We start from the raw sequence: 56,487 nt of genomic DNA on the forward strand, positions 1-56,487 counted from the left end.
GGCAACCTGCTGTGGATCTCGCTCGCTCTGCCCGGCCGCACCCACGACCTGACCGCGGCCCGCACCCACCGCATCATCCGGATCTGCGAACGCCAACGAAGCGTCGCGAGGCTGAAGTCCTGGCGCATCTTGCGCAGAGCCCGTTGCAGCCCCAACCGCCTGTCGTCAATCACCGCCGCCATCCTCACCCTGGAGCGGCAGCGCTGAAAACGCTCACTGGATGCCGCGTTCGCTCCTGACCGCATTCGGTCAGCGGCGATCTTCCCCCACGGCTATATGTCACAGCCTTGCAACTACCACTGACACCACTTGAGATTCACTGAAGCGAATAGCTAGTTTACTTCTGCACATCAAGAATCTTGCTTCATACCGCTTACCAGGCAGGGGAGTTAGGAACAGCAGATGCCGCAAGCCATCGATGCTCTTCGCATTCATGAAACGATTCCTGATCACAGATGGCCAGACCGGACGCAGGTCGTCTCGTACATCGGGGACGCCTGCGTGGTCCAAGGAAGCAGTGACTTCGGTGTAGGCGACCTGAGCAGGGTGCGCGGCCTCTTCCCGGGGCGGTACGTCACCCTCGACGGCGATGTGATCACGGTGTGGCCGTCGCCTCGGCAGGAGGAGTAGCCGCACTCCGCCTCCCCCCAGCTCTCCGTAAACGATCACCGAGAGGAAACAGCTCCATGACTGGTCGGCGCACCACAACGTTCAGCGCGCACCTCAGCGGGCTGGCGATCGCCTTAGGCCTGGCTCTGGGCATCACCGCCTGCTCGGCTGGCGGCCCGGAGCAGAACCATGCGTTGCCGGCCGCGCCGGGATCAGGCAGCGGTTCCGCATCGCGTGAGCAGCTGCAGACGGGGACACCCCTGGCGGAACTTCAGGGTCCAAACGGGCTGACCCTCACCATCACCTCCGCCGAGCGGGACCCGGCCGGCCACCTCACCATCCGCGGTGACCTGACCAACGGCCGAGCCGAAGCAGCCGTCGTGCCGGCAGCGCTGCGGGGCAACGAACTCCAGGTCCTGCGGACCGGCCCCTCGCTGGCCGGGGCAACCGTCGTGGACTTCGTACGAGACAAGCGCTATTACGTGCTGCGCGACACGGACGGACACCCCCTCACCACGACCGGCCTCTCCACGCTCAAGGCCAGGGAAAGAGCGCGCGTCTTCATGCAGTTTCCAGCGCCTCCTGCGGGCACGACCACGGTCGGCCTCCAGCTGCCGCTGTTCGACACCGCCACCATCAAGATCTCCGGATGAGGTGAGTACCATGCGCTCGTCCCGATCCCGCTTCACAGTCCAGCTCCCCGTCCTCACCGCCTTAACGCTGACGTTGTGCACGGGTACCGGCGTGCAGAACGCGGCCGCCAGCCCGTACGGGGACGGCTCCGGCCTCGCGCTGCGCAGCGGCGCGACTCTCGCTCCTCCGAAAATCCTGGACCTTGGATCGGATCCCGTTGGCATCAGCCGGGTGGTCGGGAACCGTGAGGGCGCCGAGCGCCGCACGGACACGAACACGGAGGTGACCTACGGGTTGCAGGCCGAGGTGCTGTTCGCCAAGGACAGCGGGCGGCTGAGCGATTCGGCAAGGTCCCGCATCGCCGCGATCGCCCGGGAAATCGAGCGGCGGGCGGCAACCCGAGTCCGCGTCGCCGGCTTCACGGACAACCTCGGCTCTTCCGCGCACGGCGACATCCTGTCGACTCAGCGGGCCGGCGCCGTGCGGGATGTCCTGGCCAACGATCTCCGTTCCGAAGCGGTCACCTTCGAGGCACATGGCTTCGGGGAACGGCGTCCGGTCGCGTCCAACGCCACGGAGGCCGGACGCAGGGAGAACCGGCGCGTGGAGATCTCCTTCGCGTGACCGGGCGCCATCTCCGGGCGCGTGAGGACTGCGGCCCAGCTCGTGCACGGCCGCAAACCACCGAGTGCACACAACTACAAATCGACATCCGGTTCCGAATGTGACCGCATCCGTCCCGAGATGCACGAGTGAACTCACATACCGTGTTGGGAAGTTGACTGGCATATGCGTAATCTTGCGATCACGCAAACGCATCACCGCAGCTGGATCGAGTCGCGGATCTTGATGGCCGCGCGCTGGCGACCGTTACACCGCGCCATACGGGGAGAGAACGTGACACGCACCCAACCACGCTCGTCGCAGCCCGCCGCCGTTCGCTTGCGGAATTGGGCCGCCGCATCCGTCGCGCTGAGCGCCGTACTCGCCTTGTCCGCGTGCTCGTCTGACAACAACGGTAAGGCGCCAGTTGAGACCTCGTCCGCGCCGACGCCGTCACCGACCGTCTCCGTAGACCCGGCAGAGGCCGCGAAGAAGGAAGCGATCGCCACCTACCAGGGCTACTGGCAGGAGATGGAGAAGCTGTACGCCGACCGGAGCGGTGCTGGTGCGGACCTCAAGAAGTACGCCGCCTTGGCCGCTTTGAAGAACGCTACAGCTGACGCCAAGCGCACCCATGAGCGTGGGCTCATCAACATCGGTGACGTCCGCGTCACCGACCCGGTCGTCACCAAGTACGACGCCAAGGGAAAGATCCCGAACGCCACCGTCTCCAGCTGCCTGGACATCTCCCGGTGGCAGACCGTCGATGCCGACACCGAGAAGCCGGTCACCCTTCCCAGTAACCGGCTGACCAAGTACCTGATCGTCAGCACGCTCGAGAAGTGGCCCGAGGGCTGGCGTGTCATTCGTGATGACCCCCAGGGCAAACCATGCTGACCCGTCGGATTACCACCGTGGCGACGTGCCTTCTCACAGCTTTGTCCATGCCGGCGGTCGCGGTCGCCGATGAAGGACCAAAGGGCAGCGGCAACACCAAATGCGGGATGTACACCTGCCAGGTCGAGGTGAATGTTCCCGGCCAGGCCGGCGGCCAAGGCAGCGGTGGCAGTGGCACCGGAGCGGGCGGTGGCGGCGGGAGCGCAGGAGGCGGGGCAGGCGGTGGCAAGGACACCGACCTGACCAACTGCACCTACAAGCTGGCAGATCCGCAACCGCCTGCCGGCAGTTTGGAATGGAAAGGGCACGAACCCGGCGACGGCGCGGTCTATGAAGAGACCTGCAGATGGAATGACAGCGGCAACACCATCGTCCGCATGGTGTGGCTCGCCGAGCCGCCCGGCGAAGAAGCCGCCGTCGACCCGGCCGTTCTCGCCCAGCAAGCCGTGGACAAGATGACACTGCTCGGCCCCGACATCGCCAGCCCCCGGCCGACAGGCAAATACGTGGTCGGCGTACCGATGTGGCTGTGGGTCAACCAGAGCGCGACGACCTACGGGCCCAACACGGCGTCGGCGTCAGCAGGCGGTGTGACGGTCACGGCCATCGCCAAGGTGTCGAAGATCGACTGGCGGATGGGGGACGGCTCCACGGTGACGTGCACCGGCCCCGGCACGCCCTACAACGGCTCGGCAGGCATGGCGGAGTCGCCGACCTGCGGCCACGTCTACTCCACGACGTCAGCCGGCGCACCGGGCGGGAGGTACGCGGTCACCGCGACCTCGACATGGACGATCGACTGGCAGGGCGGCGGAGCAGCCGGCCAGCTCACAGAGATCCGGCAATCGGATGTGCAGGTGGCCATCGGTGAAGTGCAGGTCGTCAGGTAGTCGCCGAGCCGCTGAAAGGACATGGCGTTGAGCAAGACCAAAGAACGTACTGGCACACCCGCCACGAACGGGGTGTCTGCGCAGCAGCCGATGGCGGGCCCGGTGGCGCCGCCTCGGGTATCCGCCCGTCGGCGCCGGCCCGGCGTGATCGCTCTGTCGCTGGCGTTGATCGCAGCTGGTGGCGCTGGTGTCGCTGTGCTGCTCCTGCAGGTCGGGGACCGCACGCCGGTGGTGACCGTGGTGCGCGACGTCCAGGTCGGTCAGGTCCTCACCGAGCAGGACCTGGGCAAGGCGTCCGTCGCCTTGGACCCGGCGGTCAAGGCCGTACGCGCCGATGACCTGAAGTCGGTCGTGGGCAAGCGGGCCGCAGTGGAGCTGAAGCCGGGCTCGCTGCTGTCACCGTCGCAGGTGACGAAGGACTCGCTGGTGAAGCCGGGTGAGCAGCTGGTGCCGATCGGCCTGAAGCCCGAACAGGTCCCGGCGACTGCTCTAGTGCCGGGGCAGACGGTCCAGCTGGTGCAGGTGCCGGCCCAGGGCGCGGCGGTCACCGATGCAGAGGAGGCAGCCGATGACGGCGCGTCCAAGACCATTGCGGGTCGGGTGGTGAAGGCGTCGAAGGCCGCTCCGGGTACCGGGGTGGTGGTCGTCGACGTGGCCACGTCCGCGAAGGACGGCCCCACCGCGGCGGCGTGGGTGTCGACCGGTGCGGTGCGGCTGGTCCTCGATGCCCCGGAGGGCCGCTGATGGCAGTCATCGCGCTGACCGGGTGCAGCGGTGCGCCCGGTGTGACCACCAGCGCTCTCGCCTTGCTGCTGTCGTGGCCGCTGGAGCCGGGCCGGCGGATGATCCTGGCCGAGTGCGACCCCGACGGGGGCGCGATCCTGCACGGTCTGCTGCAGGGCACACTCGGGGACCGGTACGGGTTGCGGAACCTGTCGGTCGCGGCCCGCAAGGGCGAGTTCGGTGAGGCGTTCTGGCGGCAGTTGATCGACCTGAGCAGCGAGGACGGCAAGGGCGAGTCGCCGCGCGACCGGCTGCTGCTGCCCGGGATTACCGATCCCGCCCAGGCGGCGAGTCTCAGTTCGGTCTGGAAAGGTCTGGCCGTGATGTTCCGCGGCATCGACGCCGACCACGGCCACGACGTCCTGGTTGATCTCGGCCGCCGTGGAGCCGTCGGTCCCTCCGGTGTCCTGGCCGAGCAGGCCGATGCCGTGCTGGTCGTGGTCCGCAACACCTTGCGGTGTCTGCAGGCCGCGCAGAGCCGGGTGGCCGCGCTCGAGGAACGCGTCGGCCATGTCGGCCTGCTCATGATCAATGAAGGGCCCTACCCTGCGGGTGAGGTGCAGCGAGTGCTGCAGGCGCCGGTAGTGGCCACCCTGCCGTACGCGCCGAAGGACGCACGTGTGCTTTCTGACGGGGCCGACCAGCCCCGCCACTTCACCAAATCCGCGCTGATGAGGGCTGCCCGAACGACGAGCACCCTGCTGGTACAGCGGGTGGCCGCGCGTCGTGCCCGTCTTGGTCCGCCCAGCGGGCCGGTGAGGGGTGAGGTGGTGTCCCGTGCGCGGTAGGCCTCTGCACGCCGACCCGACTGTGGTGCCGCCGCCCGGCCGTCCCGAAAGGACTTCACCCCGGCAGGCGGAGGACGCGCCGGCCGGGTCTGCCGCGGGCACCGGGGTGCTCGGCGTGGCGCCTCAGGTGACGGTGGACTACAAGGTCGCCCGGCACATCGCCTCGCAGGTCGCCAAGCAGCGCGAGGAGCTCCTGAAGACGGCCCCCGACATGGACCGGGCCAGCGAGGAGCAGCGCTGCTTGGACTGGATCACTGAGGCTGTCGCGGTGTGGTCGGATGCCGCGGCGATGAGTCCGCAGGAAGACGAGGCGCTGCGTCGTGCCGTCTATGACCTGCTGTACCGGGCGGGGCGGCTGCAGCCGTATCTGGACGATGAGCGGGTTGAGGACATCATCATCCAGGGTCCGCACGAGGTGTGGCTGGACTACGGCGACGGGGAACGCCGCATGGTCGGGCCGGTCGCGGATTCGGAAGAGGAGCTGCTGGAGCTGTTGCGGGAGCTGGCCCGGGGGTCCGGGCACCAGGAGCGGACCATCTCCACCGCGAACCCCACGCTGGCGCTGTCGTTGCAGGACGGGTCCCGGCTGCAGGCCATCACGGGGCTCGGGCCGATGACGTATGCGGTCATCCGCCGGCACCGCGTCTCCCACGCCGACCTGGACGACCTGGTCCGGCTGGGCACGATCGACCCGATCCTGCGTGAGTTCCTCGGCGCGTGTGTGCGCGCGGAGAAGAACATCATGATCGCGGGGAAGCAGAAGGCCGGCAAGACGACGCTGCTGCGGGCGATGCTGCGCGAGTTCGACCCGGAGTGCCGATTCGCCACGATCCAGACCGAGGACGAGCTGTTCTGCCACGCCAACGGCTACCACCGGCAGGTCGTCTCGCTGATCGGGCGGGAGTCCAACGGCGAGAAGGACGCGTCCGGGCGCGGCGCAGGTGAGGTGACGCTGCTGGATCTGATGCATCCGGCGCTGCGGATGTCGCTGGAGCGGATCGTGGTCGGTGAGGTCCGCGGCCCGGAGGTCGTGGCGATGATGCAGGCGCTGACCAACGGGGCCGGCGGCAACCTGTGCACGATCCATGCCCGGCGCCCGGACATCATCTTCGACCGGATCGCGGAGCTGTACGCGCTGGCGCAGGGCAATCTGTCCGAGCAGCTCGCCTACCGGCAGACCGCCAACGGCCTGGACTTCATCGTGTACGTCGACATGACGGACGAGACGCAGATCGGCGGCCGCCGCCACCGCTACGTCTCCCATGTCTTGGAGCTGACCGGGATCGGGGAGTCCGGGCGTCCCGCCACCAACGAGGTGTTTTCGCCCGGCCTCGAGTTCGGTGAGCTGCGGGCGGTGCCGCGGATGGACCCGGGTTGCATCGACGACCTGCGCCGCGTCGGTTTCAACTCCAGTCTGCTGCAGCAGCCCTACGGGGCCTGGCCGGCGCCGCTGCCGCTGAAGGTCGGAGGCGCCCGGTGATCCTGTTGTGGGGGCTGCTCAGCGGCATGGCCGTCGTCGGCGGGCTGATCGGTGTCGTCGCCGGGATCGTGGGGTCGGCGGCGCCGCGCCGGGCCCCCTGGTGGCAGCGGGCGCTGGCCCGGCGCGGTGCGGACCAGGCGGAGGATGTCCGGACGCGTCGGCGGGCCCTGTCCGTCGCCGCGTCCGGCGTGTTCGTTGCCGTGTGGCTGATGTCGGGGAACTTCGTCGCGGGAGTCCTGCTGGGGGCTGCGGTGATCGGTGTGCCGTGGCTGGTCACCCCGGGGCAGATCGCGGCGGAGCGCATCGGCCAGCTGGAAGCGCTCAGTGAGTGGACCGGGCGGCTGGCCGGGTTGCTACGTCTGGGCATGGGCCTGGAACAGGCGATGATCACCAGCCGTCAGAGCGCCCCGGACGAACTCGCCGCCCAGATCGTCAATCTGTCCGACCGGCTGCGGCTGGGCTGGCGCCCCGAGGACGCTCTGCGGGTCTTCGGTGACGAACTCGGCGACGTCACCGGCGACAAGGTGGTGGCCGCGCTGATCCTGTCGGTCAATGACCGCGGGCCGGGCCTGGCTCAGGCGCTGGAGGACCTGGCGGGCACCGTCCGCGACGAAGTCGCCAAGAAGCGCAGCATCGAGGCGGACCGCGCCAAGCCGCGGACCACGGTGCGGTGGATGACCATCATCACCGTGGGCATCGTGGTGGCCGGGTTCTTCGTCCCCTCCTACACCGCCCCGTACTCCACGCTGCTCGGCCAGCTGGTCCTCGCGTTCCTCACGGCCGGGTTCGTGGCCACGTTGGCGCTGATGCGGCAGCTCGGCGTCTTCCGCCGCATTCCGCGGTTCCTCACCTTCGATCCGGCCAGCACGGTGCGGCTGCCCGCTGTGAACACCACCGATCTCGATGCACCGGCTGTAGAGCGCGAGCACGAAGGAGTCGGCCCGTGAATCTTCTGCCTGTCGTGCTGACCGGTGGGACGGTCGGCGCCGGTGTTGCTCTGCTGGTGCGGGAGATGCTGCGGCCGCAGCCTGCTCTGGCCCCGGCTCTGCAGCGCACGGCTCCGGGCAGCGTGCCTGTGTCCGCCGAGCAGGATTTGGACCGGGACGAGGTGTGGGGGCGGTGGCTGCTGGCCCGCCTCGAGCGCTTGCCCGGCGTGCGGGTGCCCGTCAAGAACCTGGCCCTGCTCGGCCAGGGCCCGGGCCAGTTCATGCTGAAGAAGACCGCGCTCGCCGCGCTCGGGCTGCTCTGCCCCGTGCTGGTCACCATCCCGTGGATCGTGGCGGGTGTCTCGCTGCCGTTCTACGTGCCGGCCGTCGTCGGCCTCGCCGTCGCCGGTCTGCTGTTCATCACCCCGGACCTGGCGGTGCGGGACCAGGCCAAGCGGGCGCGGGAGGAGTTCGCGCACGCTCTGGTCGCCTACCTGGACCTGGTCGCGCTCAAGCGGGCCGCGGACGCCGGCCCCACCGAAGCCCTGGAGAAGGCCGCCGCGGTCGGCCGGGGCTGGCCCTTCCTCTACCTGCAGGGGGCGCTCAGGCGGGCCCGGCTGGAGAAGATCCCTCCCTATGAGGCGCTCAGGGATCTTGCAGCCGAGTACGACCTGCCCGCCCTGGACGACGTCGCCGACATCATGCGTGGCTCCGCCACCGACGGTGCCGCCGTCTACAAGGCCCTGCGGGCCCGCACTGCCGCACTGAACGCTGAGCTGCTGGCCGATCAGGCGGCTGAGGCCAACGCCGCCAGCGAGAAGATGACCGCCCCCGGCGCCTTGCTGGCCGTCTTGGTCATGTTGCTGATGGCGTTTCCCGCGGTGATCCGCATGCTCACCGTCTGACCCGACTCGGTACACCCGTCATTCCGTCTGAAGGAGGCATTTCCATGAGGTACACCGCCGTCCGTTCCTACCGTGCCGTGCTCCGGCTGGCCGCACGGCTGGAGGAGGGTCTCGCCGAGCTGCAGCGGCGCCCGGACCGGGGCGACATCAGCATCACCACCGTCATCATCTGGGTTGCCGCCGTCACCGGCGCCCTGGTGATCGCCGGGACGATCGCCGCAGTGATCGCCAGGTACAACGGAAACCTGAGCGGCATCTGATGCGTCGCCACGCTCGCCTTACGGCTTGGTGGCGTGGGCGGAGATGGGCCGATGACCGCGGGGACGCGTCGATCCAGATGGCGATCGTCTACCCGGTTGTGCTGCTCGCTGCGATCGCAGTGATCCAGGCGTCCATGTGGTACTACGCGCGGCAGATCGCCCTGACCGCTGCCCGCGAGGGAGTCACCGCGGCCCGCGCCTACCAGGCCTCCCCCGCCGACGGCGCGGCGCGGGCCCGGGAGGTGCTGGGCCGCACGGCCGGAGACAGCCTGCGGTTTCCCGCCGTCACGGTTGGCAGCACCGGCGAACGCATCCGCATTCAGGTATCCGGAACGGCGCAGTCGATGATCCCCGGCATCCCGGGGCTGACCATCACGCAGTCGGCGTCCGGGCCGGTGGAGCGCTGGACCGTACCGGGAGAGGGGTGAAGACCGTGTCTCGCCTGGCACGGTGGGCCAGAAGGACACGCCGCGATGACGGCAGTGTCGCCATCGAGGCGGCCATCATCATGCCGCCACTGATCATGTTCGTGTGCCTGGCGATCGCCGGCGGCCGCGTCGTCACCTCCGGCGCGAAGATCGACGCTGCCGCGGAGGATGCGGCGCGGGAGGCGTCCATCCACCGCACCGCAGCCTCCGCACAGGCCGCCGCCCAGGCCGCGGCCGCCGAATCTCTGAACGATCAGGGCATCACGTGCGCCTCCAGCAGCGTCAGCATCGATGTCGGTGGACTCAGTGTGCCGGTCGGGCAGGTCGGCACCGTCACGGTGACCATCTCGTGCACGGTCACCCTGGCGGATCTGCTGCTGCCCGGCGCCCCCGGGGCGCGCACCCTGACGTCGACCGCGACCTCGGTCGTGGACCAGTACCGGCAGCGGGGGGTGTGATGAACGTCCAGCACCTCCGCAAGCGCCTGCGCCTGCACCGGGACCGGTACGCCTTCGACGACGACCGTGGCGGTGTCACCGTGTTCGTGGCGGTGTGCGTGGTGGCGCTGATCGGCATCATCGGCGTCGCCGTCGACGGAGGCGGCAAGATGCGTGCCCTGGAGCGGGCCGATCACATCGCCGGGGAGGCGGCCCGGGCCGGCGGGCAGGCCATCGACCCGGCCAAGGCCATCAGCGGCGAGGCCGTCATCGTCGCGCCGCAGGACGCCGTCGCCGCGGCCCAGTCCTACCTGCGGTCCGTCGGCGCCACCGGCACGGTCAGCGTCTCCGGCGACGGCAAGACGCTCACCGTCCACGTCTCCGACAGCTACGACACGAAGTTCTTGCCCGTGGTCGGGATCGGCTCCATGTCGGTGACCGGCCACGGCAAAGCGACGCTGCTGCACGGCGTCACCACCCCCGAAGGACCCTGATGCCCACGCCCACCACCCATGCGTCCCTCTCTGCCGGCCGCACCCTCGGCCGGGTGCTCAAGGCCCTGGGGAGTCTGCTTGTCCTGCTCGGTATGGTCGGCGGGCTTCCGCTCCTGCTGGCCTGGGCTACGCCGGTCGTCTGGGAATCCAGCCGCGACGACCTGGCGCACCTGCTGGATCGTCAGGACACCGGCGCGGCCTTTCTGATGCTGCTCATCGTGATCGGCTGGATCAGCTGGGCACAGTTCGCTTTCTGTGCGGTGCGAGAGGGTGTCGCGCAGCTGCGCGGCCGGACCTGGCACGCACCTCGGGGTCTGGGCGCCTCACAGCGCGCGGCGGCCACTCTGATCGGCGGCATCTTGATCCTGCTGCCCGCGAATTCCGCGTTGGCGTCTCCCGCCCAGGCGGCCGACCCCAGCATGAGTGCGGCCCAAGTGCCTGGTCCCGCCCAGGCGGACCAGTCCGCTGAGCAGGTACAGGAAGCGGCCGACTCTCAGCCGGGCCCGTCACGGACAGTGCGGCCGGGTGAGAGCCTGTGGAGCATCGCCGAACGGGAGCTGGGCGACGGGGAGCGGTGGCGGGAGATCGCCGCGCTGAACGAGGGCCGCACCATGCCGGGCGGGCAGGTTTTCAAGTCCAGCAGCTTTCTGCAGCCCGGCTGGCAGCTGCAGATGCCCGAGACCGCCGCGACGGCCGGCGGGTTTCACGTGCAGCTCGCGGGCCAGGCATCCGCTGCCTCAGATGAGAGCGAGCGTGTCGTCTCGGTGCACGAGGGCGACTACCTGTCGAAGATCGCTCAGGAGGAACTCGGCGACGCCGGCCAGTGGCAGGAGCTGTTCGATGCCAGCAAAGGCAAGCCGCAGCCGGACGGCCTGCCCGCCATCACCGACCCGGACGTGATCTACGCCGGGCAGCAGATCACCGTGCCCAAGGCCCAGACACCGGACGAGGAACGGCACACCCCTCCGGCCGACAGCCGCGACAGCGCCCCGTCCGACGAGGCAGATGGCCGGCCCTCCGCTCCTGCGGACACCCCGGCACCGGAGGACGAGCAGCAGCCCGACGACCGTGCAGAAGGGGAGGTGCAGCCGTCCGCACCGGGCCAGAGCGCGACGCCTGCCCCGGAAGCGTCCGCGGCCGCCCCCAGCCAGCAGCCCAGCCGAGATGCGGGAGCACCGGGGGTGACGCCTGAGCAGGACTCCAGTGCGTCACCTTCCGCCACGCCGTCGGAGTCGGCCGGGTCGTCCGGCTCCGCCGAGTCTTCTCCCGCCCCGGCGGCCTCCGAGTCCCCCGCGCCGGCCCCGGCCGGCAGCTTCCTGAATCTGCGCACGGTTCTGGGTGCCGGTGCGCTCCTGGCCGCCGCCATCACCGGTGCGCTGGCCCTGCGCCGTACGCTGCAGCGCCGCCGCCGCAAGCCCGGGGAGAAGATCGCCATCGCCCCGGAGACGTCGACCGCGGAGGCCAAGCTGGCGGCGGCCGCTGAGCCGGACGGTGCCGCCCGCCTGGACCTGGCGCTGCGGACCCTGGCCCACCAGGTGGCCCGGCGTGAGGACGACGCGACACTGCCTCAGCTGCGCGCCGCACGGATCGGCGCCCGCACCCTGCAGGTGCTGCCCGAGGACCTCATGCAGGACCCGCCCGCGCCCTTCGTGGCGGGCCAGGGTGGCTGGTGGACGCTGCCCGCCGACGCGGACCTGCTCGGCGAGCAGGACGCCCGCGAGGTGCCGGCGCCGTATCCGGCCCTGGTCACCATCGGCAGCACCGAGGGCGGCGACCTTGTGCTGCTCAACCTCGCCCAGCTGCCCGCGCTGCTGCTGGACGGCAACCCGCTCCACCTCACCGAGGTGTGCACCTCGCTGGCGTTGGAGCTCGGCATGAGCCCCTGGGCGGCCGAGGCAGAGGTCGTCGTCATCGGGTTCGGTGAGGACCTGCCGCAGCTGCTGCCCACCACCCGCATCGCCCACATGCGCCAGCCCCAGCACGCTCTGCGGGACCTGAGCGAGCGGCTGCTGGAAGCGCACCAGATGCCCGAGACCCGGCACCAGCCCTATGTGCTGCTGTGCGCGGCGGCGCTGGACGCGGATACGGCCTGGGAGTTCGCCGAGGTCATCGACAAGGCCGGCACGGTGCCGGTCGCCCTGGTCGCCCCGGCGAGCACGGCCGCCGTGCACTTCCCCACGGCCGAGATCCTCAACACGTCGCTCACCCGGCCGCAGCACGTCGACGTCCTCGGTGCCGAGATCACGGTGCAGCGTCTGGAACACGCCGCCTACCAGCAGATCACCACCGCTCTGAAAGTGTCGGGGCAGCCGGCCCACCCGGCCGAAGGGGCCTGGCGGGAGGTTCCGGACGAGCCCGAAGCCCAGCGACCCGAGTCGCCCGCACCGAAGGAGCCGGCGGCCACGGCGGAAGAGCCGGCGGCCATGAGCGAACCCGTACCGGCCGCCTCACCGCAGGAAGCGAAGGTGAGGGAGGAGGTCTTTCCCGCCCTGCTCGCCGCTTCCACCGACCCGGCCGGCTTGCGTCTGCTGCCCACCACCGACAGGCCGTTCCCGGACGAGTCGTCCTCGAACCAGGACGATCATTCCGGGCAGGACCCGGACGCGGCGGCGACCGCGGCAGCAGTAGCCGTGCCGGACGACGAGCACTCCGGCACGGAGAGCAAAGCACCGGACGCCGGCACCAGTGCCGCGCACGACCTGCACGCCCCGGAGATCCAGATCCTGGGACCGGTCGAGGTCACGGGGGTGGACAGCAGCGGCCATGGCCCGAGGATGGCGCAGCTGGCGACATTGCTGTACTTCCGGCCCGGCCGTCACGCGGACGTGCTGTGCGAGGCCATGGACCCCATCAGTCCGTGGTCGACGAGCACCCTCAACGCCCGGCTGCAGGGCCTGCGCCGCTGCCTGGGCAACGACCCCGATGGCCAGCCCTACGTCCCGCGCCGCAGCACCGGCGAGGACCCCTACCGCCTCTCTCCCGGTGTGCGCTGCGACTGGAGCCGTTTTCTCTACCTCGTCGAACGCGCCCTGCCGCTGGGACCCGCGGGACTGCCGGACCTGGAGAAGGCGCTCACGCTGGTGCGCGGCAAGCCGTTCGGGGGCAAGCCCCTGCCGTGGGCCGAGCCCTTCGCCCAGGAGATGACCACCCGGATCATCGACATCGCCCACACCGTGGCCGTCTACCGCACCCCCGCCGGCCCGCACCAGGACCTCAACGCGGCCCGGCAGGCCGTGGCGACCGGGCTGGAGGTGGACGACACAGCAGAGCTGATCTACCGGGACTGGCTGCGGCTCGAGGCCGCTGCCGGAAACCGGTCGGGGCTGCACACGGCGATCTCCCGCATCCAGCAGATCAACCGGGCCCTGGACTGCTCCCCCGAACCAGAAACCGAACAACTCATCAACGACCTGCTCAACAGCCCGAACACGGCGGAGCGCAACGCGCTGTAGGTTCGACGTCTCACGCCGACCGGTGGGGGTCGGGCGTGGGGCAGGCTCCGCGGGCCTGAAGGTCCAGGCTCACGGCGGGACCTGTCCCCCGAAGGGGCCAAAGAGCTAGCATGCGAGGCGCCCTGTCCCCGGCAGCTGCAATGCCGGGGACAGGGCGCCTTTGCGTGGGCGGTTCAGCTGGTGACGCGTTCGATTTCGATGGCGAGGACGCCCAGGGCTTCCTTCTCCGGGCCGTAGATGCGGCGGATGTTCGTCAGCTGCTGCTCGCGCGGGCTGTCGGGGTTGACGTTCTCCGGCCCTTCGGTGTCGAGCATCTCCTCGAAGGAGGAGTAGCGGGCGACGCGGGTGACGCGGACGAGGCATTCGTCCTTGCCGCAGGCGAACTTGATGTGCTGGCCGGCGGTGAGGTTGCGCAGGTTGGCGTACTGGACACGGACCTCGATCTTCTTGCGGCCGGAGGCCACCAGGTCGAAGTAGCGCCGGTAGAGGTTCATGTGCCGGGCGCGGGGCTGGGCGGGGGCTGCGGTGTGGCGGGTCATGAGGCGGTCGATCTCCTGGGTGGTGTAGGAGCGGTAGAAGTGTTTGGGGTCGGCGAGCATGACATCACCGACCAGCCAGACCATGGCGTCGACGTAGTCGTCGATGCTGCCGTCCCAGGCTGTGGCATCGAGCATCCAGGGCCGGGCGCCGGGCGGAGGCGGCACGGTGCCCTCGCGGATCAGCGATTTCGACAGCTTGGCGCCGGTGTCGGTGAGCACCATCGGGGTGAAGATGCGGGGCGGGGCCGGTGGGCCGGGCAGGGCGGCGAAGGCTTCGTCGACGAGCTGGCAGCCGTAGGCCCAGTCGCCGCCCTTGACCATGACGTTGAGGATGCGCGGCGGTGAGGGCAGGCGCTCCTTGACCAGGTTGCGGTAGAGGGTGGCCAGGTCGATGTAGGGGTCGGGCCGGTCGGGGGTGACCAGGACGGTGTAGCGGCCGTGGTCGGTGCAGACGGCGGAGAACTCGGCGCCGCCGGAGCCGTGGATCTCCAGGCGGGTGCGCTCGGCGCGTTTCTCGGCCCAGCCGCAGGTCGGGCAGGGCAGTCGGACGTGGACGATGCCGTGGGAGGGGGCCAGCGCCCAGCGGATCTGTTCCAGGCGTTCCAGGGTGGCCAGGAAGCCGAGCCGGTAGGCGGGGTCGGCCTGCTGGTCGGTGTAGGTGTGTACCTCGTAGTCGATGCCGGTGGCGTCGGCGAGGCTGTCGAAGAAGGCGTGGTAGTACTTGCCGATCATGTCGGCGACGCCGTCCGCGCCCAGGGCGTGGAAGTAGGTGGTCTGGTAGGCGTGGTGGGTTTCGGGGTCCAGGCGGATCTCGTAGGGGGCGTTGTCCAGGGCGCCGAAGCGGACGGTGGCGTCGATGCCGAAGGCCCGCCTGACTGCTTGGGCGAGCAGGAACGCGGCCGTCTGCACGAGGGAGGTTCCCAGGTGCGGGGTGCCGTTGATCTGGGTTCCGACGTTGAAGATCACGTGTTCCGGGCGGGTGGCCTGGATCCGGGGGCGGATCAGGTCGACCGCGCGGGCCATGCAGTTGGCGGTGACGTTGTTGGGTGAGACGAGTAACGCCGTTGTCATCGGTTCTCCCGTGGGTCAGGTGTGTGCGGGGGGTGGTGCGGAGATCTGGGCGAGGATGAAGTCGACGCGCGCCGCGGCGGAGTCGACGGGTACGAAGATCGGCCGGTAGCCGGCGTCGTAGTAGCCCTGGATGATCAGCTGGTGGACGCGGGTGATCTCGCGTTCGCGGGCCCAGACCGTGTCGTCGGCGGTGGTGAAGTCGTCCAGCGGGTCGAGGACGAACACGGTGTCGTAGCGGTAGGTGCGGGCGGCTTCCTCCAGTTCCGGGTAAGGGCTCAGGCCGAAGAAGGCGTCCCAGCCGTAGCCGTCGGGGATACCGCGGTTGTAGAACCGGTCGCCGGCCTTGTGGGCGCAGTACTCGGTGATGAAGCCGGCGAGGACCTCGCGGGAGTACTCGCGGCGGTCGCCGACCTGCAGGTGACGTCCGAGCCGGTCGCGGTGCTTGCGGTAGATCTCACGGGCGATCTCCCCGGTGGATGCGGGCAGGCCGCGCTCGTGCAGCTCGGTGAAGACCGCTTCCTTCCCGGCGGAGGGGCCGCCGGTGATGACGAAGCGGCGGGGCGGTTGCGGATGGCTCACGCGGTTCTCCTTGCGGTGGTGTCGGTCAGCTGCTTGGTGAGGGCCTGGTGCCAGGCGGCGCGGATCTGCGCGCCGCCGCTGCTTTCGTTGAGCTGGGTGGTGAAGGCCTGCGGATCGGCCGTGGGGGGAAGGACGGACAGCAGCACCAGATCGGTCGGGGACAGCTCGGGCAGGGGGCCGGCCAGCTTTTCCAGATCGGCCGGCGTGACCGAAGCGGTGTCCGCGGGCAGCAGCAGAGGCCCATAGGCGGCACGGTAGCGCTGCACGGCCGCCCGCAGCACGGCGTAGCACCACAGCACCTCGTCCGCGACCGCCGACGGCACGGCCGCGTCCATACTGGCCAGGCGCGCCGTCCTCAGCAGCGCGGCGCGCAGCGCGTACAGCCGGGACCACACCTCGCACAGTGCTTCCTCGTGTTCGGCGATCTCCCAGGCGAACACGTCCGGCGGCAGCCGCAGCGATCCGGCTTGCGGCGACAGACGGGGGGCAGCCACATGGGCGGCCGCGAACGCCTGGGCGTCGGCCAGCAGTTGCTCGGCGAGCAGGGTGCAGATGCGGGATTCGATGTGCTTGCGGAAGTGGTGCACCTCGTAGTCAGCCGCCCGGGCGGCCTCCGTCCGGCGGGCCGTCAGCGTCCGGCCCGCCGTGGCGGGAACGGCGCCGAACAGCAACCGGGCGGCCGGCGCGAGAGGAGCGTGAGGAAAGCGAGCCAGTTGTCCGCGCAGTACCCCGTCCAGCGCATGGGCGCGCACGGCCGGGTCGTTGGAACCGTGGGCCCGTGCCACGACGCCGGGCAGGTCCAGCAGCTCGCTGCCGGCGGCGGCGGGGTCGACCGGCAGTCCCCGGCGTAACAGGCGACGTAGCGCGGCCGCCAGAGTCTCGGTATCGGTGGACATGAGACCTCCTCAGGTCTTACCCAGAAAATACCCACCCTGGTGCCCAGAAAATACCCACAATCTGGCCGAGCCTGCTCATCGCTACAAGGAACTACCGCGAGTCGGGCCTGCCTGCGGGAACGACTCCATCCACGGCAAAAGAAGGTGCCGGTCCTGGTTCAGAAGGCCGTCCGCGTGTCTGAAGAGACGACGGAAGCTGTCCGATACCCGACCACCGGCCCGCACGGCTGTGGACGGTTCCGAAACCGCCGCCCGCACCTGGCCATGGCAGAGGGCTCCAGATGCCAGAGATATCGTGGAGGGGCCGGACCCGGCAGGAGATCGGAATGCGGGAGTACGGGGTGCGTGCCACAAGAGAAAAGCGGCACGCTGCATGGACCGAGAGCCTGCGCGACGTGGTGCACGCGCACGAGCGAGCCGCGGCAGCGGCTCTGCTCGATCAGGTGCAGCCGAGGAAGTGCCATGACAATAACGCCATTTCCTCGACCGGACCGCATCGCGGAACGTCCTCGTCGAACGCGCGAACGGATCGCAGGACGTGCGGTCCGTCCCACTCCTCTGCGCCCGCCAGCCATAGGCCGGCCCTCGAGAAAAGGTGGACTGAAGGTTGACCAGAGCCGAGCCAGCAGTAGCGTCAACGCTCAGCACAAGACCGTAGGGGGCGTATGAGCATCAAGCCGATCGAGACTCGCTACAAGGCGCACAGGTTCCGTTCCCGCCTCGAAGCCCGCTGGGCTGTCTTCTTCGACGCTCTCGGCGTCCAATGGGAGTACGAACCGCAGGGATTCGAGCTCACGCCGCTTCCGGCGGAGCGCCTCAAGAAGATGCAGGAAGAGTGGCTTCGGGAACCACAGCCCGAGGACGGGAAACACCTCGGCGTCTACCTTCCGGACTTCTGGCTTCCCGACCAGGCCACGTGGTTCGAGGTCAAGGGCGCTCCGCCGGGCCGGTGGAGATCCGTGCAGGGGCTCTCTGGCCACCCGTCAGGCTCGCCCCGGCCCGTGCCGGAATGGAGTGTGCGGGACAGCCCCCGGTCCCCGTGACGGGACGCAGTACGGCCAGGGCCGCCGTTCCCGGACGCCGGTCGTGCGCCCCTGCGGCTCAGTCCAAGCGGGAGAAGTCGAGATCCACCAGGATCTCCTTCAGGTCCACCTTCTCGTCGCGGCAGAAGCCTCGAAGCTCGTCCCACATTTCGGGGACGCCCTCCAAAGCGCCACCGAGCAGGGACAGCTGTCCGCGGTCCTCGTCGTACTCCTCGGCGTGGAGGTAGACCATCTCCGCCTTCTGGAGTTCGCGTACGACGCTGAGCAGCGTCGTACGGTCCGCCGAGAAGCGCCTCAGCACCAGTTCGAAGTCCGTGGTCTCCTCGTGCACCACGAGGGCGAGCACCTGGCGGGCCATCCGCGTGAGACCGCCGACACGCCCCGCGAAGCGGTTGACCAACTCGAGGACGTCCTGTTCGTCCGACGGGTCCTGGTTGGCGTCCTCCCAGGCGAAGAAGCGGCGCATGGTGGTGGCGGGCCGGACCAGGGAGCCGTTGACCGTGTCGCGGAACTCGGCCTCGATGTCGTCGACCGTGTACCGGTACTTGGCCTCGTGCTTCTGTTTGACTGCCCGCAGGTACTCGACGGTGTAGTCGTCCCGGGTGACGCTACTGTCGACGAGGTCGTGGTGCACCCCGCACAGGAGCATCAGGTTGTCGAAGTCCCGTAGCTGTTCGACGTCTTTGCCGTCCCATGCTTCGTGACGGGCGCTGCCGGGCTCGGCGCCGATGATGTGGGCGATCTTGCCGACCCAGGCGCCTTCCTCCGTGACCAGCCGTGTTGAGCAGTGCGGGTCGCCCCAGGCGCATTCGTTGCCAGAGAACGCCCACAGCTGGCGCGCGACGCCGGACAGCGGCTCCTTGCGGTTCTTCTCAGAGCCGTTCGTCCGCTTGGCCACAGCCCTACCTTCCTTCGCCCTTACGACAGGGCGCAGCGTAGTCCAGCTGGGTGAGGTGCGGCACTCGTGACTGATTGTCGGGCGGCTTCAGCGGCGCCGTGGCCTCGCGCACCGGGTCGACGGAGAGGGTCAGGTCGTCGATGACCGTGGCGGCGGTGGTGTTCTCGGTCGTGCTGGGCTCGTCGCTGCGCGCGAGATCGTGGGCCTGGTGGACGGTGCTGTTCTCTTCGCTGTAGCCGGCGGCGAGGATGCGGCGCTGCGGCTGACCACCGCGGTCGCGCGAGTTGGGGCGTCTCAGGGCACCCGTCGCACCGGTGTTCGAGGTCGGTGGATCGTCCGCTGGTCGGCGACGCGGGCGACGGGCCAGGCGCTGGCCGTCGGCGCAGAGCGGAGCCCGTGTGGGCCCCAAGTGCCTGCAACGGCCCGGCGGGTTCGTGGGCCGCCGGGCCGTGCCGCTGCTGCTGGTGGGTCTGTTGACGCGGGCTGGTTCATCGGCACTGGCTGGCGAGGGTAAGCAGGCACAGCAGTACGGCCAGGAGCGGGCCGGTGCAGGTCACCCACGCTGTCAGTCCGTGCCGCAGCGACTCCCACCTGTTGTCCCCGGCCCGTCGGCTGATCCATCCGACGACGGATCCCATGAACATGCCCGCGAGCAGGATGATCAGGGCCCAGGGCAGAAAGTCCAGCGCGAGGTCAGCAAATCCGGGCCGGGTACACGCGGTGGCGGCTGCGGCGGTGATGGTGTGGAACATGATTCCCCTCCTCGGGTCCTTGCGGTTGACGGCTCCGAGGGTTGCCGGGGTCGGCGCGTTCGGTGTGATTCGGTGCCGGGGTCCGGAAGGAAGCTGCTGGTCAGACGGGGGAGTTTCGGTGTCCGGCCCGATTCGGTGACGGCCGCCACCCACCATGCTGGGGCTTTCGGCGGCGCAGTGAGGCGCATTGTGCGGTACAACTCTCCTGCTGGCGTGGGCTCGTGGGCGGGAAGAGGCAGCGGATGGGGGATACGGGGTTCGGTGGGCTGTTCAAGCGGCTGACGAAGGAGCTGCCCCGCCAGGCGAAGTGCCGTCCGGTGCCTCAGAAGGACATGGCCGCCTTGATCGGCGTCAAGCCGCCGACCATTACGGACTGGTTGAAAGACACCCATATCCCCAAGCCGGACACGGTGCGCGCGTTCGTGGGCAAGTTCAGGGCCTGGGACCGGTTCCGGTGCCCCGGAACAATGTGGCCGGCAGAGCTTCGGGACGAGTTCGACCGGACCGCCCAGGAGCTGTTGAAGGTCAGCGCCGCTTGGCACACAGCTGGGTACAAGGACTTCGAGCGGCTGGAGAAACTGAGCGAGTACGCGTACCAGGACGCCTCGGTGGTCGCCGTCGACGCGTCCCAGGTCGAGGGCCACGTCGCCCTGGAGGACCTGTACGTACGGCGGGCGGTCGAGGGATCTATCCTGAAGCGGGCGCTCGCGGCGCAGGAGGGCAGTGCCCAGCTGGTCGTCGGCGAGCCAGGGTGCGGGAAGACGTCCCTGCTGTGGAGCCTGTTCGGACAACTGTCCGACATGGAGGGCGTGCAGCCGCTGTTCGTACGGGCGAGCTATCTCATCGAGGGGCTCACCGAGGCGCGCAGCGAGACCGGGGTGAGCGTCGGTGATCTGGTCAAGGCGGTCAGCTGCGCGCAGCAGTTGAAGGGCCGACCGGTCGTGCTGGTCGACACCCTGGACCTGCTGGTCGCCCACCCCCGGGGGACCGAGGCGGTGCAGGATCTGCTGAGGGCCATGGACCGGCTGAAGATCGCAGTGATCCTCACCTGCCGTCCCGAGGAGGCCGTCGAGCTGCAGTTCCCGCCCCGCCCCGAGGGGACTGACGACGAGGCCGAGGAGGAAGCGGAGGCGGTGGCGTTCCGCCGTCCGCAGATCACGCTGGGCCTGTATACGGAGGAGGAGTGCCGCGAGGCGGTGCGGCGGCACGCCGACGTGTTCTGCCCCGCCGCCCGATATGGTCCCTCGGCGGCCGGACGGCTGGAGGCGGACATCCTGGACGCGGTCTACCAGGGGCTCCCAGTCCGGGAGGTGTGCGGCAACCCGCTCTATCTCCGTCTGCTGTTCGACCTGTACGCGCCGGATCCGCCGCTGGCCCAAATCGACGCCGCCGGCCTGTTCGAGCAGGTCCGGATCCGGCGGGTGCTGAAGGACTCCCGGGCTGGGGACACGGAGCAGTCGGGGCGGGCGGGCTGGGACCTGTCGGACACCGCACGCGCTCTGGCCCGGTACCTGTTGAGCGCGAACACCATCGAGTACCGGCCCCGGGACGCGGGTGACGCCCTGGAACGGCTTCTTGCCGTGCCACGGGAGCGCATCGACATGGAGCTGGCCGAGCTGCGACGCAGGGGCCTACTGGCGGACGCGCCGGCCGGCGGTCTGCGGTTCTTCCACCAGACCTTCTTCGAGTTCATGGCCGCCGAGTACCTGCGGCACGCCGGCCGCGGCAAGGAACTGGTCGCCCGGATGACCGAGCACCCCACCGACCTGGTCCTGGCGGCGGTCGCCGGGCAGCTCATCCCGCGGGCGGACCCGGGCACCGACAGCGTGCTGCTGCGGCCTCTGCTGGAGCATCCGGATCTGTCCGACCGGGCCCTGGAGTGGTACGCCGACATGCGGAGCCCCGCCGAAGACGACATCGCGGCGGCGCACGCAGCATTGCGCCGGGCTTCCCGTGTGGGGGTGCAGCGGTTCCTGGAACGGCTGCCCGGTCATGTGCATAAGGAGTCCGGGCGGTGGGTCGAGGACCTGACGGTGGTGTGGCCGCTGACGGAGGAGCGTCCGGCGCTGCGCCGGGTGCTGTTCGCGACGGTGGGCCGGCTGGCGAGCCAGCACCCCGAGGACACCGTCAGGTTCTGTGCCGAGCAGCGGCGCCTGGCGTGGTGGGTGGAACGAGGTCCTGCGGAACTGAAAACCCACAAGCTGGAATGGATCGCCCTGTTCGCCGCGTTGTTCCCCCATGCCCCGGAATCAAGCCTGGAATGGGTCACGCAGGTGTGCCGGGTCCTGATCACGGTGGAGTCCTACAAGGTCGTCGCCGACGCCGTCGAGCAGGTCGAGGTGTGTGTGCTCCGCCTGCCTCCAGCCCAGCAGGCAAGTCGGCGCCAGAAGGCCCTACGGGTGTTCGAGACCCTGCTCAACGAACGCCCCGAGAAGACCCGGGGAACGGTCACGGAGTTCGAGCAGGCCGTCGGGATTCTGTGGGAGGGTGTGCAGTCGGCCACGGAAGAGGATGCGGCCGCTCTCCTGGCTGCCGCTCTCGAAGACGGCGACCGGGGTGCGGGCCGGGCGCGGCTGCACGGGGCCGCGCGACTGGCTGCGGTCCTGGGTGAGGAACGGGCCTGTACTGCGGTCGCCGAGCTGGAGTCGGTGCGCTCCCCTCGGGTGCAGACGGCCCTGGTGCTCCACGTTCTCGTCCCGGTCCTGCTCGGCAGGGACACCCCGCTGCGCAGGGCACTGGCTGATGCCTGCCGCACCGCCCTGTCAACACTTCCCGGCCCGAGCAAGGAGCCGGACGGCTCCCGCACTATGGCGTCGCTGATGGCGGAGGCGGTCAGGACGGCTTTGGACAAAGGGCTCCCCCTAGAGCGGCTGTCCGAGCTGCTCCCCGACGACAGCCGGCCCGAGCTCTGGCTTGCCCGCGCCGGTCTGGTCAACCTGGTGGGCCCTGCGTCCGCGGGCGGCCATGCGCCAGCGATGTCCGCCGTGAAGGCCTGGATCCAGGCCACCGAGGCGGCCCGCGACAAGGCCGGCTGGTCACCGGACGTCGCCCGCAAGGTGCTGGCCCACCTCACCGAGGACATCCTTGCTGAGCTGGTGGAGGAAGCGCTCGGGAAGAAGTCGCCCGCCGAGCTGAGCGCCTTGGTCGACGCGGCGGGCGAACGGCACCTCGTACCGTCCCCGCAGGTCGTGGAACCGCTTCGCCGCCACCTGACCCGCCTCGATTCCTCAGAGGAGATCGTCCTGTGGAACGCCTTGATCACCCACTGGTCGTGGGCTCCCCCCACTCCTGACGCCGTCGCCGCCGCGCTCGCCCTCGGTGACCAGACCTACCCGGCCCTACTGCGCCTGGTGAATACTTGCGTCCACCACCCGGACTGGCGCTGGCCGCAGCTGAAGGCCCTGTTGGACCAGTTGACAGGCGACTGCGAGACCCGGCCGCACCGGCAGGCCGGCGCGGTCGCACCGCATGACGCCCTCGCGGCGCTCCTCGCCCACCGTCACCCCCTCACCCCGGCGGACACCCCCACCGTGGTCGACACCGTGCTCGACCTGACCCTCCCGGACACCGGCATGCTCAGTGCCATCGACCGGGCCACGGCCCGGCTCGCAGCGCACCTCCTGGGCCGCCTCGCCACGCCCCACCCGGAAGAGGCCGCCCGCGGGCTCGTCACCGCCGCCCAACGGCTCGGCTCCCGGCCCAACGGCGTGTCCGCCGACTTCGCCCACTTCACCGAGGAAACCGTGGGCCTGACGCTCGCGCATCTGCCCGCCGGGGCGCGCCACGACTTCGTGCTCGACCTCGCCCGGGCCGAGGAGAACCTCGGCAAGCAGGCCGTCACCGCCTTCTCCATGCTCGCGGGCACCACCGCCCAGCCCCCTGACTGGTACCGGCAGCTGAGCAACGACAAAACCCTCCCCGCCACCGTCCGCTCAACTGTCACCTCACACCTGCACCGCTACGCACGGACACGGTGCGGCGGCCCCTGGCCCGCTCTCATGACAGGCCCGGCACTTGGACGATGACCACGCATGCCAGCTGGCCTCAGCAGCTCGCGCGGGTGTCGAGAGCACGGGACAGCGCGAGGACGACTGCCCTATCGCTGGGGCCGAGGGCACGGAGGATCGCGCGAGTTGCGGGTTGAGCTCGACGTTCGGGCACTCGGGCGCGGGGGTGCTGGCGGCGAGGCCAGCCCGTGGGGCCTCTCTTCTCCCTCCCCCGTACGGTCCAGTGGCAGGGACATCGCCACCGCCCCATCGTTGGATGGGGCATGGGAAGAGCTTCACGGGCAAGGGCGGCAGTTCGAGAACAGCGCGCCGCGGCTGGAGGAATGCTGATCCGCGAGCCCCGGCTTGCCGACGAGGCCGCTATGCGAAAGCTCCTGGAGCAGGTGGAGTTCACCAGCCGGGACCACCCAAAGGAGATCGCCCGCCTCGCCGCCAGGAACCACCAGCTCGACCCCGCCTGCGGCATACGCGGCGCCTGGGTGGCCGAGCCCCGGCGAGGCGACGTCCTGGCCGGGGTCGCCGCTGCCCCGCCCCTGGGCTGGGTCGGCTCCATGAAGTACCTGAGCCCCGAACTACGCCGTACGAACGATCAATAGCCTGGGTGTGCCTGGGCCAGAATCGGATCGAGCCCAGGCGCGCCTCCCCTGCAACTACTGGTGCTGGACCCACCACACGATGCCCGCCATGAGTGCGGAGCCCAGTGCCCAGCACGCACCTCGGACCAGACTGAAGAGCGCGGCACGGCCCAGTTTGCGGGTTACGGGCGTAGTCATGGTCATGTGTTCCTCTCCTCGGTGATCGCCGGCTGATGGGGCCGGACAGGAATGACCGTGCCGTGTGTGGGGGGTGGGTGTCCGAAAGGGCGGGCAGGGCGGGCAAAGGGCCTCTACGCTCCTGGTCATCGGCGTGCCCGCTGTGCCACGAGGCGGGCGCGCCGACAGCGGCGGGCACCCGGGGAGGGCGGCGCAGGTGGGGGAATCGTCCAAGGCGCGTGAACTGTACGACGCGTTGCGGGCCTTGGAGGCCAAGGCCAAAGCTGCCTGCCGGAAGGCGGGCAAGCGGTATTCGCGTCGTGCTGTCGCCCGTGCGGTCGGCGGCCGTGATTCGAGGGTGGACCGGCGCCTGGCGGAGTGGCTGCACCGCGACTGGAACAGCGCGAAGACCCCGGGCCCGAGTAGCTGTGAGCAGCTGCTTGCCGTGGTCCAGGTGTGGAGTCAGTGGGCGGATGTGACGTGTGATCCGCGTTGGTGGAGCACCCTGTTGGATGACGCCCAGCCGCTCCGTTCGCCTCTGACGCCAGTAAGGCCGTCACCGCAGAAAGACCGGGGCTACGCCGCATGGATCGAGCAGCACTTCCTGCCGGCGCAGCTGTTGGGCAGGAACAGCGAGCTACGGGAACTGGACGCGTTCTGTACCGGTCCGGATTCCCCTGATGCCTCGGCGTACGGGTGGTGGCAGGCGCCTCCTTGGGCGGGTAAATCGGCCCTTGTCTCCGACTTCGTACTCCGGCACCGGCCGGACGGCGTGGAGATCGTCTCCTGCTTCGTCACCGATCGTCTGGGGCGCAACGACCGGCAGTACTTCCTCGAGACGGTGATGCGGCAACTGGCGGCAATCGCCCAGCGGGACGCTGGAACCGTGGGAACCCATCCTGAGGATTTCCCCGACTTGTACCGGGCTGCCGCGGGGGCATGCCAGGATCAGGGCCGGCGCCTGGTGCTGGTCGTCGACGGCCTCGACGAGGACCAGGGACCCGCAACCGGTAGGCCGAGCATTGCCGCCCTGTTGCCGAAGATTCCGCCGGCCGGCATGCGAGTGCTGGTCACCGGCCGTCCCAACCCACCCGTTCCGGACGACGTTCCAGACGATCACCCCCTCCGCGCCCCCGCCATCATCCGCACGCTTGATCCGTGGTCTCACGCCACGGGTATCAGTGCCTTCGCCCGTCATGAACTGCGCCGACTGCTGGACGACGAGAATGTCGGGGTCCCGCTCCTCGGCCTGATGGTGGCGGCCCGCGGTAGTCTTACGACCGCCGAGCTGGCCCAGCTTGTCGGCGTGCGCCCCTACCGGGTTGCCCAGCTCCTGCGGGGAATCACCGGCCGCAGTTTCATCCCTGGCAGCCACGGCCAGGTCCTCGTGCCTGACCCACCGGCCGCCTCGCACGTCCATGCACTGGGCCACGAGGAGCTGCGTCGGGAAGCCCTGACCGCCCTGGGTGACATCACCGCATTCGAGAACCAGTTGCACGAATGGGCGGACAGCTATCACGCCCGGGAATGGCCTCCCGACACCCCCTCCTACCTGCTCTACGACTACCCACGCATGCTGCACGGCGCCGGCGACATCCAGCGGTTGACCGCCATCGCCCTCGACCCGCATCGACAGCGGGCCCTGCTGGAGCGCGCCTCACTGGATACGGCGTTCTCCCACATCGAGCTGACCGCCCAAGCGGTGCGCCACCAGCATCCGGACGACGTGGTGGAGTTGGCTGCTCTCGCAGCTTCCTCGGCCATGCTGGCCGAGCGGGCCAGGGCCATGCCAGTCGGTGTCCCGATGGCTTTCGCCCGGTTGGGGCACGCCCGGCGCGCCATGGATCTTGCACTCGTGGCGCCCTTTCCGGCGGAGAAGGCCGTCTGTCTGGCGAAGGTGGCCCGTGTGCTGGCCGAGGTCGGTGACCGGCACACCGTTGAGGTCGCATCTGAGGCCGCACGATGGGCTGAGCGGGCCCGGTGGGAGAGAGAGCCGTCGGGCGAGGATGAGCAGGAGGTTGAGGAGGCCATCGGGGAGGCGGCCGTGACGCTGATCGCCGTCGGCGAGCTTCGCCAGGGGTGCGAACTGCTCGGCGCGCTCGGGGCGTCGGCAGCAGCAGGCGATGAGGCCGGGGCGACCGTGGTGGCCCGGGCCGCACTCGCCGCCCGGGCCCACGACCCCGCTTTGGCTCGGCGGTTGCTGAAGCAGGCCGAACGGTATGCCAAGGAGCTGGCCGAGGGTTCTCCGCCCGATCCGAGCGCGCCTGTGTCGGCCTGGGGCGCCGTTGCCGCGGCCGCCGAGGGATTACAGGCAGACCGGATGTATGAACGGATCAGCCAGTACGTCCAGGCGTTCCCTCCACGTCTCATGGGCAGCTTCGTCCGGGCTTCAGCAGCCTCGGCGCTGGCCGCTGTCCGTCCGGAACAGGCGAGCATCCTGGCTGAGCAGGCGGCGCGGTGCCTGCATCGTGCGCTGGACGACCCCGACGCGCTGTCACCCGAAGACGGAGCTGATCTGAAACTATTCCTCGGTCTGATTCTGACTGCTGTCGTGCAAGCGCTAGCAGACACCGGCTCGGTGGACCGTGCGCGGGACCTGGTGGACTGCGTGCCAGCGGAGAGACACACCGGATGGATGGGTACGGACACGCTCGTCGGGGCACGCGCCGTACTCGCCGATGTCCTTGACGAACCGAACGAGGACCCACCGGCGCAGACCTTGGCCCAGCAGGCATACCGTCTCGCGGACCAAGGCGAGCACGATGAGGCGGGTCGGCGGCTGTCCCGGGCGCTGGAAACCCTTGGCTCTCCCCAGCACACTAGTGCTCGATACCAGGACCCTTGGCTCATCCCCTTGGTCACGGCACTGGCGGCCATCGGCCAGCATTCTGACAGTGCGCTCCTGGCTCGGAGTCTGCGGGACCCGGCCGAGCAAGTACTAGCACTCGCCGCGGCAGCCGTCTCGACCGCATCGGCCGGGCACCTCGGGGAGGCTCGCTTCCTTGCGCACGAGGCCGCCGACCGCGCCCAGACGCTGGAAGACGCCGACCTTTTTGGCTGGGAAGTGTTTGACGCGATAGGCGCCGCCGCGCAGGCCCTGGCTCACGTCGGCGAACGCGATCGGGCCCTGGCCCTTGCCGAGGAGACCGGCCCGCCGGACCACAACAGGCGACAACGCACTCTCGTTGCCGTCGCGGCCGCGCTGCGCTCTTACGACCTGCCCACTGCCGTGGACCTTATCGACCGCCGACGAGAACGTCTGATGACCATGGATGCCTCACCACTTGGGTGGAGCGGACGCATGGCCGACCTCGCCGAACTGTTCGCCGCCCTCGCCGATACCGACGCCGAATGCGCTGAGCGCCTGCACCAAGCCGCCGAACATGTGGCGTTCATGCTCAAGGAAACAAAAGCCTGGAGGAATACGGAGGACCTCCTCACGATGCTTCTCCTGCATGCCAGAGAAGAACGCGACGACGCCCGCAGCACCCTGATGGCGTGGGAGAAGAGGTGGGCCAGCAGCAGCCCGTGGGGACTGCCGACCGGGGCCATCGCCGTCGCCCACGCTGCCTTCGGCAACCTTGACGCTGCCCGCCAACACGCAAACCGTCACAACGTCCCCTACAGCCGTGCCGAGGTACTCGCAGCCGTAGCCGGCTACCTCGCCCGGACACCGTCAGGTCTGCGCATCGCCTCGGCATCCACCAGCACCGCCTTCACCGAGACGTTTCGATCCCTTGCCCTCGCACAGTTTCCGCCCGGCACGGCGAATGCGGCGCAGGCGGCCAGGCAGTTCACAGCAAGCGCGCTCGCCGGCGACGGTTGGCACCATGCCCTGCCCGCGCTGGCCCGCATCGCCCCGGCCGCGGTGGAACGTGTGAGGGACATCGTCTTCACCCACCGCCGTCTTCCCCTGCCGAGCGGCTGAACCGCATACTGCTCCACGCACGAGGCACACGCGGGGGCAACGTCAGCGGACCGTTATCAATCACTGATGGTCCGAGAAGGAGCAAACCGCGCGCCGTGCCGCCATCCCGCTGCATCGAGATGCTACGGATGGTGCTGGTCGCGCCATGAGCGGCACAGAGCAACAAATTCCTTCCGGCGCTCGGCCAGCAGGTCCTGGGGGTGCTGCAGGTGACAGTCGAGGAAGTGCACACCCTGCCGGAACGACTCAAACCCGATGCGGGACCAGAGACGGCCGAGCTTGGCAGCGGCCTCGCGGTGCTGCTCGTCGGTCATCTCGCGGCCGTCGGCGTCCCCCGGTTCGCAAACCACCGCGACGCAGTCTTGCGCCAGACGGCGGATGGCCGAGCCTGCCAGAACGGGGCCTAGACCGAAGCCGCGCCAGGCAGGATCGAGGATGATCCGGTCCATGACCAACAGGTCACCAACTGGGTGGGACAGGGCAGCTTCGAAGGCAGGGTCGAACTCGCCACTGGCGACGTCCAGAACCGTCTCGCCGATGCGAGCGACATCGCCGGTATAGGAGTCTATGGCGAAGAACGGATGCTCGGGCCCGAACATGCGCACCCGCACAAAGGGCATCCGGCCCACCGCGATGTCCTCGACTGCGTCCAGCGTCTCCTGGTCAGCGTCGCTGTGGACGGCCAGGCTCTCCGCCAGGACATCAGCGTCGATCCTCGCGGTGACCGTCCAGACCTCGAGCGTGTCGTCGAACTCGAAGGCCTCCAGGGTGTGTTCGTGGTGGTAACCGAGACTGATCAGTGACGGGTCGGCAGGCATTCGGGTCAGATCGGGAAGTACGCTGGTCACCACGCCACCGTAGCGGCCGCCGCTGCAGCATGCAGGCAAACTGGGACACTTCAGGTCGTGTGGTCGGGACCGAGTCCGTTCATCCAGCGGAGGCCTCACCGATGGCGTCTTCAGGTGGCATGACCGGTCAGCCCCAGTCTCTCAGCGCCTCGGCTACCTGACGCACATCACGGCGTCCTGCCACGGCATCGGCCACCAGCGCGATTGCCTCCTGGCTGCCTACCTTGACCTGGATGCCGCTGGCGTGGAGGTAGGCGTAGGCGACCTGCGCGGCGAACAGCTCGTTGGAGTGTTCGAGAGCGGGGATCCTGGCAAGGGTGTGCAGGAGCGCGGCGGCCCGGTGGTGGGGGGCCGGGTAGACGAGAGTTTCCATCACCTCGTCTCGGTGGCGTGCGACGGCGGCAGCCAGGGCTCCGTAATCGACGACGTCCGGGTCGCCGGGCACGAGGTTCTGTGCGATCTCCAGCAGCCAGCGCTTGTCGATGAACAGAAGGGGCGGCATCAGGCGGCGTTGCTGCTGGGGCCGGTCCCGAAGCGCTCGGCGAAGGCCGGCCCGTGTTCTGCGGCGAAGGTCTTCGCTCCCTCGAGGAAGCGGGTGTGTGCGAGGTCAGCGGTCAGCCGTCGGCTCGCATACTGATCTGGATCCTCATGGTGGTGCGCAGCCTGACGCAGTAGCTGTTCGTACGTTTCTTCGTCGATGCTGATGCGGAGCTCCTTGGCCATGGCATCACAGTAGCCCTACCCGGTATGTGCTGGGGAGAGACAGCAGGAACTGTCCGAGCGCGCCAGCCACTGGCCCCGTGTCCGTTATACGTTTCACTCGCCGTCCTCTTCCTCGTTGGTCCTGGGAATCCGTCTGAGCACGCGCAGCAGCCTGCGCCCCTCCTGAACGCTGGTCCGCGCGGCCCTTCTCCTTTTGCGGTTTGCGCAGGCAGCGATCATGCGGCGCCTACCGATGCCTTAGCTGTGCTCTGGCGAGCAGCACCAAGCTCGTCCAAGAGTTGGCCGAGCAAGAACTCCGCGGTACGGCGGCCCGCCGTGTCCGCGGCCTGCGCGGCAGCCTCCGCTCCTTGGCCGCGGCGCCGCAGGCATGCACCGTGCACGGCGTCGCTCTCCGCCATCGCCGCTGCCGACCTCTGCAGCCGGCGTAGCGCCGCCGCTCGTCGCTCGTCCCGGATCCGCCGCGCCACCTTCGGCGCGGTGAACGCGACGAGGGCCGGGTCGGCGTCCGGCCCGCAGGCCTGCTCGCACGCCGCCGCCAGCAGAACGCGGGTGTCTTTTTCGCACTGGTGAGTGAGCTCGGTGACTTCGGTCGCGTCCGACAGGTCGGCCCGGACCGCGACGGCCAGGTCGACCGCCTCTCTCACCAGCTCCTCGGTACGCCGCCTTGAGGAGCATGCCGGGCACAGGCCCGCTGCCTCCGGAAGCCCGCAGTCCACACACGGCGCCTGCCGGCGGACCAGCTCAGCTTCCTGCTCGAGGGCGCGGCGGCGCGCGAGGGCCTGCTGCCGCTGCTCGATCTCGCGCTCGGCGTGCGTCCGGCGGATCTGCGCCCGCTGCTCTTCGAGGGCGGTCTCCTCACGCAGGCGCCGCTCGGTCTCCGCTCGGCACGTGGCCGGGTCGCTGCAGGGCATTTGAGATCCGACCTGGGCTGCGATGCGGGTACGCAGCATGCGGCGGATGTGGGCGATGTTTGCGCAGCTCGGACAGTCGGTTCCGGTGTCCAGGCGGATGCTGTCGTCGCACCTCGGGTCCGGGCAGGCAGGGCGCTGGACCAGGCCCCGGCCGAGGAGCCAGCCCATCGGTTCACGCACCAGGGCCTCGCCGCCGGTCTCCTGCAGCCGGTCGGCGAGGCGGTGGGCGAGGACCTGCGGCGCCGCCTCGGGGCCTACGATCCCGGACAGCACATGCAGTGCCTGGTCAGCAGCGCGGAGGGCAATGGCCCGCTGGGCTGCAGTCAGCCGTGACCACAGTCCGGTGACGGGTGCCAGAGCGATGCGCACACGAAGATCACCAAGGGGCCTCGGTCCCTGTTGCTGCGCTTTTCCACCGCCCAGGGTCTTCAGCCGGACATCCTCAGCAGCACCGGTCACGTCCCGCCTCTCCTGCTCATCGGCCGGGAACTTTGTCGGGTTTTCCCCGCGCAGCGGGCCAGCCTTCGACACCGGCGACATCTGCTCGGCACCGTCGGCGGCCTGATCCTCGCGCGCGCGCCCGCGCTCCGGCCGACCAGGGATCTGTCCACGGCTGTCGCCGGACAAGCCACACGAAAGCTGCTGCAGGGTGGCAGGAGGAGCCACAGGAGTGTGATCAGTGTGAAGGGCTGCCGTAGCGTCGGGCTCTGACTTCTCCGTCCCGTCACTCCCTAGGCCGTTTCTGACCTGCGGCGTTTCGACCGGCTCAGACGCGTCACTATGCCTTGCCGTACCGTCGGGCTCTGAAAAACCGGGCTCCGGTGCATCCGTACGCACTCCCCGGCCACCAGGGTTGCTGTCGCGGCCGTGCGCGGCAGCAACCGCCGGCACCACCAGCCGCGTACGGTGCGCCAGACCGGAGGCGGTCTGTGCCCGCACCCGCCGGACCAGGTCCCGGCTCTCCAGCCGCTCCAGGATCCGCTCCCCCGCTGACGCCGTGCAGCCCAGCAGCCGGGCCACTGTCGCCGCCGCGCGGCCGCGCCTGGTGTCCACCGTGCCGCCGCACTGCCGCACCCGCCCGGTCCGCGTCGCCTCCAGCATCAGCAGCAGCAGTGCCAGCCGGTCGGTCGCAGCTCCGCGGCCCGTACGGTCCCCTAGCAGCCCGGCCGGGGTCACGGAGCCGTCTCGGTGCGCCCAGCCGGGTGCCATCACGGCCTCCAGCAGCCGCAGCAGCGTCGCGATCTCCGTGCGACGCAGCGCCAGCGGGTGGCCAACTGTGCCTCGGGCCTCCCACAGCGGCAGTACCCGGCATTTCAGCCCGTTGTCCTGGCCGATCTCGCCGGGCGCTGTTTCGATGGTGACCACGCCGGACCGGCGCAGGGCCGGGACGACGTGCGAGGCGAGGTACGACGCCGACAACCCCAGCCACCGTCCCAGCTCACTCGTGCGGATCTCCACCGCACCCGTCGCCCACGGCGTTTTCGCGGCCAGCACGACGGCGGCCAGCCGCACCGCGTCCCCTGCACCGTCCAGGCCGGCCGTGTCCAGCAGGGCGTGCACCGCACCGCTGAGCCGGGCCCGGGCATCACGCCCCAGCGCCAGCGGGTTGCCTGGCCCGCGAGCCGGAGCGGGGCCGGCTTGCGTGAGGACCGACCGCAGTCGTCGGCGCGGCCCGGACCGCCGGAATCCGGTTCGAGACGCCGCCTGCTCACCGGTAGGCGTCGACGAAGCCGAAAGGTGATCCGGCACGGCAGCCTTGGGCTGTGCAGATGCTTGAGCTGCGGCACTCACCGGGACACCACGCGATGCAGTACGCGAAGCTCCAAGCCAGGTCCCTGGCATGGCAGGGCATCTGCTTGCGAAGGGAACTGTGACCGAGCAGACGGGGCGAAATGCGCCAATCGGGCATGGGTGGGCTGACAAAAGGCAGCCCAATGCTGCAACATGGGTTCTGCTCTCCTTCTTGCGGTTGGAGGCATGACGAAGCCGCCTATGGCGCTTCGTTGGTTCATGGAGAACCGAGATCGAACTGTTCGACCGGCGGCAACCGGCGGACAATCCCTTCAGGGGGTCGGCAAACCCTCTGGTGGCAGATGGGGCGCCGCAGCCCTGGTGACGGCAATCACCGGGGTGGTCGGGCGTCCCGGCGGCTTGAAGACCCGCTCAGCGGGCGCCGCCATTGTGGCTACACCATCTCGCCCCCTTTCGGGGCAGAGGTGCGCCCGCACGCGAAGTGGCGCGGGAAGACGAAAACGGCACCCAACCGGAGCGACGGACGAGCCATCGCTGCCACGGCAGGTGCCTTGGTGTGTGCCTGTCGGCGGGTACGGGTACCCTGCATCACGTCGAGACCTTCTCTGGTTAGGTCTGCGGCCGTGCCCCGGAGCTCCACCTCGCGGGGCTTAGCCATGTCGCTATGGATCTTATTCAGGGACACGCTACCCCCTTGAGATCCCACATCGACACCCCGGGATAGTCCGTGTCGCCAATGGGTGAGCACCGCTTGACAGGATGCCAGAACTGGGCATTTACCTGCCCCGTTCCGCATTCGGGGCGCCGCAAAGGCATCATGAGCGCTATGCATGCGACGCAGATGCCCAGGCATGGTGATCCCCTGGACGTGGAGACCTTCGCTCGACCCGAGCAGCAGCGCCGCTACATCGCGGCCATGCACCGCATCGCCGCACAGCGCTGCCCCGACACCCCGGTCCGCGTCTACGTCAGCGCCGCCCCCAAGACCGTCGACAATCCCAACTGGCAGCGCTGGCTCGACCGCATTGCCCAGGACCTGCCCGGCGGCGTCGAGCTCCTTCACTACCGAAGCGTCTACGCGGAGTCCGCCTACGACTGGGACACGCTCGCAGGCCGGCTCGACGGTCTGGTCGTCATCGGGAAGCCCAAGCGTCTCGGCAGCCGCGTCCACGTCCTTGGTCCCGTCGCTCGCCTCGAACTTCGCTCGCTGGTCGCGCAGAAACCTGTTCTGCTCTTCACTCACAACCTCGGTCTTGTTCCCGTCATCGACTGCAAGAGCCAGGTCATGTCCCCCGCCGAGGCGCCGCGGCTCAAGCTGATCGCGCCGAAGCGCTGGACCCGTGACTCGAAGACGCTCCAGGCCACCCTCCACGCTCTGCAGCCGACGATCCCCGATCTCCATGAGCCGGAGCCTTATCAGGCCGCGCCGGGTCACCTGATGGCTCCGTTCACTATGGAAAGGAGTGAACCGCAGAAGGCGGCCTCGTGACGGGCAGCGTGTCGAGAGCGTCATCGACGGCTGCCCGCGCCAGACAGTGTGGTGTCGTAGTAGTAGGCGAGTACGGCCTCAGCCCCAGAGCCTTGGGCGGTGACGATCCGCTGATACCGCGAGGCCCGCAGATCTCCCGCGACATGAATGCGAGGGTGCTGGCGGCCAGGCGGGCAGTAGCCGTCGGGGCCCTCGACGAGCCCTTCAAGGGCGGCTGGCTTGGCGCCCAGGTTGTTCAGCAGCGTGTTCACTACATACGTCTTTTGCGCTCCTGCCTGATCCGTGACGTCCAGCCTCCAGCCTCCGCCGCGGTCGGGTTGCACAGCGACGTGTGAGACGGGAACGATCCGGACGCGCTCATCGTCTGCGACCTCAGCGGTTTTGTACTGATCAGCTGGCGGACACAGCACATGGAGCATCTTGGTTGCGTTCGGATGGGCACGCAGCCAGGTCCCCAGAGGACGGTCCGCGCCCAGCACGTACGTGTAGCCGGACAAGTTCTCCGGCGCCGTACGCCAGAGGGGTGGTGCTACCAGGTCGGGTGGGACGGTCACCCAGGCCATGTCGGCTGGGGTGAGCGAGGCCACGCCGGTGGCGACAACGGCCGTTCTTCCGATCAGCAGTCGTCCATCGCTCAGTGCCAGCTCGGCCCTGTCATCGTGTCCGTGAACGCTCACGGCATGGGCCTGCACTACTGAGCACCGGCCCGTCTCCTGCAGACGCATCAGGTCCAAGCGCAGGGCTTCTGCGAGTTGGGGCCCCGCTGTCCAGCCGCCTGGCACATTCTCAAGCGCTCCGATCATGTGGAGCTTGCTGCCGACCTGTTCGGCTTCGATCACGAGAGCGTGCAGCTTCAGGCTGGCCGCCATCATGGCGGCTGCCACTCCGGCGGGGCCGGCGCCGACGACCAAGACGTCTGCGTCGTATGAAGGCGGTGTCACGGTTGTTCCCCCTGGTGTCCGCTGATCCGGGTCAGGATGGTGTCGCTGGTGACGAGCTGGTTCACGCCGAGGTTCCGGGAGGCGAGCAGGAGCGCTGCTTCGTGGTACTTGATGCCGCCGGTGGAGGCGCAGGCGTCGGTGACGATCCATGGCCGGTATCCGCTCTGGTAGGCGGCGACCGCGGTGTCGTAGACGCAGGCGTCCGTGTCGATGCCGCACAGCACCAGATCGGTCCAGCCTGCGTCGCGTATCAGCCGCGCCGCTTCGGGGGTGAGGGCCGACGATCGGGTTTTATCGATAACCGCGGCTGCGGCGGGCACGAAGGGGGCGAGCTCGTCAACGAGGGCCTGTTCCTCTGTCGTGCGTAGCCGTGTCCAGCCGGTGATCATCTCGTACGGCGACCCCAGTTCATTGTGGAAGCGCGTGAGTACCATCGGGGCACCGGCGGCTCGCCAGCGCTCCATCAGCTGCACGATCGCCGGGAGCACCCCGCGGCTGTGCCGGTTGATAAAGCCCTGCTGCACGTCGATGACGAGCAGTGCTGTCGACTCAAGGTCCACCCAGTCCGCCTTCCACATGGCTGTCACGGATTGCTGTCTCGAAGAGTGTCCTGGGCGGCGCGCAGCCGGTCAGGAAGCTCGCTGGTGACCAAGATCGCCTCGCGCATCACGCGATGCTGGGCTGTCTCGGTGGGACGTGACGTGGTGAGCCGGAAGTACGCGCTGCGTAAGAAGCGCCAGCCGTAGGCCGTCGGCATCACCGGATCCCGGCCTTCCTCGATCATGTGCAGGACGTGCGATGACAGAGCCCACAGTGCTTGCACGTCGAGCTCGAGAGCCACGACGTGGCTCATGGTCAGGGCGCGTTCGCCCGGTCGCGGATGGTAGGCCACGCCGGACCAGCCGGCCACCCCGCGGGAGACTCCCCCGTTGAATGTCACTGCTTCGGGATGAGCCCAGCCGCCGCGGAACTTCGCGTCTTCTACTCCCGGACCGAGCGGCACGACGTTCGCTGGGTCTTGCCGGTTGACGAGCACCGACGGTGTGGCGAGCAACTGAAGAGCCGTGTCCAGACCGGACCCTGTCCAGGAATGGTCGCGCAGTTCGTAGGCGGACAGTACGTACTGGGGAAGGAGCTGCAGTTCGGCAGGATCTTCGTCAGGAGTGTGCCGTGCGAGAAGGCCGGCCAACTGCTCCCGCGCCCAGACAGGGTCTTTCAAGTAGGTGCGATAGCGCCACAGCGCCAGCTCCGTCAACGATTGGACCCGCTGATGCTCTTCCACATGCACCACTGCCACGCCGCACGCGTAAATGTGGATGACTGATGACAGCGCGGAGCGGTGATCCGCAGGAAGCATCCTCTGCTCCAGGCCGCCCGGGCCTGGGGTGCCAGGAGCAGCCGCGGCGTACAGCGGTGCGAGCCGTTCACCGAGGTATACCGGCAGAAATTTGTGGGAGACGACGGTGCACGGGGCAGGACGGGCGGTCGCTTCCCCGGCAGACAGCACGGAGGACTCGCCCCGCAGAGCGGCCAATCGGAGACGGAACGCTTCCTGCTCCTCAGGTGTGCACTGGCTGAGCGCCGTATCCAGGATCTGCGCCGTCTGGGGACGGCAGACGCTCTCCTGGTTGCTCTGCCAGTTCGAAACCGTTCGAGGGCTGATGCCGAGACGGTTGGCGAACTCGCGTACGGATAACCGCATCACCGACCGCAACAGCGATGCTTCCCTGCCTGTCCACTGCTCCACAGTGATCACTACACACCTCCTCGGCGCCAGCTACCAGGTCTGCTGAGCTCTATTGCCACGCTGCTGCTACAGCACTTCCACGGTCAGGCATCCCGCTCAAAGGCCAAAGCCCGCAGGCTTGTTGTGGTGGTCCCATTCCGCATACCGATGGAAGAGAGCTGTGATGAGAGTCGGGCACCTGCGCGGCTGCGCGGCGCCGTGGCACGGGCTCCGTCTGTGTGCTGCTGCGTCATCTGTCCGGCTCAACGGCCCGCCGTTCCTCTTCGATGCGCTCCAGGCGCTCCGTCAGGTCGGCGACTTGTTCTTCCAGCCGCTTGATTGCCCGAGTGACCGGATCGGCCACGGCCTCCAGGGCCGATTCCCGGATGTAGCTTCCGCGTCCCTGATGGGAGTAGATGATTCCTCCCGACCGGAGCTCCGCGAGTGCGCGCTGCACTGTCCCGGGTGCAACCCCGTAGTTCTCCGCCAGTTCCCGCGTGCTCGGCAGCTTGTCGTTGGCCTTCAAGCGTCCGAGCCTGATCTGGTCGCGTACGTCCTGTGCGATGCGCTGGTAGGGCTGCATGGCCTCGTCCGTCATGAGCCACATCGTAGGGTCACCTCACTCGGACAGATAGCTTCCTCAACTTGGTTGACACAGACACTATGTCAGCTAACCTAGCAATGTCGACGATGTAAGAAAATGCGTCGACGGAGGCCTCTCCGGATCTCCCACAAGTCAGAGAGTGCCCTCGCCGCACCACCGCAGGACGCCGCCGTCCCCTTCATGGGGGTGGCCGGGGTTGATAGCACCACCAAATCCCCCGGGTTCTCGGCTCCCGCGTAGCACGTCGCAGCGCAGATGCGCTGTCTGTCCCTCAGGACGCCAGAACCCCTGCGCGGCCTGACGGGCAGAGAGAGCACCACACCGCGCCCCGTTCCGCCGTACCGAAGGAGTCTTCATGACCACGACGCCGGCAACCTCGACGGCCCGCAAGCGGCGCCACAAGACCCGCACCCGGCACGTCAATCACCGCCCGCCGATCGTCGTATCCACCCTCAACCTCAACGAGATTGACCTGACCCCCGGCAAAGAGCACCTGGTCTGCCCCGACTGTCACACCTGGTGTCCCATCACCGGCATCCAGGGCACCCCGAAGCTCGTCCCCCATCACTCCGACCCGGCCGGTACCCCGAACCCGCGCCGCTGCGCCCTTGGCACTGACCGTCGGGTCGTCCTCGACGTGACGGTCGGCCAGTGGCGCACGGACCTCGTCGAGGCCCTCCCGAGCATCGCCTCCCGCCGCGCCACCAAGGTGCTGCCCAAGCCGAAGACCCCCCAGGTCCCCGCCCCGAGCCAGATCCGGCCCACCGCGATCAGCGCGGAGGCGGCTCGGCAGGCGTTCCGCCAACACCTTGCCCGGTGTTCGGCGTGCAAGGGCGAGGCCCTCGGCAACAACAACCAGCCGCTCCCGTGTCACGACGGTCGGCGTCTCGCCGTCACCTTCCTCCGCCTGCTCCGCCAAGAACCGAAGCGCCGAGCCGTCCGTGAGTTCTTCGCCCGCGAACGGCGCCGGTTCGACCGTCAGTACGCGGCGCAGGCCCCGGCAAACCGAGCCTCCGAGTGGGCCACAGTGCTCCCGGCCGTACGGGCCGCGGACACCCGGCGCGCGCAACTGCCCGTTGGCGACGCGCCGACCGAGGGCCCCAGCGTTCCTCTGACCACCCTGCGCCCAGCCCGCTGAAGGAAGCAGCAGGCCCGCCGCCACAGTGCCCGACGCAGCCTGTGCTGCCCGTCGCCCACCGCCCAGCCTTCACCCTCTGGTCGGTGAGCGACGGAGTGCGCAGGACGCACTCCCGCTGCCTCCCGGCGCGGGCCGCATGCGACGAACCCCCAGGGATGAGCCCCCTGGGGGTTCTTGTCGCAGGTCACCTCCCGAAAGGAACAGACCTGCATGCCCAGCATCATCGCACCCGCCGTGGCTGCGGCCGAAAAGAAGCCACTGCCGATGCGGCCCACCCCGCACGAGCGTGACGGCCGACAGCCCTGCCCCGACCCCGGCCGCCCTCACGCACAAACCCACCACACACCGACAGCCGAGCCCGACTCGATGATCCTCGAAGCCCTCCGCCGGGTCATCGACGAGCAGATCGGCCCCCGCAGCGTCGGAGCGATCTACTCCAATACCGACGGGGCCTTCGAGGTCCTCACCGTCGTCCGCGACCCCGCACAGGCCCGTGCGCTGCTTCGCCGGCGCTGCGCTCAGTGGGCGCTCATCGTCCAGGACGTGCTGCGCCCCGGTGCCAAGCCGTTCGCGATCGGCAGTGTGTGGACCACCTCCGACGTCCTGCTCCGCCCGGATGTGGACGAGGCGCGGCGCCGGGTCCAGCAGGGCGGCCGAGGCGGTGGAACACGGTGACTGCGACCGTCTTCGGTACCGGGGCTCTGCACGCCATGGCCATAAAGGAGCAGCCCGCGCCCGCACCGCGCCTGGTGGTGAGCGAGCGTGAAAACGGATTCCGCGCCGTGCTGGATGCCTCCCCGGAGGCCTTCCGCGCCGTCCGCGCACTGACGCGGTCCATGCCGACGCGGCATGGGATCGCGCTGGGCCTCGGCGAGGTCGCGGAACTGGTGGTGTCCGAACTGACGGGCAACGTCGTACGGGCCAGCTCGAACGGGTCCGCGTCGCTGGTCGTGGAGGTGTACGCCATTCCGCCGGGGATCGAGGTGATCGTCCATGACACCGTCCTGGAGCAGCCTCGCCGCCAAGAGGTCGCGCTGGACAGCGCCGACGCGGAATCGGGCCGGGGAATGGCCTTGCTCGACCTGCTCACCGATCACTGGAGCGTCGAGCCGTCACCGGAGCCGTCCTTCACGAAACTGATCAGGTGCCGCATCAGCTCAGCTGCATAGCATCACTTGCTGTACAAGAGGCGGCCGCCGGAAGGTCAACCCTGCCGGTGCAGCACCATCACGCCAGCAGGGCTGCGCTCGCACCACCCCAACCCTCACCGACCAGCCCCAGAGACCTTGCTCTCTGGGGCTGGTCGCTTCTGCGATCCGAATGAAAGGGCGTTCCCATGCAGACCATCATCGGCCTCTCCTCGATCCACCTCCCCGCCTCCGCGGCCAGCACCGACTGGCGGCACCTCGCTGCGTGCCGCGAGGAGGACCCCGAGCTCTTCTTCCCGGTCGGTAACACCGGTCCCGCTCTGCTGCAGATCGAGGAGGCGAAGTCAGTCTGCCGCCGCTGCCCCGTGAGCGAGCACTGCCTGCAGTGGGCCCTTGAGTCCGGTGAGGACTCCGGTGTCTGGGGCGGGCTGTCCGAGGACGAGCGCCGCGCGATGAAGCGGCGCGCCGCCCGCAACCGGCTCCAGGCCAGGAAGGCGGCGGGATGATCGACGCCGACCGCGACTTCGGCCGGCGGTCCCGTGGCTGAGTCCCTGTACGACCGGTACATGGCCGCAGCCCGGGCGTACCGCGAGCACGAGCAGCAGTGCACCGACTGCTCGTCCAAGTCGCGGTGTGAGACCGGGCGGCGCCTGTACGAGTCGTTCGCCCGGCTCCAGGACGCGCACCTCAACTGGCTCCGCAAGCGGGGCTGACGACCGCCGCGCGGGCCCGGCCTTCAAGTCGCCGCCCGCCCTGCGGTTCTCCTCAGGCCGGCCGCCCGCCACACGGGTGGCCCGGCCTCTCGCACGCCTCTGGTCCGGGAGAGTCCCGGGCCCGCTTCCCCCCAGGAGAGCCCATGCGAAGCAGTACCCGGCTCGACACTGCGACGACTGCCATCGGCGCCACCCGGCTGCCGGTCTCGCTGTGCACGCACACGCCGACGTGCCCGTCGGCCGACAGCCCGGACCGGGAGGCCGCACACACCATCGCGTCCCATCCGGAGCAGGGCTGGTGTGCAACGGCGTCCTGCTCTTCGAGGACACCGGCGAGCTGCTCCCCGACGGCCGGATCGTCGTCCCGCACCGACCGCCTGTCTTCCCGGCGGCCGGGACGGGCGGTGACAGAGAGCCGGACAGTCCCGTTTCGCGCCCATCCAGCGGGGGCCGCCAAGGGTTTCGGGCCCGCCCTCAGCACTACCCCGGGCGAGCCGCCCGCCCCGCGGGCTGCCGGCCCTTCACCACGGCCCGTTCCAGGAAGATCCCGGCCCTCTCGGAGCCCGTTTCGGCTCCTCCGACCACCGTTTCGGGAGCAGCCGCCCGCGTTTCGGGAGTGGCCCCCACCGTTTCGCCCACACCCTGAACCACTCATTCCGGAGGCCCTCATGACGATCGCTGACTGGCCGCGAACAGCGGCCGAACCCGACCCCGAGACGGCTCCACCGGCCGCCGTTTCGGGAACGCCCAAGCCGGTTTCGCGGACACCCGACATCGTTTCGGACGCGCCCCGGTCCGTTTCGGAGACGGAAAGCGGAACCGGCACGAAGCCGTCCGAGGGGAAGCTGACCCGCACCCAGAAGTGGACGGCCGGAGCGATCGTCGCCGCCGCGCTCGCCCTCGCGGGCATCGGCCTCTACCTGTCCTTCGAGCACGTCGCTCAGTTCGCCTTCAAGGAGCTGCGCTTCAGCTCGCTGGGCAAGGGCCAGCTCTTCGCGGTCGGCGTCGACGTCGGCATCATGGTGATGATCGCGGTCGACCTGCTGATGGCCTGGCTCAAGCGCCCCATCAGCTGGATCCGCTACCCGGTATGGCTGCTGACGGCCGCGACCGTCGTCCTCAACGCCGCGTCCGGCGCCCCGGAAGGGTCCTGGAAGCTGCTCGACTACGTCGCCGCCGGCGCCCACGGCGTCGTGCCGGTCCTCTTCATCATGGTGGTGGAGCTGGGCCGCACCTCGATCGACCGCGTTGTCCGTCCTGACCAGGCCGAACGCGACTCGATCCCGTGGCTGCGGTGGGTCCTCGCCCCCGTCGCGACCGCCCGGATCTTCCGCCGGATGCGGCTGTGGGGCGTCACCTCCTACCCGGAGATGATCCGCCGAGACCAGGAGCTCATCGCCTACGAGCAGTGGCTCAAGCGCAAGCACGAGGGCGATCTCTCCGAGGCCAGCGAGGAGGAGCTGCTGCCGATGAGGATGGCCCCCTACGGCTACACCGTCGCCCAGGCCCTGGCCATGCCCGACGAGCAGGAACGGGCAGCCCAGGAACGCGAGGAGGAAGCCGAGCGCCGCCGCCTGGACGCGGAGACCCGCAGCGAGGTTGCCAAGGCAAAGTCCGAGGCCGAGCGGCTGCGCGCCAAGGGCGAGGTCGAGGCGGTCCGCGCGGAGGTCGACGGCCAGACCGGCCAGGCCCGCGCTCACGCCCGAGCCCAGGTCAGCGCCGCAGAGCGGGCCGCCGCGCTGGAGCAGGAGGCGCTGGACCAGGCCCTGATCGCCGAGGCCCGGACCCGTGAGGCGGAGGCGGAGCGCAAGGAGGCCCAGGAGCGCCAGGCGAAGGCCGAAGCTGACCTGCGCGCAGCCGAGCTGGAGCACCAGGCAGCCCAGAAGCGGAAGGAGGCGGCGGAGGCCGACCGCATCGCCGCGGTGGAGGCGCAGGCGATCGAGACCCAGGCCATCGCCGAAGCCCGCAGGGCCGCTGCCGAAGCCGACAAGGCCGCCGCCGAAACGGAGCGGGCCGCCGCCGAAACGCGGCGCGCCGCTGCCGAAGCGGACCGCAGGAAGGCGGAGGAGGAGCGCCGCCAGGCGATCGCTCTCGCCGATGCCGCGCGCGCCCAGAAGGAGGCGGCCGAAGCCGAGCGGGCCGCCGCCGAAACGCGGCGCGCTGCTGCCGAAATCGAGCGGCGCGCGGTCGAAGCCGAAGACGCCGCGAAGCTCAAGCCGCGCGAGCGGGCGGTGCGCCGCGTCGCCCGGATGATCCTCGTCGCCGCAGACGGTGTCGCCGACCGGCTGCCGCTCGCGGACATCCAGCACGAGCTGGGCGTCGCCTCGCCCAGCACGGCCTCCGAGTACCGCCAGGAGGCCGCCGAGCTGCTCGCCGGCGGCTACCGGCCCTGAACACCCGTCCGGCACACACCAGTGAGGGCCAGCCCAGGGGCATTGGGCTGGCCCTCGTTGCGACTGCCGGAAGCAGTCCCAGATCCCCAGTACACCAGGAGGAATCCCCCTGTGAACAGCAACGACCCGAACTACTCCCCGCTGCGCGACGTGGCGCAGAACCCGGAGGCAACCGCGCGATACCTGGCCGACGTTCAGCGGGTCCTGCTGGACATCGGCAGGAACCTGGAGACCCTCGCCCAGGAGATCCGCGTCCACTGCCGCGACACCCACGTCGCCGGCGACCGGTTCTACGACGCCTGGCTGCGCGCCCAGCCCGTGGAAAGGGAGTTCAAGAACGTCCTGAAGCATGTCGAGGCCGTCACCAAGGGCCTGGAAAAGAGCGCCTACAAGCGCCGTGCCCACGACGAGGCGGTCGCAAATGCGGCCCGAAAGCGAAAGGAAAAGGAGCTGGAAAGGCAGCGCAGGAAGAACCCCCAGCCGCTCCAGGCCGCACCGAATCCGCCGCAGCAGGGTACCCAGGGCCAGAATTCCGGCTATGGTGGTCCTACGTCGATTTACGACCTGGGTCGCAGGGAGTCGGCGTGAGTGCTGGTCGCCCGCTAACGAGGGCGGAGCGGAAGAAATACAACCGTGCGGAACACGAGCGGAAAATCCGACAGGATCTGATCGCCCAGCACGGCAATGACCTCGGCACCTTCTACTACTGGCTCCGGATTATGAATATCCGGGGCACCCAGGCGTATCGCGACGGGAACACGGCGTTCATCCGTGACGTCGCGCTCGCTCTGGAGAACGTCTACCGCCGCCACGCCGGCTAGCTTCCCGCGTCCCGCACGAAGGGCCGCTCCCGATCCCTGGGGCGGCCCTTCGGCGATCCCAACGCGTGCCGCGCGTGACGCGTGACGCGCGTGACGCGCGTGACGCGCGTGACGCGCACGCGCGTACGCGAGGCCGGTGCCGACTGTCAAGCCCAGGAGGAGGGGTCGCGTGTCCGACGACACCGACAGCAATGTGGTCCACCTCCCCACCCGGGACGGCGATTCCGGCGGCCTGCCGGACGCTCCCGACGGCGGGGATTTCTTCTATTCCGAACCGTCCGACAGCGGCTCGGGCGGTGTTCCTCCGGAATCCTCGGCGGATACGGCAATGGAACTTCCGCCTATCCGTGGTCCTATTTCCCCGGAAACGGCTCTACGGGAAGCGGGAATGCCCGGCGCGCCGGATTCCGGTGACGGCGAGGAATACGAGGAAGGCGAATACGTTCAGTCTCGTTCTCTCGCCGATCGGCTCGGCGAGTGGCTGGAATACCGGCTGGAAGTGGCGCGCGAGCGGCGCGCCGAGGAAGCGCCGTTTCGGGAGGCGGAGATAGCGCGTAAGGCCGCGCTTTTGGAATCCCGCACCGCTCAGGAAACCGCGGTGATGGAGCAGAACGCCAAGTTCCACGCCGCGCAGATGAAGGCGAAGGCCGACAAGGCGGCGGCGCGCGGCAAGGCCGATGCGGCGCGGTCCTCCAGCTCCAGCATGGGCGCTGACAAGGGCGGCCGTTCGAAGGCCGGCGGCGGGGGCGGCTCGCGCGGAGGCGGCGGCAGTTCCGGCAGCTCGGGCCGGGGCGGTACCAGCGGTGGGCGGGGCTCGGGAACGAACGGGTCCGGCGGCACTGGTCGCGGTTCCGGGGGCGGCAACTCCCCCAAGGGCGCCGGGAAGGGCCCTGATCGCTCCGCTGGCGGCCGTGGGGGCGCATCAAAGGGCAATGAGTCGTCGGGGAGCCCGAAAGGCCGCCAGAACGGCTCTGGCGGCTCCGGCGGAGGCAAGTCCGGTACAGGAAAAGGCAGTTCGGGCGGCCCAGGCAAGAACGGCTCGGGTAGCTCCGGGGCCGGCAAGGGCGGTTCGAAAGGCGACGGCGGCAGGACGCAGCACTCGCCGGCCTCCAGCCCCCAGGCCGAGAGGGCCCGCGGCCGCCAGGAGCGCGCCGCCGCCCGCCAGGCCGCCAACCTCGCCGACCGCAGCAAGGACCGCGACCAGGACCGTGCCAACCGGCAGGCGGAGCGGGAGGAGCGCCGCAGGGCGAAAGCCGAGCGGAAGGCCGCGAGGAAGGCGAAGCGGGAAGCCGCGAAGGCTGCCGAAGACCGGACCACCCTCGGCGAGGCCATGACGGAGGAGGCCCAGCGTCGCTGGGACAAGCGCCACCCCGACACGAAGGACGGCGAGGACGGCACCGAGAAAGTCAGCCCGCCCAAGGACAAAGAGAAGGAGGAAGACGCCAAAGGCAAGGGCACCGACAACAAGGGCGAGGAGGACGCCAAGGACGCCTCTGACGGGCCCTCCAGCGCCGCGAAGGACGGCAAGGCCTCCGATGAGCCGGGCAAGGACGCAAAGGCCGATGACGGGCCGTCCGACAGCTCGCAGAAGCGCCGCCGGTTCCGGCGCCGTACCGCCGGCACCGACGGGGCCGGACGGCAGGACCACACCCATGGTCCTCGCCGTACTCGCCGGACCGGGCGCCATGAGCGTTCGGCGGACAGCCCGTTCGGCGAGGAGGACTCCACCCCGACGGTGGAGTGGCCCGAGCACGACACCCGCCCGCCCAAGCCTGCCGCGAAGGGCGAGGACGACATCGTCGACGCGGACATCGTCCCCGATGAGCCCGCGGCCGTGACCACCGGCGTCAAGGGCCTGCCGTCCGCGCCGGAGAAGCACACCGCACGGCCCGGCACCAGCCGACCCACCAGCACGGAAGGGAGCAGCGTGAGCAGCTCGGAGGTCAGCAGGCCGTCCGGCGCGAGCGGCCTCGCCGCCCAGCACCGCACGGACATCACGTTCGACCAGTACCTGATGGAGATGGCGAACATCGCCATCAAGGCCGCCTCCGACCAGGAGCGTGCCGAAGCCCTGATGGAGGCCCTCGCCAAGGTCGCCGACGCCCTGCGGGACATGGCCGCCGACCTGGTCGGCGACCACAACATCGACACCGCGGTGACCGACCTAATCGCAGACCTGGCCGATGCCGCGACCACCATGAAGGCGCAGGCCGAACGGTGTGCCGAGCAGTGCGGCATCGCCAAGGAGGCCGCCAAGCTCGCGGCCGTGATGGTCGCCCGGATCTACGGCGAGGACATGGCCGCCAAGGAAGACGCCGGCCTCAAGCACGCGTCGGCCGCCGCCCACCACGACTGAGCACGGGAGGACCCCCGCTTTGAGCAGCGACCTCGCACCCCGCAACACCAGCACGGCGCCCGCCGTGGCCGACGACGACAACCGGTACAAGGCAGTCCAGGCCAAGCTGGACAAGCTCGGCAAGGCCATGGACGACGCCACCCTCGACCTTCTCGCACTGTGGCGCAGCATGCAGGAAAACGCCAAGCACACCGACGGCGTCGCCACGGACATCGAGAACGCCGACCTGGACCCGAAGTTCGTCGGCCTCACCGCCAACGTGGCCACCGCCCTGGACGGCGCCGCCCGGGAGGTGAGGAAGCTGTCCGACACCGCCCAGGAGACCGTCGACCTCACCCACGAGACCCGGCGCACCCACGCCAAGCTCTACGGCGCGCTGGACGACATCCGCTCCAACCGGCGCGAGAAGACGCCCAGGCCGGGCTTCTTCGACTGCTGACCCCGCTCCCCTACCCACCACCCCCGCCACGGGCGGCCCCGCGACTGCGGGGCCGCCCGTGCCCGTTCTGCGAAGGAGAAGCCGGTGACCACGCCGCGCAGTGTCGCGCTTGAGCGCCTCGCCTACACCCTCGCCGCGCCCGTGCTGGCCGTGGCCCCGAACCTCTACCCCGACAGCCCCGTCCACTCGGTCGTGCAGCTGGCCGGCGCCGCCGGGATCGGCGGCATCTTCCTGGCCGCCAAGAGCGATGAGACCGGTGCCGGACGCAAGATCCTGCGCTGGACCCCGCTGGTCCTGGCCGCCGCCGTCGACGTCGCCGCCGGGCACACAGGCGGCTTCGGCCCGTACTGGCTGGACGGACTGCTCGCCGCCGGGTGGGCGGCGGCCGGCTCCTTCGTGCTGCCGTTCTCCCGGCACACCCGCCGCCGTCACCGCCCCGCGCTCGCCGCCCCGGCTCCGCAGCCGGCGCTCGCCCAGGCCGCGGAGCCGACCGTGGCGCAGCCGGACGACGGAGCCGACCAGCTCACCCGCGAGGCGCGGATGCTGTGGGAGCGCGCCGGGATGCCCGCCCGCACCCACGTCGTCAAGGCCACCCGGCACACCGCCATGCGGCACGACCTCACCCTGCTGCTGCGTGCCTCGGAGACCGGGCGGCCCATCACCGGCCTCTCCCCCGAGATCGTCGGAGCCGCATTCGGCGTGTCCGCGGCCGACGTCATCCTCAAGGACGTCGCCATCCAGCCCGGCTGCCAGGGCGGACCCGGCTGGATGGAAGCCCTCATCATCCCGGAGGCCAACGCCCGGCGGCGTACCAAGCCGACCGACGCCGAGCGCTGGATCGACCGGGTCGCCGGCCCCAAGGGCGGCGCCCCCGGCTCCGAGCTGGTCCACACCACCCGCGACAACGAGCGCGGGGTGACCTTCTACCGGGCGAAGATGACCGACTCCACCGAGTCGCCGCGCATCGACCTGCCCAAGGTCTGCCGCGCGCTCGGGCTGCCCGAGGACGACTCCTGCGTGTTCGTCCTCATCGACGGCTCGGAGTTCCTGATCAGCGCGTTCGACGAGCCGCCGCTGTCGCAGATCTTCCCCGCCACCCGCGAACTGCTCACCCCCGACGCCAAGGGCATGTACGTGTGCGGGTTCACCATCACCGGCCAGCCGGTGAAGACCATGGTCTACCAGCACGACAAGAACGCCCCCGCCCACGGCCTCACCCTCGGGGTGTCCCGCTCCGGCAAGACGCAGTTCTTCGCGATCAACATGGCCGCCCAGTCCCTGGACGGCCAGGTGGTGTGGCTGTCCACCGTCCGCAAGGACGAAAAGACCACCGTGCTCGGGAAGTACATCGACCGGCAGGGCTCGAACGCTCTGTGGATGGCCCGCTCCCTGCGGGCGGCGAAGGCGCTGTGCGAGATCCGGGCGGAGATGCCCTGGCCGCACGACGGCCAGCCGCACGACTACAAGCCGGGCGACACGCGCTGCCCTTACCGGCAGCTCAACGTGTACGCGGATGAGTTCATGACCGCCGCCCAGGACTCCGACTTCGGCGAGTTCATCCAGAAGGACGGCGAGGACCTCACGGTCACCGGGCTGAAGTACGGCATCGGCTTCAACCCGGCCGGACAGTCGCCGTTCGCGCACAACGGCTTCTCCACGGAGATGAAGGACAACCTGCGCCAGAACTCGAGGCCGGTCATCTTCAACATGGGTTCGCCCGGCGCCACCCGCAAGGCGGCGGAGGGCACCATGGAGAACGCCTACGACGTGCCGACCATCCCGGCCCGCTACTCCCGCAGCGAAGGCTCCGCGATCGAGCGGGCCATGAAGGGCGAGGCCGACCCGGAGAACGGCGTCTCCACTGGCGGCGTCGCGGTCATCGTCCTCGACAACGGCCGCGCCGTGCTCATGCGGTCGCTGTACGCCGACTTCGACACCGACCTGTCCAACCTGTTCCCCGACGAGGTCAACCGGCTCACCGACTACGAGATCAGCGAGCTGGAGAAGCGCGGCCTGTGGTTCGACTGGAACGAGCCCGTGCGGCCCGGCGAGTTCTGGCCCGAGCCCGACGAGGACGACGAGGGCGAGGGCCGCTCCCACCGGCGCGGCGGAGGCGGCGGCAAGGGCGGCAGCGGGCGCGGCTCCAAGAGCGGCAACCGCCGCTCCGAGCAGGTCGCCTCTCCCCGCCAGGCGCTGGAGGCCATCAAGAGCCTCACCGACGCCTGATCACACCCCCATCTCCTGGGGTCGGCCTGCCCGAGCGCCGCGCCTGGCCCCACCCGACCCCCTGCGAAGGAGCACCACCACCGTGGCCCTGTCCATCTCCGCCGCCGTGCTGCTCGGCATCATCGTCTTCCTCCTGGTCAAGGGCGGATACGTCCGCGTCGGCTCTGCGCTGGCCTGCACCCTGTTCGGCTTCACCCTCGCCGCGACCGGCCTGGCCCCGACCATCAACAGCGGCCTCACCTCGCTCGCCGGACTGCTCTCCAGCCTCTGACTACGCCTCCGTCCACGGCGGGTCCGGGGTGTCGTTGAGTCCCTCGCAGTTCCAGCAGTCCCACTCAGAGGGGAGTTCCCACTTGTCGACCCAGAAGCCGACCTGCTTGCCCACCAAGTAGTTGTCCTCGCCGCACCACCCGCACTCGAAGACGAACTCCACCCCAGCCCCTTCCCCGCGCTTGTTGGTCCGAGGATGCCCGGGGCGCGGGTGCGGTGACACCTGAACGCCCAAACCCCCGCCACACAACGCCGAAGGGCGCCGCCGGACACCAACCGGCGGCGCCCTTCGGCGTCCCTGCCTGGAGCCCCGATGTCCCATGCCTCGCTCTCCCCCGCCATAGACCACCCCGCCCCGACCACCACCCAGGCCGCTGCGCCGCCAGCAGAACTGTCCCTCGAGGAACGCCTCGCTCTGGTGAACGCGGCGATGACCGCGCGCCTGGACGAAGCGGCCGTCGCCTACGAGGTCAACACCGCGCACATCCCCACCAAGCCCGTGGACCTGGCCGACGTCGTCACCGTCCCGTTGACCCCGACGCTCCAGCCGCCGCCGGCCTCCTACCCGACCCCGGTCGCCGCCCTTCTGCAGCGCGCCCACCACCGGCTGCTCACCGGCAGCTGGTGCTCCGGCGCCCTGGTCGACGAGGACGGCGCCCGCTGCATGCTCGGAGCCATCCGAGCCGAGGCCCGCGGCGACAAAGGCCTGGAAGCCAGCGCCGCCTCCGTGCTCCTGGACGCGATCCGCCGCGAGTTCGGCGACGACGTGGACTCCGTGCCGTCCTTCAACGACGCCCACGGATCGGCCCGCGTCCCACTCCGCATGGTCGACCAGGCCGCCAGCCTCGCCGACGCCCGCGGCCTGTAACCGCTCCGGGTCCCCTGCCTCGCGCCCGAACCCCGCCTGCCCGGGGGCCGGACGCGGGGGCAGGCCACCCGGCCGGACACCCACCACGCGCACCACCGACTTCCCAGCCGAAGGAGCGAGGGCACCATGTCCCACAACGACAGGCAGATGAACGGCCAGCACCGCCCGAACAGCATCCTCGACCAGTTCGAGCTGCCGCCAGCCAAGAAGAGCAAGCAGCGCCTGGCGCGGCTGCGCACCGCGTGGCGGGAGTCCTGGGAGGAGGGCGGCTTCCTCTACCAGCGGTGGGAGGAGGTCGGCCGGGCCCGGCACGCCAACTGGCACGAGGTCGCCATCTGGATCAAAACGGCCGCGCTGTTCGCCGGACTCAGCCTCATCGTGATGATGCTGGACGCCGCCGGCGACATCGTCTCCGTCGCGCTCAAGGGCCTTTCCGCCGCCCCGGACATCGGCAGCGGTGAGGGCAGCGGACTTTAGGGCACAGTCGACCACCCAATCCGGGTGTTCCTCGCCGACCAGGCCGCCCACCTCGTCGTCGCGCCCGCCGCCCTGTACGCGCTATGGCAACTGACCGGCTGCTCGGTCAGCACCCCGTCGGCCGCGAGAATGACATCCACTGTGAATCTGTTTCCTTCTTGGCCTCGCCTGGTGCTGCTCGTGGCTGCCTGCGCGCCGCAATCGCTTTCGAAACAGCGGATACAAGATCCGAGACTTCGAAGGGTCTTGCAATTTGATCGTGCAATGGAAAAGGTGGTTCTGTAGTAGGCGTTGACACGCCGGTGAGGATCACCTTGATTGACGGGTCGATCCCGACGATGATCTGGCCGACTGCCTCATAATCAGGCATTATTTCGAGCACCACGACATCAAACTCCACCTGCCGAGTTGTCTCCTGGGCTTGGAGTTTGGAGGCCGCCGCCAGAACTTCGAATCCTTCAAGCTCCAAATTGATCCGAATGAGCTGTCGCAATGTCTTGTTGTCATTAACTACCAGGATTCGCCCTTGAAGATTTGGTGAAATGGGATTTCGAGACTCAACGCTGTACTGGTCCGGCGAGACGGGCCCTGCACTCTGGGCGGCGTAGACCTGAGCGAGCGATGCATCTGTATCTACAGAGGACTCCAGAGCAGCCAAAAAGGATTCCATCGTGGCGCGCAGCGCGCGATCGGGATCATTTTCCCTCATGGCTCGCCTCCTCCTCTCGCTTGACTCGTGCGTCTGGCTGTTCAAGCATCACCACAAGGGCGCGTCGTGCCAAGCGTAAATTGGTGCGAGCCGCTGCAGAGGAGATGCCGAGTATGCTGGCGATCTCCCGAGGTTTGAACCCGTCCGTTGTCAGCGCTATGACCTGACCTTGCCGGGAGGGCAGTCGACGCAGCATCCGCATGACCAGCGCCGCTTCGGTAGACACCACGAGGTCGGTGAAAATGGGCCGGGGAAGCCAGTCACCCCGCACAGCGCACGCAACGTCAGTCGATCTGCGCTTGTCACGCCGTGCGGCAGCGCGCATGGCGGCTGTACGAACCCACGAGCGAGGAGTATGGATCTCTTCCCAACTCTTCAGCGCATCAGTGAACGCGTCCTGTGCCGCGTCCCAGGCATCGTCCCACGTGGCCCCTTGGCTGTAGAGGAAGATCAATACTGGTCGCAACTCCTGCTTGTAGAAGGCCGCGAACTCCATGGGAGGAGGGGGCACGATTCATGCTCCCGTTTCGTCCTGCTGCTCCAGTTGACGATCGCAATTGTCTTCGCAAGAGACAGCCTGGCGGACAGGAACGACAACAATCTCCTCATCCTGACCCCGCCGTGATCGCACTTCCGCATCCTGCACACGTTCGCTGAGCACTCTTAGGGTTTCGCGCCTGACGCGCTCCTCCACGATCCAAACCCGTGATCTGACAACGACCTCAACGCACCGCCACAGGCATGCGACCCCTGCCCCTAGTCCTGTCCACAGCCATACCTCGCCGATCGTCATCGAGTCCTCCTTGCTTCGCACTTCGGCCGTCTTGGCGTGTGCGATTCTCGGAGAGATAGGGGCGCGGGGTTCCGAGATCGTGAAACTCCCAGGTCAGCACACCAAGGGTGGGTAGGCCGCCCCGCAGGCCGGCCGCCCCGTCGCGGCTGCCCTCGCCTGGAGTTCCTGTCCCCGATCGCCTGCGCGGCCTGACCCTGCGTCGCCGCGTTATCTGTCGCCCGGGCAAGGTCAGCGTCCGGCCCAAGATCCATGTCCCGGTGCCGTACCCGATTCCGGCCGCGCCTGCCGACCAGCACCTGCACAGCAGCTGCCCCTTCCGGGACTGACCTCCGGTTGATCCGCCTGTTCCTCGCTCACCCGCTCGCGGGCGGGCGAGGACCGGACAAGCCGACCGGCCGCCTCACCTCACCTCACGCCCCGCCAGCGGCCCACCCGCTGGCGGGGCGCAGCGCTGCCCGCCGCCTGGAGCCGGTGATGCCCCGCACCCGCCACAGGCGCCGCCGTGAGATCACGCGCGTGCCGCGCACCGGCGCGGCCCTGCCGGAGCACGACCGCGGCGCCGCGCCCGAGGGCCTGGCCACCCGCCGTCAGCTGCGGGCGCTGGGCCTGAGCCCCGGCGGGCACGACCCGGTCGCCGTCCTGCGCTGCAGGGCCTGCGCCTACCAGCCCGGCCAGTCGTGCATCCACCCCACCCGGGCCTGGCTCTACAGCGTGGCGCTTGCCCGGCCCAAGGGGGTGCCGACGCTCGCGCAGGAAGAGGCCTTGGACCGGGCGATGGCCGCGAGGTCCACGTGCCCCCAGTGCAGGTGCCGTTACTACTTCTGCCTCCAGGCTGCCGTATTGCATTAAATGCAACACATCTCGCGCTGCGCCAACTCGCTGAGCTGCAGTTGGCGCCCAGGTTAGCGCCGGGTCGGTGGCTGGTTGGTATGCGCTGACCTGGCACCCGTTACCGACTCAACGATGATGCGTTAGATGCATCGTGAGTGTTGTCGTTGACATGCCTGGAGCCGCGCGCCTGGTCCTCGCCGACGGTGTCGTGCACCTGGACCCTGAACCCGCCGTCCTGGAAGCGATGTTGGAAGGCTGGGCACTGCAGCAGCGTACGCGCTTCTTGAGGGAGTCGACGATCAACCCCCGGATCGCGCTGGTCCGTCGGCTGGCTCGATTTACCAATGAGTACCCGTGGCAATGGGACCCCGCCGAGGTGGAGGCATTCTTCGACGATCTTCGTACCCGGCGGCCTGGCAGGCCGCTGGCCGTATCGACCGCACGGAACTACCAGAACGACCTTCGGCTGTTCTTCGACTACATCACCGACTCCCGCTACGGCTGGCCGTCCACGTGCAACGAACGATTCGGCCGGGCTCCGGTCCAGCTTCTGCACGAGTGGAACACGATCACCCACACCAGTGAGTACGAAGGAGCCGCCGAACGCCGTCCGCTCACCTACGACGAAGTCCAGACCCTTTTCGACGCCGCCGACGGCCGCGTCGAGGAGATTCGCGCACGACGGCGCAAGGGCTCACTCGCGGCCCTTCGCGACGCCATGGCCTTGAAGACGGTCTACGCCTTCGGCCTGCGACGCCAGGAAGCCTGCAGCCTGGACCTGTGCGACCTGCGTAGGAATCCCAAGGTCGCCGACTACGGCCGTTTCGGAGCGATCCTCGTCCGTCACGGCAAGGCTTCCAAAGGCGGGCCCCCCAAGCGCCGCAGCGTTCTGACCGTCCCGGAGATGGACTGGATCGTGGACGTCCTCGACCAGTACGTCAGCGAGGTCCGCCCCGCCTTTGTGCCTGGCAAGCACCCGGCGTTCTGGATCACCGAGCGCCGCGACCGGATGTCCCTGAGACGGCTGAACGGCGCCTTCGAGACAGCGCGCCGGGCCGCCGACCTGCCCGCGGAGCTGGACCTGCACTCGCTGCGGCACAGCTACGTGACCCATCTGATCGAGTTCGGTTATCCAGAGAAGTTCGTTCAGGACCAGGTCGGCCACGCCTACGCCAGCACCACGGCCATCTACAGCCACGTCTCGGACGAGTTCCGAAACCGGCTGCTGCGACGCTCACTGCAAGCCCGGCATGGCGATCTATGGGGGCAGGAAACGTGATCAGGAAGATGGGCATCGACTGGCAGCTACGGATCCGGATGGCGGAGAAGGGCATGTTCCAGACCACGGAACTCGTTCCACTGCTGGCCGAACGCGGCGTGCATCTGTCACGTGAGCAGGTGTTTCGTCTCGTGACCCAGACACCGCAACGGCTGTCCATGGACACGCTCGCCGCGCTGTGCGACATCCTCGCGTGTGAGCCCAACGACCTGATCCGGGTGGAGGTCGCCAACGCTGAGGTGCGAAAGACCGTCGGTGAGCAGCCGGTGTCCCGGCCGCAGGCGCGTCGCACGACGATCCGGCGCCCAGGCGCGGAATGACCGGTCCTCTCCGCCTCGACGAGGCCCACCGACAGGTCGTTGCCCACCTGACCGCCCGGCTCATGGGGGTGGCCGTCGAGCAGGCTGCGGAGGCACTAGAGCGCGGGAAGATCACAGCACGTTCCTGCGTCGCCCTTGCCCGCCATTTCCATGATCACCCAGACGCCTTGACGAATCCGGGCCCGACACCTCCGCAGAATCTGGTGCGGCTCGCGCATGCCCTGGCGGCCGCCGGGCACGGCCCGGTCACCCTGCCGACCTGCGTCGGCTGCGGTAAGACCTCGCGCCAACTCACGCATCGCCTCCCGGCCGAACACTGTTGTTCGGCTTGTGCTCGTCGGGTGCGGCCGCCGAAAACCTGCTCAGGCTGCGACCGACGGATGAAGATCAACGCGCGGGGCCCCAACGGGCCACTCTGCGGCACCTGCTACGGCAAACACGTTGCCACCGCATGCGGGCAGTGCGGTCGCGTACGCCGCGCGACCTATCGCATGCCCGACGGCAGTGTCCGCTGTCAGGGATGCCACCCACGCCCTGAGCGCACCTGCGTCGGGTGCGGAGTTCAAGCCCCAGTCCAAGCGATCTCGGCGGACGGACCGGTCTGCCGACGCTGCTACCGACAACCTGAGCGCCGCTGCGGCAGCTGTGGAGAAGTACGCACGGTCGACCGGCGCGGTGGCGACGGCAGACCCGATCTGTGCTCCCGCTGCTATCACGCTCCGCCGGTCGCCTGCTCCTCCTGCGGCCGGCTCCGGACCTGCGCGCGCAGGGTGGCGGGCAAGCCGTTCTGCCAGAGCTGCTGTCCCCGCCCTACGGGCCCATGCGCACGCTGCCTCCACGACCGTCCTGTCCACGCCTACTGGCCGATGGGCCCGGTCTGCAAACACTGCTACGCGGCAGTGCGCGCACGCCCCGGTGCCTGCGCTCAGTGCGAAGAGCAACGTCCACTCATCGGTTCCACCGAAGCAGGGGCCGGCATCTGCGGACCCTGCGCCGGAGTTGATCTCACCTACGCGTGCCAGCGCTGCGGCACGAGCGACAGAATCTTCCGCGAGCAGTTGTGCACCCGTTGCTTCGCCACGAAACAACTGGCCGAAGCTCTCGGTGAACAAGATCAAGCGGTCCCCGCACAGCGGCAGAACTTCCACTCGGCTCTCGCCGCCGCAGGACACCCCCGCAGAGTGGCGCATTGGCTGACCCTCGCCGGAGTGCCCGCCCTCCTGTCCCAGCTAGCCGTTTCCGATGAGGAGATCACCCACCAACAAATCGACGATCTACCCAACACGCCGACCACTCGCTACATCCGCGACGTCCTCGTCGTCGCCGCGGTGCTGCCGCCGCGCGACGAACGATTGGAGGCCCTGCCCCGCTGGGCGGACGCCCTCTTGGCCCAGGCACCGCTCCCTCAGCGGCAGCTCGTCACCCCCTTCACCCATTGGTATCTGCTCCACCGCATCCGCCGGGGCCACCGGCACCGCCCGCTACGCGCCAGCACACAACACCAGATGCGATCGCGACTGCGCCGGGCCCTGGAACTGCTCGACTGGCTCGATGAACACGGCACCGCTCTCGGGGAACTCACACAGCCAGCACTCGAGATGTGGCTGGAGGAAGGAACTGTAGAACGTCGTGAAGTGCGTGCCTTCGTCACCTGGGCGCGAGGTCGGGGCCTTGTCGGCGAGCTCGTAGTTCCCCGGGCACGCATTGCCGCCCCCAGCGTCTTCATGACGGACGAGGAGCAGGCCAAGCAACTGCACCGGTGTCTCGGCGACGATTCTCTGACTCTCGATGTTCGTACGGCCGGTGCCCTGACGCTCCTCTTCGGGCTGCAGCACACCAAACTGCTCGAACTCACCGTGCGCGACGTCATAGACGACAACGCGATGGTGGCGCTTAACCTCGCAGGCCATCGTCTTCCGCTGCCGCCCGAAGTTGCCCGACTGGTCCGTGCGCAACGCGACCAGTGCCAGGCACGCTGGCAGCTCGATCAGACAGCCAGCACAACACCGTGGCTGTTCCCCGGCCAGGAGCCCGCCCGCCCTCTCGGAGCCACCTACCTCAATTTGAAGCTCCGCCGACACGGCATCGCGCCCCGCGCCGGCCGCAACAACGCTCGTCTCGCGCTCGCCACGGACCTACCCGCGTCCGTCCTCGCCGACTTCACCGGCACCAGCATCAGCAACGCCACCCGCTGGACCGGATACGCCAGACGCGACTGGCTCGACTACATCGCGTCCCGCACACAGATCTGACCGCTCCCCCGGACGGCGATCACGGCCCAGAGAGACCATCGGGAGAAGGGGCCGGTCATCGCACCTCTGCGCATTCATCGATGAACGCGCAGAGCCGGCGAATGAGGCTCAAGGAGGAGGGTGTGGGGTCCGAGTCGCCCTGCATGTGAGGTGCATCCTGGAGCCACTGCTGCCACAGGCCCCCCGGTTGCCGGAAGCGGTCGGCTTGACCCCCTCCTAGGTTCAGGTCGATGAACTGGAGAGCGCCCATGACGACAGTCTGGTCGTATCCGAGGTCAGGACGACGGAGGTAGCGATCCAGGTAGGCGGCGAGCAGATCGGCGTCGCGCGCCGTTCCGAAACTGGCCAGGGCCACGCTGTAGGCGAGCCCAGCGCAGCAGACCTCGCTGGCCAGCAGGAGTTCCCCGAGG

Annotated in this window: 56 protein-coding genes and 2 pseudogenes (1 of these 58 only partly in view); 39 read left to right on the top strand and 19 right to left on the bottom strand. The window is 69.2% G+C overall.

Annotated features, from left to right (window positions below; all coding sequences use genetic code 11):
• From FHS37_RS36245 to FHS37_RS36315, 15 genes and pseudogenes are all read left to right on the top strand, one after another.
• Positions 1 to 207: pseudogene (locus FHS37_RS36245) on the top strand (IS5/IS1182 family transposase); the annotation flags it as partial.
• A 479-nt stretch (positions 208 to 686) separates the two neighbouring features.
• Positions 687 to 1,262 carry a hypothetical protein gene (locus tag FHS37_RS36250; protein ID WP_184829192.1) on the top strand — a complete coding sequence of 192 codons (576 nt, stop codon included), beginning with the start codon at positions 687 to 689 and terminating at the stop codon, positions 1,260 to 1,262.
• A gap of 10 nt (positions 1,263 to 1,272) precedes the next feature.
• A complete protein-coding gene (locus FHS37_RS36255) occupies positions 1,273 to 1,866 on the top strand; it encodes an OmpA family protein (RefSeq protein WP_184829194.1) in 594 nt (197 codons plus the stop codon).
• A gap of 273 nt (positions 1,867 to 2,139) precedes the next feature.
• On the top strand, positions 2,140 to 2,742 hold the full coding sequence (locus tag FHS37_RS40305; protein ID WP_229890111.1) for a hypothetical protein: 603 nt from the start codon (positions 2,140 to 2,142) through the stop codon (positions 2,740 to 2,742).
• 47 nt (positions 2,743 to 2,789) lie between these two features.
• On the top strand, positions 2,790 to 3,632 hold the full coding sequence (locus tag FHS37_RS36265; RefSeq protein ID WP_229890110.1) for an ATP/GTP-binding protein: 843 nt from the start codon (positions 2,790 to 2,792) through the stop codon (positions 3,630 to 3,632).
• Between the two features lie 27 nt (positions 3,633 to 3,659).
• The gene (locus tag FHS37_RS36270) at positions 3,660 to 4,376 is read left to right on the top strand and encodes an SAF domain-containing protein (RefSeq protein WP_229890114.1); all 717 of its coding nucleotides are present in this window, start codon (positions 3,660 to 3,662) and stop codon (positions 4,374 to 4,376) included.
• Positions 4,376 to 5,203 carry a CpaE/TadZ family protein gene (locus FHS37_RS36275; protein ID WP_184829200.1) on the top strand — a complete coding sequence of 276 codons (828 nt, stop codon included), beginning with the start codon at positions 4,376 to 4,378 and terminating at the stop codon, positions 5,201 to 5,203. The genes FHS37_RS36270 and FHS37_RS36275 overlap by 1 nt, the downstream gene beginning before the upstream one ends.
• 106 nt (positions 5,204 to 5,309) lie before the next feature.
• Positions 5,310 to 6,683, top strand: a complete 1,374-nt coding sequence (locus tag FHS37_RS36280; protein ID WP_229890113.1) for a TadA family conjugal transfer-associated ATPase — start codon at positions 5,310 to 5,312, stop codon at positions 6,681 to 6,683.
• The gene (locus tag FHS37_RS36285; RefSeq protein ID WP_184829204.1) at positions 6,680 to 7,630 is read left to right on the top strand and encodes a type II secretion system F family protein; all 951 of its coding nucleotides are present in this window, start codon (positions 6,680 to 6,682) and stop codon (positions 7,628 to 7,630) included. Before FHS37_RS36280 ends, FHS37_RS36285 begins: the two co-directional genes overlap by 4 nt.
• Positions 7,627 to 8,514 carry a type II secretion system F family protein gene (locus tag FHS37_RS36290; RefSeq protein ID WP_184829206.1) on the top strand — a complete coding sequence of 296 codons (888 nt, stop codon included), beginning with the start codon at positions 7,627 to 7,629 and terminating at the stop codon, positions 8,512 to 8,514. The genes FHS37_RS36285 and FHS37_RS36290 overlap by 4 nt, the downstream gene beginning before the upstream one ends.
• A gap of 44 nt (positions 8,515 to 8,558) precedes the next feature.
• Entirely contained in the window at positions 8,559 to 8,774 is a 216-nt protein-coding gene (locus FHS37_RS36295) for a hypothetical protein (protein ID WP_184829208.1), read from the top strand.
• Positions 8,774 to 9,202 carry a TadE/TadG family type IV pilus assembly protein gene (locus tag FHS37_RS36300; protein WP_184829210.1) on the top strand — a complete coding sequence of 143 codons (429 nt, stop codon included), beginning with the start codon at positions 8,774 to 8,776 and terminating at the stop codon, positions 9,200 to 9,202. The genes FHS37_RS36295 and FHS37_RS36300 overlap by 1 nt, the downstream gene beginning before the upstream one ends.
• Positions 9,199 to 9,660: a TadE/TadG family type IV pilus assembly protein gene (locus tag FHS37_RS36305; protein ID WP_375372340.1), complete on the top strand. Its 462-nt coding sequence runs from the start codon at positions 9,199 to 9,201 to the stop codon at positions 9,658 to 9,660. The genes FHS37_RS36300 and FHS37_RS36305 overlap by 4 nt, the downstream gene beginning before the upstream one ends.
• Complete coding sequence (locus FHS37_RS36310) at positions 9,660 to 10,133, top strand: pilus assembly protein TadG-related protein (RefSeq protein WP_184829212.1); 474 nt, start codon at positions 9,660 to 9,662, stop codon at positions 10,131 to 10,133. Before FHS37_RS36305 ends, FHS37_RS36310 begins: the two co-directional genes overlap by 1 nt.
• Positions 10,133 to 13,585 carry a LysM peptidoglycan-binding domain-containing protein gene (locus FHS37_RS36315; RefSeq protein ID WP_184829214.1) on the top strand — a complete coding sequence of 1,151 codons (3,453 nt, stop codon included), beginning with the start codon at positions 10,133 to 10,135 and terminating at the stop codon, positions 13,583 to 13,585. Before FHS37_RS36310 ends, FHS37_RS36315 begins: the two co-directional genes overlap by 1 nt.
• Before the next feature lie 173 nt (positions 13,586 to 13,758).
• Here FHS37_RS36315 and FHS37_RS40310 read toward each other — a convergent pair whose 3' ends face one another.
• Genes FHS37_RS40310 through FHS37_RS36330 form a run of 3 tightly spaced genes read right to left on the bottom strand, consistent with a single transcriptional unit; the run spans position 13,759 to position 16,670 of the window.
• On the bottom strand, positions 13,759 to 15,195 hold the full coding sequence (locus tag FHS37_RS40310) for an ASCH domain-containing protein (protein ID WP_308439508.1): 1,437 nt from the start codon (positions 15,193 to 15,195) through the stop codon (positions 13,759 to 13,761).
• A 15-nt stretch (positions 15,196 to 15,210) separates the two neighbouring features.
• Positions 15,211 to 15,774 (bottom strand): AAA family ATPase, encoded by a 564-nt coding sequence (locus tag FHS37_RS36325; protein ID WP_184829216.1) that lies wholly within the window; start codon positions 15,772 to 15,774, stop codon positions 15,211 to 15,213.
• On the bottom strand, positions 15,771 to 16,670 hold the full coding sequence (locus tag FHS37_RS36330) for a hypothetical protein (RefSeq protein ID WP_184829218.1): 900 nt from the start codon (positions 16,668 to 16,670) through the stop codon (positions 15,771 to 15,773). Before FHS37_RS36330 ends, FHS37_RS36325 begins: the two co-directional genes overlap by 4 nt.
• Before the next feature lie 665 nt (positions 16,671 to 17,335).
• Here FHS37_RS36330 and FHS37_RS36335 point away from each other — a divergent pair.
• Complete coding sequence (locus FHS37_RS36335) at positions 17,336 to 17,713, top strand: PDDEXK family nuclease (RefSeq protein WP_184829308.1); 378 nt, start codon at positions 17,336 to 17,338, stop codon at positions 17,711 to 17,713.
• A gap of 58 nt (positions 17,714 to 17,771) precedes the next feature.
• On the opposite strand, the gene FHS37_RS36340 is transcribed toward FHS37_RS36335, so the two are convergent.
• From FHS37_RS36340 to FHS37_RS36350, 3 genes are all read right to left on the bottom strand, one after another.
• Complete coding sequence (locus FHS37_RS36340) at positions 17,772 to 18,611, bottom strand: hypothetical protein (protein WP_184829220.1); 840 nt, start codon at positions 18,609 to 18,611, stop codon at positions 17,772 to 17,774.
• 4 nt (positions 18,612 to 18,615) lie between these two features.
• Positions 18,616 to 19,020 carry a hypothetical protein gene (locus FHS37_RS36345; RefSeq protein ID WP_184829221.1) on the bottom strand — a complete coding sequence of 135 codons (405 nt, stop codon included), beginning with the start codon at positions 19,018 to 19,020 and terminating at the stop codon, positions 18,616 to 18,618.
• Positions 19,021 to 19,099: 79 nt separating this feature from the next.
• Positions 19,100 to 19,363, bottom strand: coding sequence for a hypothetical protein (locus tag FHS37_RS36350; RefSeq protein ID WP_184829223.1), 264 nt, complete (start codon positions 19,361 to 19,363; stop codon positions 19,100 to 19,102).
• Positions 19,364 to 19,605: 242 nt separating this feature from the next.
• Between FHS37_RS36350 and FHS37_RS36355 the strand changes: the two genes are divergently transcribed.
• The gene (locus FHS37_RS36355; protein ID WP_184829225.1) at positions 19,606 to 23,388 is read left to right on the top strand and encodes an NACHT domain-containing protein; all 3,783 of its coding nucleotides are present in this window, start codon (positions 19,606 to 19,608) and stop codon (positions 23,386 to 23,388) included.
• Between the two features lie 344 nt (positions 23,389 to 23,732).
• A complete protein-coding gene (locus FHS37_RS36360) occupies positions 23,733 to 23,966 on the top strand; it encodes a hypothetical protein (protein WP_184829227.1) in 234 nt (77 codons plus the stop codon).
• 54 nt (positions 23,967 to 24,020) lie between these two features.
• On the opposite strand, the gene FHS37_RS40690 is transcribed toward FHS37_RS36360, so the two are convergent.
• Positions 24,021 to 24,143 (bottom strand): hypothetical protein, encoded by a 123-nt coding sequence (locus FHS37_RS40690; RefSeq protein WP_268254602.1) that lies wholly within the window; start codon positions 24,141 to 24,143, stop codon positions 24,021 to 24,023.
• Positions 24,144 to 24,339: 196 nt separating this feature from the next.
• Here FHS37_RS40690 and FHS37_RS36365 point away from each other — a divergent pair, with 196 nt between their 5' ends.
• Complete coding sequence (locus tag FHS37_RS36365; RefSeq protein WP_184829229.1) at positions 24,340 to 28,050, top strand: P-loop domain-containing protein; 3,711 nt, start codon at positions 24,340 to 24,342, stop codon at positions 28,048 to 28,050.
• Positions 28,051 to 28,172: 122 nt separating this feature from the next.
• Here FHS37_RS36365 and FHS37_RS40315 read toward each other — a convergent pair whose 3' ends face one another.
• The 4 genes from FHS37_RS40315 to FHS37_RS36385 form a co-directional block, all read right to left on the bottom strand.
• Positions 28,173 to 28,898 (bottom strand): hypothetical protein, encoded by a 726-nt coding sequence (locus FHS37_RS40315; protein ID WP_229890108.1) that lies wholly within the window; start codon positions 28,896 to 28,898, stop codon positions 28,173 to 28,175.
• A gap of 127 nt (positions 28,899 to 29,025) precedes the next feature.
• The gene (locus FHS37_RS36375; protein WP_184829231.1) at positions 29,026 to 29,400 is read right to left on the bottom strand and encodes a fic family toxin-antitoxin system, toxin component; all 375 of its coding nucleotides are present in this window, start codon (positions 29,398 to 29,400) and stop codon (positions 29,026 to 29,028) included.
• Positions 29,400 to 29,621, bottom strand: a complete 222-nt coding sequence (locus tag FHS37_RS36380) for a hypothetical protein (RefSeq protein ID WP_184829233.1) — start codon at positions 29,619 to 29,621, stop codon at positions 29,400 to 29,402. The genes FHS37_RS36375 and FHS37_RS36380 overlap by 1 nt, the downstream gene beginning before the upstream one ends.
• A 215-nt stretch (positions 29,622 to 29,836) precedes the next feature.
• Entirely contained in the window at positions 29,837 to 32,092 is a 2,256-nt protein-coding gene (locus tag FHS37_RS36385) for a hypothetical protein (protein WP_184829235.1), read from the bottom strand.
• A gap of 1,018 nt (positions 32,093 to 33,110) precedes the next feature.
• Here FHS37_RS36385 and FHS37_RS36390 point away from each other — a divergent pair.
• On the top strand, positions 33,111 to 33,773 hold the full coding sequence (locus FHS37_RS36390; protein WP_184829237.1) for a hypothetical protein: 663 nt from the start codon (positions 33,111 to 33,113) through the stop codon (positions 33,771 to 33,773).
• Between the two features lie 20 nt (positions 33,774 to 33,793).
• On the opposite strand, the gene FHS37_RS36395 is transcribed toward FHS37_RS36390, so the two are convergent.
• The 4 genes from FHS37_RS36395 to FHS37_RS36410 form a co-directional block, all read right to left on the bottom strand.
• Entirely contained in the window at positions 33,794 to 34,684 is an 891-nt protein-coding gene (locus tag FHS37_RS36395; protein ID WP_245005776.1) for an NAD(P)/FAD-dependent oxidoreductase, read from the bottom strand.
• 26 nt (positions 34,685 to 34,710) lie between these two features.
• On the bottom strand, positions 34,711 to 35,292 hold the full coding sequence (locus FHS37_RS36400) for a cysteine hydrolase family protein (protein WP_184829302.1): 582 nt from the start codon (positions 35,290 to 35,292) through the stop codon (positions 34,711 to 34,713).
• Between the two features lie 5 nt (positions 35,293 to 35,297).
• The gene (locus FHS37_RS36405; RefSeq protein WP_184829241.1) at positions 35,298 to 36,470 is read right to left on the bottom strand and encodes an XRE family transcriptional regulator; all 1,173 of its coding nucleotides are present in this window, start codon (positions 36,468 to 36,470) and stop codon (positions 35,298 to 35,300) included.
• Positions 36,471 to 36,690: 220 nt separating this feature from the next.
• Positions 36,691 to 37,038: a GntR family transcriptional regulator gene (locus FHS37_RS36410; protein WP_184829243.1), complete on the bottom strand. Its 348-nt coding sequence runs from the start codon at positions 37,036 to 37,038 to the stop codon at positions 36,691 to 36,693.
• Positions 37,039 to 37,399: 361 nt separating this feature from the next.
• Here FHS37_RS36410 and FHS37_RS36415 point away from each other — a divergent pair, with 361 nt between their 5' ends.
• From FHS37_RS36415 to FHS37_RS36470, 13 genes and pseudogenes are all read left to right on the top strand, one after another.
• Entirely contained in the window at positions 37,400 to 38,182 is a 783-nt protein-coding gene (locus tag FHS37_RS36415) for a hypothetical protein (RefSeq protein WP_184829245.1), read from the top strand.
• 210 nt (positions 38,183 to 38,392) lie between these two features.
• Positions 38,393 to 38,857 carry a hypothetical protein gene (locus tag FHS37_RS36420; protein WP_229890107.1) on the top strand — a complete coding sequence of 155 codons (465 nt, stop codon included), beginning with the start codon at positions 38,393 to 38,395 and terminating at the stop codon, positions 38,855 to 38,857.
• The gene (locus FHS37_RS36425) at positions 38,854 to 39,351 is read left to right on the top strand and encodes an ATP-binding protein (protein WP_184829247.1); all 498 of its coding nucleotides are present in this window, start codon (positions 38,854 to 38,856) and stop codon (positions 39,349 to 39,351) included. The genes FHS37_RS36420 and FHS37_RS36425 overlap by 4 nt, the downstream gene beginning before the upstream one ends.
• Before the next feature lie 167 nt (positions 39,352 to 39,518).
• A complete protein-coding gene (locus tag FHS37_RS36430; protein WP_184829249.1) occupies positions 39,519 to 39,836 on the top strand; it encodes a WhiB family transcriptional regulator in 318 nt (105 codons plus the stop codon).
• 60 nt (positions 39,837 to 39,896) lie between these two features.
• Positions 39,897 to 40,043: a hypothetical protein gene (locus FHS37_RS36435; RefSeq protein ID WP_190012447.1), complete on the top strand. Its 147-nt coding sequence runs from the start codon at positions 39,897 to 39,899 to the stop codon at positions 40,041 to 40,043.
• A gap of 143 nt (positions 40,044 to 40,186) precedes the next feature.
• A pseudogene (locus FHS37_RS41240) lies at positions 40,187 to 40,689 on the top strand (DUF5999 family protein).
• A 22-nt stretch (positions 40,690 to 40,711) separates the two neighbouring features.
• Entirely contained in the window at positions 40,712 to 42,436 is a 1,725-nt protein-coding gene (locus FHS37_RS36440) for a DUF2637 domain-containing protein (RefSeq protein ID WP_184829251.1), read from the top strand.
• A gap of 111 nt (positions 42,437 to 42,547) precedes the next feature.
• Complete coding sequence (locus FHS37_RS36445) at positions 42,548 to 43,024, top strand: hypothetical protein (protein ID WP_184829252.1); 477 nt, start codon at positions 42,548 to 42,550, stop codon at positions 43,022 to 43,024.
• Positions 43,021 to 43,257, top strand: coding sequence for a hypothetical protein (locus tag FHS37_RS36450; protein ID WP_184829254.1), 237 nt, complete (start codon positions 43,021 to 43,023; stop codon positions 43,255 to 43,257). Before FHS37_RS36445 ends, FHS37_RS36450 begins: the two co-directional genes overlap by 4 nt.
• A gap of 169 nt (positions 43,258 to 43,426) precedes the next feature.
• The gene (locus tag FHS37_RS36455) at positions 43,427 to 45,613 is read left to right on the top strand and encodes an ATP/GTP-binding protein (RefSeq protein ID WP_311136979.1); all 2,187 of its coding nucleotides are present in this window, start codon (positions 43,427 to 43,429) and stop codon (positions 45,611 to 45,613) included.
• A 19-nt stretch (positions 45,614 to 45,632) separates the two neighbouring features.
• Entirely contained in the window at positions 45,633 to 46,052 is a 420-nt protein-coding gene (locus FHS37_RS36460; protein WP_184829255.1) for a conjugal transfer protein TraB, read from the top strand.
• Between the two features lie 84 nt (positions 46,053 to 46,136).
• Complete coding sequence (locus tag FHS37_RS36465; protein ID WP_184829257.1) at positions 46,137 to 48,278, top strand: chromosome segregation protein ParM; 2,142 nt, start codon at positions 46,137 to 46,139, stop codon at positions 48,276 to 48,278.
• A gap of 82 nt (positions 48,279 to 48,360) precedes the next feature.
• Positions 48,361 to 48,549, top strand: a complete 189-nt coding sequence (locus FHS37_RS36470; protein WP_184829259.1) for a hypothetical protein — start codon at positions 48,361 to 48,363, stop codon at positions 48,547 to 48,549.
• On the opposite strand, the gene FHS37_RS36475 is transcribed toward FHS37_RS36470, so the two are convergent.
• Positions 48,550 to 48,711 carry a hypothetical protein gene (locus FHS37_RS36475; RefSeq protein ID WP_167381345.1) on the bottom strand — a complete coding sequence of 54 codons (162 nt, stop codon included), beginning with the start codon at positions 48,709 to 48,711 and terminating at the stop codon, positions 48,550 to 48,552.
• 150 nt (positions 48,712 to 48,861) lie between these two features.
• Here FHS37_RS36475 and FHS37_RS36480 point away from each other — a divergent pair, with 150 nt between their 5' ends.
• Together FHS37_RS36480 and FHS37_RS36485 are read left to right on the top strand one after the other, a co-directional pair.
• On the top strand, positions 48,862 to 49,416 hold the full coding sequence (locus FHS37_RS36480; protein WP_184829261.1) for a DUF6197 family protein: 555 nt from the start codon (positions 48,862 to 48,864) through the stop codon (positions 49,414 to 49,416).
• Positions 49,417 to 49,542: 126 nt separating this feature from the next.
• Positions 49,543 to 49,893: a hypothetical protein gene (locus tag FHS37_RS36485; protein ID WP_229890105.1), complete on the top strand. Its 351-nt coding sequence runs from the start codon at positions 49,543 to 49,545 to the stop codon at positions 49,891 to 49,893.
• Positions 49,894 to 49,999: 106 nt separating this feature from the next.
• On the opposite strand, the gene FHS37_RS36490 is transcribed toward FHS37_RS36485, so the two are convergent.
• Positions 50,000 to 50,602 carry a DNA-binding transcriptional response regulator gene (locus FHS37_RS36490; protein WP_184829312.1) on the bottom strand — a complete coding sequence of 201 codons (603 nt, stop codon included), beginning with the start codon at positions 50,600 to 50,602 and terminating at the stop codon, positions 50,000 to 50,002.
• Positions 50,589 to 51,098, bottom strand: a complete 510-nt coding sequence (locus FHS37_RS36495) for a sigma-70 region 4 domain-containing protein (protein WP_184829263.1) — start codon at positions 51,096 to 51,098, stop codon at positions 50,589 to 50,591. The genes FHS37_RS36490 and FHS37_RS36495 overlap by 14 nt, the downstream gene beginning before the upstream one ends.
• Before the next feature lie 771 nt (positions 51,099 to 51,869).
• On the opposite strand from FHS37_RS36495, the gene FHS37_RS36500 reads away from it, so the two are divergent.
• From FHS37_RS36500 to FHS37_RS40320, 4 genes are all read left to right on the top strand, one after another.
• Positions 51,870 to 52,244, top strand: a complete 375-nt coding sequence (locus FHS37_RS36500) for an RRQRL motif-containing zinc-binding protein (protein ID WP_184829265.1) — start codon at positions 51,870 to 51,872, stop codon at positions 52,242 to 52,244.
• Between the two features lie 133 nt (positions 52,245 to 52,377).
• Positions 52,378 to 53,505 carry a tyrosine-type recombinase/integrase gene (locus FHS37_RS36505; RefSeq protein ID WP_184829267.1) on the top strand — a complete coding sequence of 376 codons (1,128 nt, stop codon included), beginning with the start codon at positions 52,378 to 52,380 and terminating at the stop codon, positions 53,503 to 53,505.
• A complete protein-coding gene (locus FHS37_RS36510) occupies positions 53,502 to 53,825 on the top strand; it encodes a helix-turn-helix domain-containing protein (RefSeq protein ID WP_229890104.1) in 324 nt (107 codons plus the stop codon). Before FHS37_RS36505 ends, FHS37_RS36510 begins: the two co-directional genes overlap by 4 nt.
• Before the next feature lie 1,181 nt (positions 53,826 to 55,006).
• Positions 55,007 to 56,077: a hypothetical protein gene (locus tag FHS37_RS40320; protein WP_229890103.1), complete on the top strand. Its 1,071-nt coding sequence runs from the start codon at positions 55,007 to 55,009 to the stop codon at positions 56,075 to 56,077.
• Positions 56,078 to 56,132: 55 nt separating this feature from the next.
• Here FHS37_RS40320 and FHS37_RS36520 read toward each other — a convergent pair whose 3' ends face one another.
• Positions 56,133 to 56,487, bottom strand: the 3' portion of a protein-coding gene (locus tag FHS37_RS36520) for a DUF6000 family protein (protein WP_184829272.1). It continues 263 nt past the right edge of the window; the window shows 355 of its 618 coding nt (coding positions 264-618); its start codon lies beyond the right edge, outside the window; the stop codon is at positions 56,133 to 56,135.

It is taken from the genome of Streptomyces griseomycini (assembly GCF_014203535.1).
GTDB lineage: Bacteria > Actinomycetota > Actinomycetes > Streptomycetales > Streptomycetaceae > Streptomyces > Streptomyces griseomycini.

What these genes read in the sequence shown, in the direction of transcription:
- FHS37_RS36250 (WP_184829192.1), top strand. Translation starts at nt 687, where the DNA reads ATGACTGGTCGGCGCACCACAACGTTCAGCGCGCACCTCAGCGGGCTG.
- FHS37_RS36255 (WP_184829194.1), top strand. Translation starts at nt 1,273, where the DNA reads ATGCGCTCGTCCCGATCCCGCTTCACAGTCCAGCTCCCCGTCCTCACC.
- FHS37_RS36265 (WP_229890110.1), top strand. Translation starts at nt 2,790, where the DNA reads ATGCCGGCGGTCGCGGTCGCCGATGAAGGACCAAAGGGCAGCGGCAAC.
- FHS37_RS36275 (WP_184829200.1), top strand. Translation starts at nt 4,376, where the DNA reads ATGGCAGTCATCGCGCTGACCGGGTGCAGCGGTGCGCCCGGTGTGACC.
- FHS37_RS36295 (WP_184829208.1), top strand. Translation starts at nt 8,559, where the DNA reads ATGAGGTACACCGCCGTCCGTTCCTACCGTGCCGTGCTCCGGCTGGCC.
- FHS37_RS36300 (WP_184829210.1), top strand. Translation starts at nt 8,774, where the DNA reads ATGCGTCGCCACGCTCGCCTTACGGCTTGGTGGCGTGGGCGGAGATGG.
- FHS37_RS36310 (WP_184829212.1), top strand. Translation starts at nt 9,660, where the DNA reads ATGAACGTCCAGCACCTCCGCAAGCGCCTGCGCCTGCACCGGGACCGG.
- FHS37_RS36315 (WP_184829214.1), top strand. Translation starts at nt 10,133, where the DNA reads ATGCCCACGCCCACCACCCATGCGTCCCTCTCTGCCGGCCGCACCCTC.
- FHS37_RS40310 (WP_308439508.1), bottom strand. Translation starts at nt 15,195, where the DNA reads ATGACAACGGCGTTACTCGTCTCACCCAACAACGTCACCGCCAACTGC.
- FHS37_RS36330 (WP_184829218.1), bottom strand. Translation starts at nt 16,670, where the DNA reads ATGTCCACCGATACCGAGACTCTGGCGGCCGCGCTACGTCGCCTGTTA.
- FHS37_RS36335 (WP_184829308.1), top strand. Translation starts at nt 17,336, where the DNA reads ATGAGCATCAAGCCGATCGAGACTCGCTACAAGGCGCACAGGTTCCGT.
- FHS37_RS36350 (WP_184829223.1), bottom strand. Translation starts at nt 19,363, where the DNA reads ATGTTCCACACCATCACCGCCGCAGCCGCCACCGCGTGTACCCGGCCC.
- FHS37_RS36355 (WP_184829225.1), top strand. Translation starts at nt 19,606, where the DNA reads ATGGGGGATACGGGGTTCGGTGGGCTGTTCAAGCGGCTGACGAAGGAG.
- FHS37_RS36360 (WP_184829227.1), top strand. Translation starts at nt 23,733, where the DNA reads ATGCGAAAGCTCCTGGAGCAGGTGGAGTTCACCAGCCGGGACCACCCA.
- FHS37_RS40690 (WP_268254602.1), bottom strand. Translation starts at nt 24,143, where the DNA reads ATGACTACGCCCGTAACCCGCAAACTGGGCCGTGCCGCGCTCTTCAGT.
- FHS37_RS36375 (WP_184829231.1), bottom strand. Translation starts at nt 29,400, where the DNA reads ATGCCGCCCCTTCTGTTCATCGACAAGCGCTGGCTGCTGGAGATCGCA.
- FHS37_RS36380 (WP_184829233.1), bottom strand. Translation starts at nt 29,621, where the DNA reads ATGGCCAAGGAGCTCCGCATCAGCATCGACGAAGAAACGTACGAACAG.
- FHS37_RS36390 (WP_184829237.1), top strand. Translation starts at nt 33,111, where the DNA reads ATGCATGCGACGCAGATGCCCAGGCATGGTGATCCCCTGGACGTGGAG.
- FHS37_RS36400 (WP_184829302.1), bottom strand. Translation starts at nt 35,292, where the DNA reads ATGTGGAAGGCGGACTGGGTGGACCTTGAGTCGACAGCACTGCTCGTC.
- FHS37_RS36410 (WP_184829243.1), bottom strand. Translation starts at nt 37,038, where the DNA reads ATGACGGACGAGGCCATGCAGCCCTACCAGCGCATCGCACAGGACGTA.
- FHS37_RS36415 (WP_184829245.1), top strand. Translation starts at nt 37,400, where the DNA reads ATGACCACGACGCCGGCAACCTCGACGGCCCGCAAGCGGCGCCACAAG.
- FHS37_RS36420 (WP_229890107.1), top strand. Translation starts at nt 38,393, where the DNA reads ATGCCCAGCATCATCGCACCCGCCGTGGCTGCGGCCGAAAAGAAGCCA.
- FHS37_RS36430 (WP_184829249.1), top strand. Translation starts at nt 39,519, where the DNA reads ATGCAGACCATCATCGGCCTCTCCTCGATCCACCTCCCCGCCTCCGCG.
- FHS37_RS36435 (WP_190012447.1), top strand. Translation starts at nt 39,897, where the DNA reads ATGGCCGCAGCCCGGGCGTACCGCGAGCACGAGCAGCAGTGCACCGAC.
- FHS37_RS36440 (WP_184829251.1), top strand. Translation starts at nt 40,712, where the DNA reads ATGACGATCGCTGACTGGCCGCGAACAGCGGCCGAACCCGACCCCGAG.
- FHS37_RS36480 (WP_184829261.1), top strand. Translation starts at nt 48,862, where the DNA reads ATGTCCCATGCCTCGCTCTCCCCCGCCATAGACCACCCCGCCCCGACC.
- FHS37_RS36485 (WP_229890105.1), top strand. Translation starts at nt 49,543, where the DNA reads ATGTCCCACAACGACAGGCAGATGAACGGCCAGCACCGCCCGAACAGC.
- FHS37_RS36490 (WP_184829312.1), bottom strand. Translation starts at nt 50,602, where the DNA reads ATGAGGGAAAATGATCCCGATCGCGCGCTGCGCGCCACGATGGAATCC.
- FHS37_RS36495 (WP_184829263.1), bottom strand. Translation starts at nt 51,098, where the DNA reads ATGGAGTTCGCGGCCTTCTACAAGCAGGAGTTGCGACCAGTATTGATC.
- FHS37_RS36500 (WP_184829265.1), top strand. Translation starts at nt 51,870, where the DNA reads ATGCCCCGCACCCGCCACAGGCGCCGCCGTGAGATCACGCGCGTGCCG.